Genomic DNA, 57,330 nt, shown 5'->3' with positions numbered 1-57,330 from the left:
TTGGCGAAGCCGGCCACGGTGACGATCGGCACACCATTGGCGCGCCCCGAGATGGCGCCATCGGAGGCTAGCGCAGCGATATCGATTTCACCGGCAACAATGGCCGGCATGATGTCCGGGCCTTTCGGGAACATGCGTTCCTCGACCTTCAGGTTGTACTTGCCACAGGCTTCCTTCATGTAGGAAACGGCGCCGTAGTGAGCGAACTTCAGGTTGCCGAGCCGGACGATGTCGGGTGTTTGGGCTTGAGCGGCGCCAATCCCGAAGGCGGTGAGCAGGGCAAGACGAATCGATGTGTGCATGGAAATCTCCTCTGATTTTTTACGTAGGCCGCAAGGCGGATTGCCTGGCTACGTTTGCAGGAGATGTGCCAGCTTTTTGCTGGATTTCAACTTGTTGATTTCAAATTGAAATTGTCTTTTTGGGTAATTCGGTAAAGCGGAATTGTTGCGGATTTCCGGAATTCCGGCCCGACTGTGTGCGATTTTTCGCACAAATTTTTTCTGGTCCGGGAATGGCAACAGCCCCGACCAGCGAGGCCATTGCGTGCCTGGATTTAGAAGTTGATGCCAACCTTGGCCATCAAGGCCCAGTTTTCAAATTCAACGTTATTGCGTTCATTGGTGTTCAGGTAGCGCAGGTCGATGCCCGAGTAGTAAGCACCCTTGCGGAAATTGGCCCCGGCCGCAACGCCGTAGCCAAAGAGATTGCGCTCGTTGTGGCCGTTGTCTGCCTTGACCAGTGCCAGTGCCGGCCCGACACCGACCGAGAAACCGCCGCCCAGCGGTACGGTGTAGCGCGGAGAGAGTTCGAACGAGGTTGCCTTGGCGTTCGATTCATTGACGTGGTTGATCTGGATGTGGGTGCGAATGCGATTGTCCGGGGTCTGGATCAGGCCGCAATTCATGCTGAAATCCAGGCCATAGACCAGCTGGCTGTTATCGTCGGCCGCCTTGGCATGCATCACACCGGCGCTCAGGGCCAATGTTGGTTCGAACTTGAAGCCGCTATCCAGCCCCGGGAAAAAACGCAGCCCTTCGGCGTGACTGGCGGTGGCGGCAAATGCCAGGCTGCCGAGCAGCAGGGCGGAAGCGAAACGCTGGATTCTCATGGTCTCTCCTGAAATCTTGTCATTGATCGCCCGACACCAAGTGGGTGGCGGGGGTTTCAGGAGTCTAGCGAGGGTGTTTCAGGCTGTCTGTGACCCTGGTCACTGAGTGCGGTGCAGGGGCAGCCGTCATTCGGCGTACAGGTGCTCTTATTTCTTGAGTAGCAGTTCGCCTGCGGTATCGAGGTCAGCCTTCTTGATCAGCCCCATTTTTTTCTGGACGACCTGACCGTTACGGTCGATGAACAAGGTGTAGGGCAGGCCGCCCTTGCTGTTGCCGAGTGCCTGCATCAACGGAATGCCCTTTTCCTTGGCAACGAACAGCGGGTAATCCATCTCGTAGGCCTTGGCAAATTCCTTCGCTGGTTCAGCCTTGTCTTCAATGCCGATACCAAGAATCTCGATCTTGCCTTTGTGGGCATTGCGGAACTTGATCAGTTCGGGGATTTCGGCCCGGCATGGACCGCACCAGCGGGCCCAGAAATTGACTACCAGCGGCTTGCCCTTGTAACGCTCCAGCGCGACAGGCTTGTCATCCAGATTGTTCAGTGTGGCGTCGAACAAGGGCGCGGAAGAGGGCATTTCCTCTGCCACGGTCAACGTCGAGAAAAGGGCAAAAACCAGGGGGGCAAGGAGTTTTTTCACGGCAGGTCGCCACGGCGGAAGATGAAGTAGCCGGCCGTCGCGCTGATCAGACCAAGCAAGGCCGGATAAACCAGGGCGAAGATTTGATAACCGAGTACGCCAAAGTTATCGAGAATGACATAGGCCGAGGGGCCAAGCACGATCAGTTGCGGATCGAACAGAGCCAGGGCTGCCGTGCGGAAGACCTGGAGCGGATTGATCAGGGCGAGGCCAACGGCGACTTCCGGCGCAACCTTGCCCTGGATCATCACGCCGAGCAGGATCAGGTCGAGGAAGAGCAGCAGCGCCAGCCAGACCATGAAGGCAGCACCCTGCGCCATGTCGGTAGTCCGTGCAACGGCCGAGATGAGCATGCCGATACCGAGGAAGCAGGCCGCCATGACGGCGAGCAGGCCAGTGTAATAGCCGAACATGCTCCAGGGTACTTCGATGCCGGTGATGGTGGCCCAGATGACGGCAGCCAGCATGGCCAGGAAGACCGGTGTGAAGACGACGATGTAGCGACCGACAATCTTGCCCCAGAACCAGGCCGAGAGCGAGACAGGCAGCGAGAGCAGGTATTCGAAGACGCCGGCCTCGCGGTCGCCGGCCACCGAACGGACGGTGGTGATCAGCACGAAGATCGGCAGGATGGCCATGGTCAGCTGGATGTAGGTGACGAGCAGGCGCGACAGGCCGATAAAGCCGAGGACGCGCGATTCGGTCAGGCCGAAGAGGAAGAGCAGGGCGACGATGCCGCCGAAGACCAGCGTGTATATCTGGAACCAGCGGGCGCGCATGGATTCCACGATGTCGAGTTTTGCAGTCAGCCAGAGTTGTTTCATTACTTGCCTCGGCGCAGCAGTTGCTGTCGCATTTCTTCAAAGCCCAGGCTGTTGGCCTGGGGCTGCGGATAAGCCGCAAAGTTATAACCCATCGGCGAGGTTTTACCGCCGACGTAATGAGCCTGGCGTGGATCGATCCACAGCAGCTGGTCCGGTTTGCTCGATGCATCGGCTACCCACAGCCGAACCGCAGCATCGTCCCCCCAGGCTTGTTCCTTCAGCCAGAAAATGACGCAACCGATATCGTCGAACTTGAATACCTGGTCTTTCGGTCCGCCGCGGACTTCGGCTGCAAAGCGCCGGTCGGAAATCGCCATCCGGCAACGGGTGCAAGTATCGCGGTCCCACTTGATTTCAGTCATGCCATCCGGCCAGCCGGATTTGCCGCAGCCGGCAAGCAAGGCGGCCAGCGGTGTGAGCAGCAAGCCACTGCTGGCCAGTCCGGTCAGGAAGCGGCGGCGAGGGTGGGAACACACGGCTCAGGATTCCGGCTCGGCCAGCGACAGATCGCTGACTAGCGCGGTGTACCGCGAAATCATGCCCAAAAAGCGCAGGCGATCCGGGCCGGCAATTTGTCCTTCCCAGACCAGGTTTTCATCGCGGCTGGTGAATTTCCAGCCATCGAGCGCCTTGGCAAACGCCGGTTCGAAACGCTTGATGACAATGCGACAGGCCAGCACGCCGGAGAGCGAGACATCGTCGGCCACCTTGTCGTCAAGCACGACCTTGCCGGTATCCATTTCGATGACGCGATTGACCAGCGCCGAGACTTCGTCGAGGCGATGGCTGGAGATGATCATCGTGGCATTGTCCAGCCGCTCGGCCAGCAGATCGAAGAATATCTTGCGCGCCTCAGGGTCGAGGTTGGCGGCAGGCTCATCCATGATCAGCACCTTGGCATCGCGCCCGAGTGCGATGGCAATCAGCAGTTTTTGCTTCATGCCGCCGGAGAGGCGGACAAACTGGCGTGTCAGGATGGCGTCGATATCCAGGCCCAGGCGTTTGGCAATGGCATGGATGCGTTGCGGATCGGTGCCGCACAGCGAGGCGGAAAAATCAATCAACTGACCGACCGGCATTTTCAGCGGTGGTGGCAGCTGCGGTACGAAACCGATATTGCCAAGCACGGCCGTCCGGTTGCTGCGCGGGTCCAGCCCGTCGATGCTGATGCTGCCTTCGTGTGTGTATTCACCCAGCAGACAGCGGATCAACGTGGTTTTGCCGGCGCCGTTCGAACCGATCAGCGCAATGCGCTCACCGATGGCGATATTCAGATTGATTCCATCGAGCACCTGGGCGCGACGGAATGTTTTTGCGACGTTGTTGAACTGGATCATGGGGCCTGATTATAAAAGTCGAATGGGGCCAGACCTAGAACCTGCATCAAAAAAAACATTTGGATGGATTGGTTGAATATTCTGCATTTTCTTTTTTTTACAGTGATTTGTTCTGCTGTGACTCTTCTTTTAATCAAGTCTGCTGTGTTTTTGATGTTCTGTGGTTTTAATGCCTTGTTTTGTTTTAAATCATGGTTTAGGATTCTGAAAAACAAGCTTTGTGGCGTTGATCTGACTAAAGGAGTTTTGTTTTGCAGAACAATCTAAATTTACTAGTGCTCGGCTGCGGCAACATGGGCGCCGCATTGGCGGCGGGTTACGCCGAGGCTTATCAGGCGGCGCAAATCCTGGCGCTTGCCGGGCGGCAGCACTGTCCGGATCAGGTGAGCGGGGTGGATGCTCAAGGAGAACAACATGTACAAACTCGATCAAATTGATCTCGATATTCTGGCCGCATTGCAGGCCGATGGCCGGACGACCAATGTCGCCCTGGCCAAACTGGTTGGCTTGAGTCCGACCCCTTGTCTCGAACGCGTCAAATCACTTGAAGCCAATGGCCTGATCAAGGGCTATGCCGCGCAGTTGTCTGCACCTGCCCTGGGGTTGGGGCTGACCGTTTTTGTCCAGATCGGTCTGGAGCGGACTTCGCAGTCGGTTTTCGATGCCTTTCGCAATGCCGTTCAGGCGATCGATGAAATCCAGGAGTGCCACATGGTGGCCGGCGGATACGACTATCTCCTGAAAGTTCGTGTGCCGGACATGGCCGCTTACCGTCATTTTCTCGGTGCTGTGCTTTCCGGCGTGCCTGGAATTCGTGAGACGCATACCTACCCGGTCATGGAAGAGGTCAAGGATTCGTCGGCTCTGACGCTGGCTCACCTTGTCCAGAAAGCCTAGGAGCCGGCAATGCGCGAGATTTTGCGGCAAGCCATCCGTCGAGCGTACCGGTGCGATGAAACCGAGGCGGTTTCCGCGATGGCCTGTGCACGTGCCTTATATGGTTTATCCCTGAATAATTTCGCGGTCTACGGCGTTTTCAGGTCGGATATCGGCTGCCCCGACCCAGCATGGCTGGGGCGGGGCAGGGGATTACAGCAATTTCGACAGGCCCTTGACTTCGAAGCGCAGGGCGCCGGTCGGGCAGACGTCGACGCACAGACCGCAGCGCGTGCAATCGGGACCCAGGCCCATGGTTTCGTCGCTCGCCCGTCCCTTGACGGTGACTTCGAGCACATGTGGCACCAGGCAGACCTTGCGGCAGTCGCCCTCGTGGAAACAATGTTCGACGTGGTAGGTGATCTGCAGCGGGGAAATGCTGCCCACAGCACCGTAGGTCAGGCCAATCGGGCAGATGTAGCGGCACCAGGCGCGACGCGAGTAGAACACTTCGAACAGCAGCAGCAGGCCAACCCAGCCCAAGGCCAGGCCAGGACCGTAAATCAGTGCGCGGGACAGGATACCGGTCGGCGATAGGGTCTCGAAAACGGTGTAGCCGGTCACGATGGCGAGCAGCGCAAAAAGTGCCCAGAAGACGGTGCGCGTGCCACGATGAAACTCGTGGTCGGTGACAATCTTGCGGTCTACCAGCATCAGATGCAGTTTTTCGGTCAGTTCTGAAACCAGGTGGTAAGGGCAGACCCAGGAACAGAAAGTGCGGCCGCCGAGCAATACCCAGAGCAAAAAGACCGTAAATGTGCCGATGAACAAATTCACGATGATGTGCTTGTGCGCCAGCATGATCTGCAAGGCAGAGTTCAGGTCGATCAGGTGAAAACCGGCAAAGCGCGAAGCAGTCAGTGAACCTTCGAGCAACTGGATGTCGAGCCAGAACGACAGCACGAACAGCAGGTTAGTGGCGATCAGCACCGCCCAGCGGCGATTGCGCCATTTGTGGCTGACATCGTGGTGCGCCCGGGCGTGGAGTTTTTCCTTGATGTAGCGGTCCTTGTCCTCGTATTTGAGGAACATGATTTTCTGGACACGCTCGGAAATTTTCTTCGGCTTTTTCGGGGCTGCACCCAGCATGCCCATGAAGAGATCGGTAAAGCGGCTCATCTCAGGCCTCCTTCCAGGTGGCCTGGGCATCGATCACGATGGCGGCAGGTTCGGCAGGGCAGATCATTTCGCAGACGCCGCAGCCAACACAAGGTTCGAGGACCACCGGTGTCATGCGCTCGACGCCATCAGCGCCTTTGACCGGTTTGAGCGCGATGGCGTCCTTGACCGGGCATTCGCGTACGCAGAGATCGCACAGCGGTACATCGTAAGGATGCTCGCGGACTGGAATCGGTTTCCAGCGGTCGACATCCATGTAGCGCATTTTTCCCTTGAACGATCCGCTGCGCGCTTCTCCCTTGAAACCCTTACCCTGGACGGCAAGGCAGGACTCCGGACGGGCCAGGCGGGCAACACCGATCCGTTCTTTGAGATTGAGCGTCGGCTCGGCATCCTTTTCCTTGGCTTTCAGGATAGGTGCAGCAGCGAGCAGGGCGCCTTCACGAATGTTCAGGAAGCCGGGTTTCTTGTAGGTCAGCGATCCGGTTGGGCAGGCCAGGATGCATTGGACGGCATCACAGGAAAAGTCGCAGGCTTGCTCACGGGCATCGATATGCGGCACACCGACCCCAAACCCGTCTTTCAGATCGCCCAGCTTGATGGCTTGTACCGGGCAGACTTGGACGCATTGCCCGCATTTGATGCAGGAAGAGAGGAAGTCCGATTCATTGAGTGCGCCAGGTGGACGCAGACGAGGCGTCTTGGCACTGGTGACCGGTATGTAGCCCAGCAGTGACAGGCCAATGACTGCCCCGGTCAACCCGGCCGAATGCAGGAATTTACGCCGGGCTTTCTGTGCTTTTTCAATCGACATGGCCGGTTTTTTGGCCGGTGCAGGTTTGTTTTCGCTCATGATTTTGCCGATCTTGCAGGTTTGACGAAGCGCGGTGCATCGTCCTTGAGTTGCAGTTCAGGCGAGGAGAACGGTGCCAGACGCTCAAGAAAATCGAGCAGTTCGAGTACCGGTGACGTCTTGAAGAATTGTGCAGCGGGTGTTTCGATCCAGATCTGGTCGGCGTAGGAGTACAGTTCGTGGGGGGTGTCACCCACGCCATCACCGTTGCGGTCGAAGCCTTGATAGTCGGCAAAATAGTTGCCGCGCCACTGGTTCTTGTCGGCCACGCCGCGCCCCATCTGGACAACGTCGGTCAGATTGCCTTCGAAAATGTTGTCGGTCAGGATGTTGCCACCCAGTTCACTGGTAAAGCGAATGGCTACACCGTTGAAGGCAAACCGGTTGTTCTTGAAACGAATGGTGGTGTCCGGTTCGAAAGGCGACAGATCCGAACCCACACCAACCGCACAGTAGATCACCTCATTATTTTCTACGTCGGAGTCGCTCGACTCCTTGAAACCAAAAGCCATGCCTGTGGCGCCGGTTGCGTGGGAAATGGTGTTGCCACGCAGATGGATGCGCTCGGTGTACATCAGGTAGATGCCGACCGCATTGTCGTAGAACGAATTGCCTTCGACGACGCTATCCTTGGCAAACATGAAGTGGATCGAATAACGACTGCGTTTGCCGATGTTATTGCGGTAGGTGTTGTGGTTCGAGTACCAGGCCACCATGTCGCGAGAATCGATCACCTGATTACTTTCGATCAGGTTGTGGTTGCTGTACCACAGGCGAAGGCCGTCGCCGCGCACGCCAAGCTCGAAGGGCTTGGATGAAATCTTGTTGTTGCGCAAGACGTTATGATTGGCTTGCTTGAGGTCGATACCAAACAGGCAGTCACGGATTTCGACCCCTTCCACGACATGGTGATCGCCACGCACATTCAGGCAGCTGTCGTCGCTATCATGCGAGTCGCCCGATCCCTGCAGCTTGACGCCACGCAAGGTGGCTCCCTTGGTATCAATGACAAAGACCGTTCCTTTGCCGCCAGCATCGATGATGACTTGATCGCCGCCATCGATGGTCAGGGGCTTGTCGACTAGAACGGGACCGGCATAAATGCCGGGAGGCGGCTTGAGTACCGAACCGGCTTCTGCGTTGTCGACCAATGTCTGAAACCAGGGGATATCGGTCCGATTGGGGGCCGAAGGGCGCAGTGCTTTTTCTGATGAGGAACCCCAGTTGGCACTCAGGTTGGGCTTGCCCATGCCTTCCAGGGATTGAGAGGCGGCCAGGCCCGCAGCACCCACGCCGGCAAGAACGCCAAGCGTGAGCAGCGGGCCGCGAATGAAGCGCAGCATGCCGGTACTACTCGGCAGTGCCTTCGCGCAATTGCTTGCGACGGATGAGCAGGGCCAGCATCAGGCTGATGAAGATAATAACCAGCAGACCGTAACCCCAGTAAGGATAGGAGAAGGTCGAGAACTGTGCGACTTTGCCTTCACCGAAAACGGTCGGCATGAACGGCTTGACGGTGAAAGCGCCCCACGGATGCATGTTGTGTCCGAAGAACCACAACCAGCCAGCATAGGTAATCACGAAGAACATTGGCAGCAGTGCCGGAACCAGTGCCAGAAGAAGCTGGAAAGGACGGATCAGTTTTACGCCGATAATGACCACAACCATCACGGCAATCAGCCCGCAAATGACCAGCTTGGAAATGTTGCGGACGTTGCTGCCCCACGTGTTGATCAGGTCCATGTCCTTGAAGAAAGTACCAGCTTCCTGCATGTAGGCCTGAACGTGGGTTTCCAGATGGCCCATGACGAACTGGTCGATCAGCATCCATGCAGCGACAGCAATGAAACCTGCGGTCAACACGGCCAGACGGGGTTTTTTCTTGGGCAGTGCAAAAGCCAGCATCATGACGGCAAAGAAACCGAAGAAGAACTTGGCCAGCGGCTTCTCGACCGGCGCGCCGGTGGCGATCGGGAACATGCCGACATAGTGGTTGATTGTGTTCATTTCATGAACGCAATCAAGACCTTCGGCATTCTTGTTCAGGTCTTTCTTGGCGTCGGTAATCGGGTTGTAGCGTTCATCTTCGTGCGAGAGATCCTTCTGGATAATCTCGTTGGCCATGCGCGTGCCTTTGCCCGCAGCCTTGCAGCCGTTGTAGACGCCATCAAAATGGAAGTGGATACGGATGCCATCGGGGAAGGCATCGGTCGGATAATTGGGTGCTGTCAGTGAAACCCACCAGATGGGGGCAAAGTAGGCGGCGATCAGCGCGACTAGCGCGATCAGGGTTAAACCACCAACGATTTTATTCTGCTTTTCCATAACGCTTCTCTCTGTTCTCAGTGTGTGGTTATTGCAGCATTCTCTGATGCCTGGGTAAAAGAGGCAGCCTGTTCGGCAGGCTGCCTCCCGTCAAACAATTACTTCTTTTTGGCTGCGCCAGCCTTCGGCTTGCACATGTTACCCGGCATAACCAGGCTTGACTGGTATGCGGAAATCGAGATCAGTTGATCATTGCTGTACTTCTTGATGATCTTGACCATGTCCGGGTTTGCGTTGCGGCGATGGCCGTCACGGATTTCCGTCATCTGGCGCAGCAGGTACTTGTAGTGCTGACCAGCGATAACAGGGTAGAACTTGTCTTTGACGCCTTCACCGTTCTTGCCGTGGCATTCCAGACATTCCTTCTCGTACAGTGCCTTGCCTTCGGCCAGGCGCTTTTCCGTATCCGTCGGAGCCTTCCAGTCCTTGCCGGCATCGCCGGGTTTGGAGTCGTAGTGGCCGTGATCGATCGGGATGCACAGGCCTTCGATGTAGGCAGCAACGTCAGCCAGTTCCTGCGCATCGGTCAAAGTGGCGGCAAACGGGTACATCGTCGGATTGTCACGCAGACCGGCGCGGATGTCAGCCATCTGCTTGATCAGAACCGTGGTGTGCTGGCCAGCCAACTGCGGGAAAGTGCCGTCAGGACGGCCAGCACCAGACGGGAGGTGGCAGGCGCCGCAGGTTTCATAACCTTCTTCGCCGCGCTTCTTGTCACCCTTCTTGGTCAGTGCTTCAACTTTTTCGCCAGCCTGGGCATTCCACTTGTAGTCCTTGCCTTCGATGCCTTCCTGTTTGGGGGCGGGCGGGGAGGCCATGGCAACGCCTGCCGAGAGCAGGCCAATCAAAAGGAGTGATGCTTTCATGTTTGTGTCCTTTTAAGGCAATTGTATTTAACGCTGAATGCATTGTCCCACTGGGAATATCAGCATTCTTTGATATCGGTCAGAAGCCGGGCAAGCCCGGCTTCAACAGATCATTTCAGCTTCGAAAGATGCTCGGCGATTGCCTTGATCTCTTCGTCATTAACCAGGTGCATGACGCCCTTCATGGCAGCGGTTTGGCCGTTGTTACGGGCGCCGCTCTTGATGTCCTTCATCTGTGCTTCGATGTAAGCAGCATTCTGGCCGGCAACCTTGGGATAGCTTGGCATCAGCGGCTTGTCACCCTTCGGGCCGTGGCAGGCGTTGCAGGTTTTGTCCTTATACAGGGCGGCGCCATCCAGGGCAGCGATAGCAGGAGATGCGACGACCGCGGCAGCGATCAGAGTCATTACAAATTTCATGGTTTTTCCCTCTCTAAAGTAAAACGGGGAGCAGATTGACTCCGCTCCCCGAAAATTGCCTTAAGTCAGATCAAGATTGCTTACTTGACCTTCTTGGCACCGTTCTGCTCAAGGTAGGTCTTGGCGCGCAGACCGATGTCGGCTGCCTTGACCTGGTATTGCCAAACTTGCTCAGCCCACAGATTGGCTTGTTCCCAATCCTTCTTGGCAGCAGCAGCTTCGTGCTTCGCCTTGGCTTCCTTGATCTTGCTCAGCTGGTCGGTAGCATCATCGACCATGTTGACCACGTCCGGGAAGTCCTTGAAGTTGACGCTGGTGATGTAGCCAACCACAGAGTCGATAACAGCCTGGGTGTCAGCAACCTTCTTGACCGTTGCCTTATAGTCGGCTTCGGTGTAGCTGCCCTTGGCGATCTCGGTCTTCGTCGGCTTCCAGCCCTTCGGCTTGACCAGCAGGTAACCTTGCATTTCAAGGTGCAGGGCAGAGCAGAATTCCGTGCAGTAGTACGGATAGACGCCTTCCTTGTCAGCCTTGAACTTGACGGTCACTGTCTTGCCCGGTTCAACTGAGGCATGAACGTTCATGGTCGACACGGTGAAACCGTGGGTTTCGTCCTGGGCGCGTTCAAGGTTGGTCAGGTGGATGGTGACTTCGTCGCCAACGTCAGCTTCGATGGTTTCCGGGGTGATGTGGGAACGGATCAGCGTGCCATAGACAGTGATCTTGTTGCCCTTCTTCTCGGTACGTTCTTCACCTGCACGGACAGCGCCCGGGTGCGGCTTGTCGGTACGGGAATCGGTGCCGACCTTGTAGCGGACGCCTGGTTTCAGCTTGGTTGCATCGATGGCGACTGCATAGTGCGGCTCACCCAGCGGCAGCGGCATGTCGTACAACAGTTGCATCTTGTCGTTCGAAATGTCGATCAGCTGATGGTTCTGCGGATGCAGCGGACCAACCGGCACGAAACGGTCGATGGCCAGCTTGTTCAGCGCAACCAGGTAACGACCCTTCGGATCGGCAGAGTCGCCTTCCATGGTCATCAGGTGGCCAATGTTGTAATGGACGGAAATCTTGTCCAGTACCTTGCCTTCGCAGTGGTTCCATTTGACGACTTGCGAGTCAACATAGAGCGAGGTGTAGGCAATACACGGCTTGGAGTCATACTGGGTGTGCAAGGGGCCGAGGCCGAGTTGGACCTGAGCGTGCAGGGCGTCCTTCATGCCAATGACCGGAATGCCGTACGGATCCTTGGATTCGAACTTGCCAGCCTTGATGGCGGCCTGAATCTTCTCGAAGGAATAGACGGAAACGTGGGTGTCCAGCTTGCCTGCGACAGTCAGGAACTTGCCGTCCGGGGTGACGTCCACACCGTGCGGAGATTTCGGTTCCGGAACCAGGAAGAGGATGCCTTCTTTGATCGACACATCCATCGGCAGTACGTTGTGGCCGTTGATCTTCTTGGCTTTGCCGGCGGCAACCAGTTCAGCAGCCTTCTTCCAGTTGATCACGTGCAGATAGTCGGTGTCCTTGGCGGAGCAACCAGCTTCATACGGCGGACGGCCTTTTTCAATGCCGCCAACGTAACGCTCGGAACAGAAAGAGTTGGTGAAGGACCAGCCATCAGACGGACCTTTGCCAGCATCGGACAAATCCTGGGAGTACGGCGGCAGTTCGAGGGAGAAGGACTGCTTCGGGTCGAGGCGGCCTTCCTTACGGTCGAACTTCCAGTAGGTCACGCCACCACGATACTTTTCGTTGAACTCTTCAAGCGGGTAGAACTTCTTGTTTTCGAGCGGCGTTGCATACTGGGCTGCTTCGATAACGTATTCGGTATTCGGGGTGACGAAAGCGCCACCGTGCTCCGACTTGTAGATCGGGTTGACCACGATCTGCTTGGTTTCGAAGTCACGCAGGTCGATCACGGCGAGGCGCGGATTGGCCTTGTCGTTGATGAACAGGAACTGACCGTCGTATTTACCCTGGGTTTCGGAAATGGCCGGGTGGTGCGTATCGCCCCAGTTGATTTCCTTGCCGTCGATATTGCCCTGACGCAGCACTGCCTTCGAGTTTTCATCGAAGCCGTAGCCCTGCCATGGTTCCGGGGTGAAAACACCGATGTATTTCAGGATGCGCATGGACGGAATGCCATACACAATGATCTGGCCAGACTGGCCGCCAGATGCAAAAACCACGAATTCATCGCGCTTGCCGGTCGGGACATAGGTCTTGGACGCAGCCAGCAGATCCTGCTGGCTCAGACCGCGACGCTTCATCACGTCCTGCAGCGACTCGGCGGCCCAGGATGAGGCGGCACCGAAACCGATCCCCGCTGCAAGAAGCAGCACGGAGGATTTGACTGCAAATTTATTCATTTGAAAATCTCCCATTGATACAAGAAGTTGTACTTCTGTTCCCCGATTGCTGCATGCGGCAAATCGTCGCTGCGGCAATTTGTCGCACACTGTATTCCTCGTAGAGTGTGAAAAAATTGATGTTTGTTAATTCCATTGGCACTTCTTCAGGGAAAATGCGGGAAACCCCTGTTTGGCGTGCTCAAGAGCTCATCGCGTGAATAAAAAAATACTGATAGATACGATCGGCATCTTGCTGATTGCGCTGGTTGTGGTGGTCGGCTACAAACTCTCACCAATACTTTTACCCAAGGCGGATGTAACTGTTCGGCCTGATCCTGCGTGTAACCTCCAGCGCGAATCGTGCGCCGTTGAGTTGCCGTCAGGTGGGCGTATTGAATTGTCCAGCAGTGTTTTGCCGATTCCAATGGTCAGGCCATTTGAAATCCGGGTCGCAACAAGTGGCTTTACACCGGGCAAGGTGGAAGTTGATTTTGCTGGTGTCGACATGAATATGGGGCTGAATCGCCCTGAACTTGGGTTGCGCGCTCCGGGGCAATATGCAGCCGAAGTCAGTTTGCCGGTTTGCATTACTGGTTTGATGGACTGGCAGGTGACCGTACTTGTTGAAACCGGTGCTGAACGGATTGCCATTCCATATCGTTTTTCTGCCGGAGCTCATGAGTAATGTCAGAACGTATTCTTCTGGGGATTGCCGGTCTCCTTGCTGCGCTGGTGCTTGGACTCGCCTTGTTTTGGCATCCTGAATTGCCTGACCGTCAATTGCCAAAAGCTGCGACAGTGGCGGGGGGGGATTTCACGCTGGACTCTGCCTCTGGTCCTGTGTCGCTCCAGGATTTTCGTGGCAAGCTGGTTCTACTTTATTTTGGATACACCTATTGTCCGGATATCTGCCCGACATCCTTGAGTGCCACTTCAGAAGGATTGAAGCAACTGGCTCCGGATGAGTTGGCGCGAGTGGCCATGCTTTTTGTGTCTGTCGACCCGGAGCGCGACACGCCGTCACGTCTCAAGGAGTATGCAGAATTTTTCCATCCACAAATCATTGGCGTAACGGGGGCATCGCAAAATCTTGCTGAAATAGCCAAGCGCTATGGTGTTTTTTATGCGCGCCAGAAAGTTGAAACTGCAGGCGGGGGTTATGTCGTCGATCACACATCGGATACTTATGTGGTCGGCACAGATGGTGCCCTGCTTGGCAAGATTGCTCATGCCACGCCCCCCGACCAGGTGGTTGTGGCAATTCGTAAATATTTGAACCAGAAACCCTGAAGGAGAAGTTGCTCATGAAACACCTGTCCCTGCTGGCCGCCGGCCTGATGTTTTCCGCCGGCGTGTTTGCCGGTGCTGCCGATGCCGTATCGGTTCAGGATGCCTATGTTCGTTTGGCGCCGCCCAATGCGCCGGCAACTGGCGCCTTTATGGTGATCAAGAATAATGGCGAAAAGGACGTCAAGGTCCTTAAGGCAGATAACTCGGCTTCCAAGGTTACCGAATTGCACACCCATCTCAACGAGGCGGGTGTGATGAAAATGCGTCCGGTGTCAGCGATCGAAATCAAGTCGAAATCCGAAGCTGTGCTCAAGCCGGGAAGTTTGCACATCATGTTGATTGATCTCAAAGCGCCAATGAAAGAGGGGGATGTGGTCCCGATTACCCTGAGTTTTGACGATGGGAGCAGTAAGGTGGTCGATGCCAAGGTTGTTAGGCCGACCGTGGCGCCTGCGTCTATGGATCACATGAATCACAAGCACTAAAACAGCCTTGGGGTTTTGTTGACCGCAGCAATCCCTTGTTTTTATGAGGGGCTCTTTTTGTGCTGGAGCCCCTCGTGTCAGTTTCTTTGCTTGCGTTTGATTTTTGTTGCAAGTGCACAATAAGTGGTGGTCGATTTACAACTTTATACAAAACGCATGCCGTCAGTGTTAGAATTCAAGAAGTTTGTCTACGCTCCGCCGTGGACTGTTGAATGCCTATTCTGTTCGGGAGAGTTATTTTGTCTAATCGTGAAACGCGATCCGCCATTACGCTAATTCTGGCGCTGGGGCTGTTGTCCAGCTCTGCATATGCCGCTGATGAAGGTGCTCAAGCAGCAGATGCCGCAAAGGCAAAATCAACGGTAGAGGCTGGCGAAGGAGCAACAACCTGGAGCAGTGGCGCTGCCGGCGGTCTTTTCTTTGGCGGAGCAGATACAGGTAGCAGCATTGGCCAGCAGTCGGTGACGACAGGGTATGAGCTCGGTGGTTCCGGTGTGGCGGGCGGTCGTACTCCCGCGCAGGAAAATGCAATCATGACCTCGCCTGCGAAGGGGCGTCCGATTCGTTTCGATAATGGCGTCTTCATTTATCCTGCGGCAATGATTGGTTTTGGCCGTAACAACAATGTGTTGGGGACCAATACCAACCAGAAGTCCTCCGAGTTCGTGGTGCTACGTCCTGAACTGGTTACTGAGCTTAAAACCCATGGTGACCGCTACACACTGAGCTACCTTGGCAACTATGCTCATTACGCAAACGCTGCCTCTGACGATTTTAACCACCATGAATTCTGGGCGGCTGGCGACAATTATTTCACCAGCCGAGTGCGCCTTGGCTGGGGTGTAGGCTATCTGGACAAGACCGACCCGCGCGGCTCAACTGACCGTGCCAGCTCGCAGGAGCCCGATCGCTGGCATGCTCCAGTGGTTCGTGCCTTGGGGATTTATGGTGCTCAAGGTGCCGTCGGTCGCATCGAAGGCGAAACCTCCTTCATGCGCAAGCGTTATGACAATAATCGCAATACCACGGTCCAGTCCGATGTTGACTTGACCACGGTGTCCGGTCGCTTCTTCTATCGTTTCATGCCCCGGACCTCTCTGGTGTTCGAAGCTCGCAACACCTGGGCTAACTACGTTTCCCCGCTTTCTACTTCGGATAATACCGATACTCGCCTGTATGCAGGCTTGACTTGGGAAGCCACCGCGAAAACTACGGGTACGATCAAGGTGGGTCAGGCGCACAAGAATTTTGATGATGGTTCGCGCAAGGACGCCACGATGGGTAGCTGGGAAGGTGGCTTGCGTTGGTCGCCACTGACTTATTCGCAGTTTGATCTGCAAAGTTCGCGCGCCCCAGCAGATTCGACCGGCATCGGCAACTACGTGATCAATAGTGGTACGACGTTGGTATGGAATCACAAGTGGGCCAGCTACATCTCTTCCCGTGCCAATCTGGGGCTGTTGAAAAGCCAGTATTCCGGTGACGCTCGTGAAGATAGTACGCGTAACTATGGTCTGGGCTTCTTCCACGAAGTGGGTTACCGCGCACGGGTTGGCCTAGACTGGAATCGCACGGACCGGAATTCCAACCAGGATACCTATGACTTCAAGCGCGACGTCATGATGGCAACCCTTGAAGTCGTTCTCTAAGTTTTGTCTAAGCGAGGTTTTGTTGTGGGTTTTCTTCGGCTATTGATGGTTTGGGTGTTGTCTGTATCTTTGGCTTACGCCCAGTCTGATGTTCCATCGCTTTCCGGTAATGATCGTGCAGCTCCTGCGACGGGGCTGTCCACTTATCGCTTGGCGGCAGGAGACGTAATTACCATTCGTGTCCTCGGCGAAGATGACCTCAGCAAGGAAAAGATCCGGCTCACTGATGCCGGGTCTGTTTCCTATCCTGCGCTGGGTGAAGTCAAGGTTCTGGGATTGACAACCGGCGACCTAGAGCGAATTGTGACCAGCGGCCTGAAGGGGCGCTACCTGGTAAATCCGAAGGTTTCTGTCCAGATTGAAGAGTATCGTCCGTTTTACATCAACGGCATGGTTGATAAGCCTGGTGGCTATCCGTACCAGCCAGGCCTGACTGTTCGCAAGGCAGCATCGCTGGCTGGGGGGTTCAAGGAACGTGCTTCGGTCAACAAGATTTCAATCATTCGGGATGGTGATGCATCCCAGCGCTCGCAAAAGGCAGAGTTGAATACCTTTGTGATGCCCGGTGACATTGTCACTGTCGATGAAAGCTTTTTCTAAGCTTTTTTCTTTTCCCGTTATTTAAATGCAGGCGTGCCTTCGGGCACGCAATCAGGCTGAACTGAATGTCGACTGAACTCACTCAAGACCACAATAAGCACAAGCAGATTTTTCTGCATGATCCTGCCGATAACGCCGATAAGCTCGATATCGTTGAATACTGGCGCAGTATCACCAAGCGAAAAGTGGCGATTGTTGCTTTTGGTTTGGCCGTAGCTTTGTTGGCAGCAGTTGTGGTCTTCGTGATGACTCCTGTTTATCGGGCAACGGTAACGGTTTTGATCGAAGCCAATAAATCGAAGGTTCTGTCGATTGAAGACGTTTACTCCGGCATATCCCAGAATCGTGAGTATTTCCAGACCCAGGTCGAAATCATCAAATCGCGTGAAGTTGCTGTTAAAGCAATTATCAAGACCAAGCTTTGGGAGCGTGAGGAGTTTGATCCTCGTGAGAAGTCAAAGTCCTGGGTAGGTTCGATATTGGCCAGTACGGGATTTACCGACGACCTGGAAAAGAAGGAATGGACTGAGCTTGCCTTGGCAGAGGCGATTTATACTGGCTTTTCCAAGCGATTGACGATTGAGCCAATTCGTTTGAGCCAACTTGCCAAAATCAGCTTTGAGTCCAAAGATGCAGAGTTGTCTGCTTTGGTAGCGAATGCCGTTGCCGATGTGTACATCGAGAATGATCTTGATGCCCGCTACAAGGTAACGAAGCAGGCGAGCAGCTGGCTGCAGGAGCGTTTGTCATCTCTCAAGACAAAGCTTGATGAATCTGAACGTGCGCTGCAAACTTTCCGTGAAAAAGAAGGCATTGTCGACGTCAAGAATGCTGCGCAAAGTGGTGCTGGCAAACAGATTGAAGAAGTTACCCAGCGTCTCGTCGAAACACGGATGAAGCGTGCCGAGGCTGAAAATGCTTACAACCAGATCAAAAATGCACCTAAAGGCGCAGATCTAAGTTCATTGCCTGCGGTAATCAAAAATACCATTGTGGGTGAGGCAAAGAAGCAGGAAGGTGAAGCAGAGCGCCGTCTTTCTGAAATTGCTCAGCGTTACGGTACGGAGCATCCAAAGTATCTGCAGGGTGAAGGCGAGTTAAAGGCTGCTCGTGACAATGTCAAGCGGCAGGTCGACATGGTCGTGTCGAGTGTGACTCGCGAATACGAGGCGGCTCGCGGTACGGAGCGTGCGCTTGAGGGCATCATGGCCTCGGCGCGTGGCTCGGTCCAAACAATCAACCGCAAGGAATTCGAATTGGGCGTGCTTGACCGCGAAGTCGAGTCAAATCGCCAGATGTATGACATGTTCATGAAGCGTGCCAAGGAAACCAATGTAGCGGGCGATTTGCAATCTGCAGTTGCACGTGTCGTTGATCCTGCTGTGGTGCCGAATAAACCCGTCAAACCGCAAAAAGTTCAAATCATTCTGATTGCTTTTGTCCTTGGTCTGTTTATTGGCGTCCTGTCTTCCTTGTTGCTTGATCGTCTCGATAACACCTTGAAGACGACTGAAGATATTGAAACCAAGCTCAAGCACCCGTTGCTGACGACTTTACCGCTGCTCGACAAATCCGAGGTTGAACGGACGTCGACCGCGCGTCTTTTCCTGGATCAGCCAAAATCGCTTTATTCCGAAGCGATCCGTACAGCGCGGACCGGGGTGCTGCTCTCTGCCATCGATCTTGACAAGCGTATTCTGCTTGTTACTTCCAGTCTGCCGGGTGAGGGCAAGACCACATTTTCGATTAATCTGGCAATGGCTCATGCCCATACCAAAAAGACCCTGCTGATCGATTCGGACATGCGTCGCCCCGCTGTTTCCAAGGGGCTTGATCTGGGTAAAGGCTCCAAAGGCTTGTCGAATCTGGTGTCAGGAACGGCAACCTTGGAGGAATGCTTGCAGGCTGTTGAAGGTTCCAACCTGATGATCCTGCCATCCGGGACCATTCCGCCAAATCCGCTTGAACTGCTGCTTTCCCAGAAGTTCAAGGATACCTTGGCGCAACTCTCGGAAACCTTTGACATCATTATCATCGACTCTCCGCCGGTCGAACTAGTCAGCGACGCGTTGGTGATCAGCGCCCTGACTACCGGTGTCATTTATGTGGTCAAGGCACTCGATACGCCGTATCAGCTTGCTCGCAAGGGGCTACAGCGCCTGCGTCGTGCCGATGGTCAGATACTGGGTGTCGTGCTGAATAAACTGGATTTCGCCCACGCAGAGAAGTATTACGGCGAATATTCTGGCTACGGTAAATATGGCTACGGCACCAAAGGCTATCAAGGTGGCTACGGCACAGTCTATGGCGATGATGCAAACACCTGATCGTTGCAACAGGTGGTGCATAGCGTAGCTGAACTGAAGGAGCAGGGGAAAAGCATGATCGATCTACACTCTCATTTGCTCTACAGCGTCGATGACGGTGCTGCCACGCTGGATGAGTCGCTTGCTCTGGCCAGGGTGGCTGTCGACGACGGTATCCGGGTTGCTGTCATGACGCCACACATCCACCCCGGCCGTTACAGTAATGTACGTTCCGGGCTTGAGAGCCGGGTTGAAGCATTCCAGTCAGAGCTGAAAGAACACGGCATCCCGCTTGAAATTCGCCTTGGTGGTGAGGTTCGTCTGAGTGTCGAGTCACTGGAATTGATTCTGGATGGCGAGATCCCTTTTCTGGGAACCGTCGACGGTTATCGCATCATGCTTCTTGAGTTCCCACACCAAATTATTCCGGTCGGGAGCCAGCAATTTGTCGACAAACTGCTGCAACTCAAGATTCGTCCATTGATTGCCCATCCTGAGCGGAACAAGGCAGTCATGGCACAACCTGAAAAAATTCATCCTTTTGTGGACAGTGGATGCTGGCTGCAGATCACGGCAGGTTCTATTGCCGGGCGTTTTGGCGAAACTTCGCGCAAAACAGCCGTGACGCTGATTCAGAATGAATGGGCTCACGTTATTGCCAGTGATGCGCACAATATCGATCATCGTCCTCCCATTTTGGGCGAGGGCAGAGATGCTGTTGCGGAATTGGTCGGTGAAAAGATGGCCTGGCAAATGGTCAGGGATCGTCCTGCACGGATTTTGGGTCTGGAATGAACGATGCGCCGAATGAGGCTTCGCTCGGTATCGGTGCTCAGGCGCTGATTGGGCTGCTGCTTGTTGCCAGCAGTGCCTCGCTGTATTTTGGTCTGCGTGCTGCGCTGGCTGATGCTGTATCCATGCAGTCTCGCTGGCAGATTACCCAATGGCAAAGTGGGAAATCACCTTTGCCCAAAGTGATCGAATGGGGGACAGCGCGCAATGATCTGGTCGCAGCGTTGCACTGGACGCCGAGTGATCCGCAGCTGCATGAATATCTTGGTTATCTTTACGGTTTGCGTGCGACAAGTTCCCGGGCCATTCCAGAGCTTGAGCAAGCCATGCTGGCCGATTCGGTAAGTTATTTCAGGCAGGCCGTTGTGAATCGACCGATGTCACCTTATGCATGGGTTAACTTGTCTCTGGCCCTGCATTTGCAAGGGGGGCAAGACGAGGCCTTATGGCAGGCATGGGAACGTGCCTGGCAATATGGCAATAGGGAAGCTGGCGTACAACGCACGTTGGCTGAAATAGGTTTTGCTCGTTGGCGAGAGGCGGGCACCGCGCGCCAGGCTAAATTGATCGACATGATTGATAATGCCCGGCCGCACTCCAAGGGTGACTTGCTTGCAATTGCCAAGCGCTTTGACAAAGCTGCGCTGCTCAAGCACTGACCACCAGGGCAAGACAGCGCATAGCCCTTGGTCTTTCTCTCTTAAAGCCGCTGTTCCTTGGCGAGTTTCTCGAGCAATTCACGCCATAGGCGTACCTGAGACGCACCACCTTTGCGGGTAGCTCCTGAGGGCAGCCATATATCGTCATCGTTGAAGCTGTAAACAGGTTCAAGGTCAGGGCGCTGTGAGGCTGGTTTTACCTCTTTGACCAGATTGTCGAGAATTAGCGGGTCGGCATCCGGGCGAGGGTAGTAAGCCAGGACCATATGGGATTCGCCAACACTGGTTGCCTTGACATAACTGATGCGCAGGCGCTCGATGGGTATGCCGAGCTCCTTCAGCGACAAATATTTGGCAATAGAATAATCTTCGCAATCCCCCCCGAAAGAGCTAAGCATTTCAACCGGTGTGGCCCAGTAGTCCTCTTTCCCCCAGTGCGCGCTATCGTTGATATAAGGCACCTGGTTCATGAATTCATTGGTCTTGCGGAGAGTCAGCGTTTCGGCTCTGGGGTCACTCTGGCGCGCGCCTGTTGCTTCGGCGGATTTCATGTCGGTCAAGAGACGTTTCCAGATGAGCAGCCGTTTCGGCGCCTCCGGTGAAAACTGGCGAGCGACATAGTTGAGCAGGTTATCCGAAAAATCGACGAGCCCAGCCACCACCGGCAGAGTGGCAGCAACAAGGGCAAGCGCAGCAAGAAATCGAAAATTTCGCTTTGAAAAAAGCATCCGGAAAAACAGCTAACGTCGCAAGCTCCCCATTCTACAGGCACATGCAGAATGGCGGGCAGACATCCATCAGGTTCGAAATTGGCTGCGGACGTCTGCGTGAGATTCGGAATATGACTAATGTCTTATTTCAAATCTGCCGGACTGAGGGGAGAATGCCCCGCTTTGCCGAAACCAATTTTCGGCATCTGTTTCAATCAGGATAACGGTTTGAACCTTCGCCATCCCCTTGCTCTGGCTCTGCTCATACTCACGCTCGGCGGCTGTGCGTCGGTATTTGATGCCCCTTATGAGGAAATCCAGCCCGAAGTTGTTCAGTTGGAGCCTGAGGCCATTGAAGTCGAACCTGGCCCACTGCACGAGATACTCGCGCACGCACCTTCGCCCGCTGTCCATTACCATGATTTGTGGGATCGCATCAGGCATGGATTCAAGGTTGATGATCTGGAGAAAGACCCTCAGGTTATCCGTGTCGCGCGCAAATTTGCCGCCGACAAATTTCTTGACCATACCTCGCAACGAGCTGCCAACCTCTTGTTTTATGTGGTCGATGAGGTCGAGCGCCGAAAGTTGCCGATGGAGCTTGTGCTGGTTCCTTTCGTTGAGTCAGGTTACACACTGGAGGCCCAGTCACATGCCGAGGCGCACGGAGCGTGGCAGTTCATCGAAAAGACAGCGCGTACCTACGAGTTGAACATTGACCGCTTCCAGGATGAAAGACGTTCGCTGATTACCTCGACTCGTGCCGCACTGGATTACCTCAGCATGCTGCATGGCATGTTTGATAGCTGGCCATTGGCCATGGCAGCCTACAACTGTGGTGAAAAACGCATTCAGGCGGAGGTCGACCGTGCCAAGGCTCGCGGCATCAAAAAGCCGAATTTCAACGATCTTGCCGCAAAGTTGCCGGAAGAAACCCGTAACTATGTGCCTCGTATTTTTGCCTTGAAAAAGGTCATTGCCGATCCGGCTTTCTACAAGATAACCCTGCCACCGATTGAAAATGCGACTCGTCACACCGTGGTTGAAATGCATCGTGACATTGATGTCAGCCTTGTGGCGCGTCTTGCGGGGCTTCCGCTAGCCAAGTTCATCGCGCTCAATCCGTCACTCAACGCGCCGATCATTGTGGGGCGCAGTCATACCCAGTTGCTGCTGCCACACGATGCTGCGCTGCAACTGGTGATCAACATGGGAAATCACCCCGGCCCCTGGGTGTCGTGGCGTGCCGTTCGTGTCACGCGGCCGACCACCCAAGGTGAGCTGGCGCGTCGCAATAATGTACCGGTGAGGTTGATCGCGCAGGCCAATCCATTGCCGGAGGGCCACTATTACGCGGTTGGTTCAACCCTGCTTTTGCCTTTGCGGAGCCATGAAATTGCCGCTGACATCGAGTTGCAGCTTGCTCAGCGATCAGTTTTGACAACGAAGGCGCCGGGTTTGCCGGCAAACGATGCCAAGGCTGCCAAATGATCTTTCATTCTCATTTTTGGCGTAGCGAAGCAATCCTGCGCATTCAATAAATCAAATATATCAGGGAGATGTGATGGCAAAAGGAATGATTCTCGCGGCCGGTCAGGGGACTCGCGTTCGGCCTTTGACCAAGGATTTGCCCAAGCCGATGATTCCCATTCTCGGCAAGCCGGTGATGGAATACCTGATCGAACATCTGGCCCGGCACGGTATTACCGACATCATGATCAATGTTGCCTACAACCATCGCAAGATCGAGGAGTATTTCGGTGATGGTCATCGTTGGGGCGTCAATATCGGTTATGCCTACGAAGGTATTTATGAGCATGGCGATATCCTGCCCAAGCCGCTGGGTTCTGCGGGGGGCATGCGCCGGATTCAGGATTTCAGCGGGTTTTTTGACGAAACAACGCTGGTTATCTGTGGAGATGCCATCATCGATCTCGATATTGGCGCTGCCTTGGCCGAGCACAAGAAGGAAGGCGCGATTGCCAGCGTGGTGACGCTTGATGTTCCAAGCGACCAGGTCCAGAACTACGGCATTGTTGTGGCCGATGATGATGGTCGCATCCGTTCTTTCCAGGAAAAGCCAAAACCTGAAGAGGCGCGGTCGACCCTTGCCAGTACCGGTATTTACATTTTCGAACCGGAAGCGATCGACCTCATTCCGGCCGGTGGCGAATTCGACATCGGTAGCCAGCTGTTTCCCATGCTGGTTGAACGCGATCTGCCGTTCTACGCCCAGAACCGCTTTTTCAACTGGATCGATATTGGTCGCGTTACCGACTACTGGTCTGTCCTGCAAAAAGTGCTGAGTGGCGAAGTGGCCGAAATGCGCATGCCGGGCCGCCAGATCGAGCCGGGTGTCTGGGTCGGGCTGAATACCAGCATCAGCTGGGGTAGCGTCAAAATTGTCGGGCCGGTGTACATCGGCTCCAGCGTCCGTATCGAGCCTGGTTGCTCGATCATCGGACCGAGCTGGATCGGCCACGGCAGCCATCTGCGTGCCGGATCAAAAGTGGTTCGCAGCGTGTTGTTCGAATACACGCGTATCGGCGAAAACATGAATTTCACCGAGATGATTGTTTCGCCTCGCTACTGCGTCGACCGCAGCGGTCATGCGACCTATGTCGGGGATGACCGGTTTCCGCTGCGCTGGGGAGATTCGCGCGGCTGAGTCAGCCGGTCCGCTGGAAAACGCTTGTCGGTGCGATCTCTTTTACGCAAGGAATTCCCTTGAGCTACCTTGTTTCTCCATTATTTGCCAAAGCCCGCATCCTGGTCATCGAAAGTGACCCGGCCATGCGGGCTCACATCGAGAGCATCATCCTGCCTCACGTTGGCGAAGTATTTCTGGCCAAAAATGGCGAGGAGGGCTTGCGCCAGTGGTGTTTGCGCGAACCGGATGTGACGTTGACCGAGATTTCGGTGCCGAGTATCGACGGTTTGGCGATGAGCGAGCAGATCAAGGACCAGGATCCTGATGCGGCTATCGTCGTCATTTCTTCATCGGCAGAAACCGAGCATCTGCGTCGCGCCATCGACATCGGTGTGGATGGCTATGTTTTCAAACCGGTCGATCCTGTGCTGCTGCTTGATGTCATTGCCCGTTGTTTGCGTGATCGCAAGCGGGTCATGGAGCTCAAGCTGGCCCGCATGGTGTTTGAAGTTGCCAACGAAGGCATCATCGTGACCAATGAGGACCGCACGATTCTTGCGGTCAACCCGGCTTTTTCCGAAATAACCGGTTATCGGCCGGATGAGGTGATTGGCGAACGAACTAGCATGCTTTCCGCCGGTGTGCATGGTCCCGAGTTTTATCGGGCGATGTGGGATACCCTGCGTACCCACAGTCGTTGGTCCGGTGAAATTGTCAATCGCCGCAAGGATGGCGTGACATTTTCCGAATGGCTTTCGATTGCTGCGGTCGACGGTGAATTCCAGGGCTCTCGCCGTTATGTTGGCCTGATTTCCGATATCTCGGAACGCAAGAAGGAAGAAGAGCACATTCGGCGCATGGCACATTTTGATGCCTTGACCGGCTTGCCCAACCGCCTGCTGTTCAACGATCGTTTGCAACGTGCAGTTGCCCGTGCCCAGCGCCATCGCCAAAAACTGGCAGTGCTTTACGTCGATCTCGACCGTTTCAAGGAAATCAATGATACCTATGGACATGCGGTTGGTGACGAAGTACTTAAAACCATGGCTGATCGCATGCTCAGCCTGTTGCGCCACAGCGATACGGTGAGCCGACGTGGTGGGGATGAGTTTGTGGTCATTCTCGAACTCAATGAGCATCCGGAAGGATTGGCCAGCGTTTGCGAAAAACTGATCAGCGAACTCAAGCAGCCGTTCCAGTTTGGCAAAATCCAGCTTGAACTGGGGGCCAGCATCGGGGTTGGTCGTTTCCCGACTGATGCCACCGACCCTGAAACCCTGCTTGCTGCTGCCGATAGCGCCCTGTACAGCGCCAAGGCCGCCGGACGAGGCTGCTTCAGATATATCGAGCAGGATGCCCAGAACTCGGCGCGCAACCGTCTGGATATGGAGCGAGAACTGCGTGACGGTCTGAAAAACTGGCGCTATTCGTTACGTTATCTGCCGGAAATTTCCTTGCTCGATGGCCGTCTGGAAAATGTCGAAGCATTGCTGCGATTCCACCATCCTGAATTTGGTCTGCTCGATGCTGGACGTTTCCTTGAGGTGGCCGAGGATATTGGAATCATGCCGGAGCTTGGTCAACTGGCCCTGGCCGAAGCTGTACGCGAATTGACCAGCCTTAACGACATCCATGCCAACCTGGGGCTGGTGATTGACCTTTCCGCACGGCAGCTTTCCGCACCGGATGCCGTTCCCAAGCTGCTCGACACACTCGTTCGCGCCGGTATGCAAACGCGCTACATTACCTTCGAGTGCCCCGAAACTGCATTGACCGGTAATGAAATTGCCCAGCAAACCTTGTTTCGCTTGGCTTACTCGGGCTGCAAATTCACGCTTGATGATTTTGGGGCCGGTTTTTGCTCTTTCGGCCTGATCTGCCAATTACCGATGAGCTCGATCAAGATCGACCGCACCTTTATCAAGGAAATCGACCGTGCTCCGCAAATTCGTGAGCTAGTTGCAGCGCTGATTGCTTTCAGCAAGCGCCTCGGCTTGCGCTCCGTTGCCGAAGGGGTTGAAACACCGTCGCAACTCGAGTTTCTTCGTCAATCCGGCTGTGAAGCCGTGCAAGGCTACATTTTCGGAAAACCGATGACTTGCAACGAGCTGCGGGATTTTATCGTTCACGAAAAATGGCGGGGCACACTGAACGATCGTGTATTGGAACTCTCGACTCAGCATTAACTGCGGGATAATGGACAGTTATTCGCGGTCGACCATGGTTTTTTGATGAAATTGCCTTTCCGTTTTATTCCTCTGCTGGCCTCCGCTCTCGTGGTGGCCGGGTTGTATTGGGGGCTGAACCAGGCAGAGTCGCGCGCAATTTATGCCAGTTGGGACAAAGTGTTGCATGCTTCGGTCTTCTTTGTGATCTGGTGGTTGACGCGCTGGACCTTGAAGGGATCGTGGGTGTGGATCACCCTGATTGCGATTGTCGGTGGCGGAGCGGAGGAAATTCATCAGTTTTTCCAGGAAGGGCACGTGCCGAGCCTGGAGGATTGGTATGCCGATATTGTCGGTGTTACGCTGGCCACGCTGATTTATCTGCTTGGACGCTTGCTCTGGGTGCTGCGCGAGAGTGTGGCTTTGCGCGAAGGCGAGATTGTCCCCGAGCGCCGTGAGGTATCCGCCTGGGGCCGCCATGCGCTGGATTACCGTTGGACTTTCAAGCTGTGGCGTTGGGAATTTTATGTTGTCTTGCTTGGTGGGCGCGAGCGGCGCGAATTGGCGCCTGTCGAGCAGGCTGTGGCGCGATGGAGCGTCTGGGCATTGATTTTCGGGTTTTTATTGGTGTCGACCGCGACGGTCCTGGTTGTCCTGTTGCTGATTCAGGCGGCACTGGGATGGCAAATCCCGGCAGTACTCGAATGGGTTGGGCAAGTCAGGTAGTTGCTTGCAATAAATAAAAGCAGTATTCGGCGGAATTTTGATGATAAGCGATTTTGATATGCCTTTTGTCTTATAGGGCAAATTTCTTCATCGTGGCATTATTCGCGCGCAGCACATTGTCACGAAATGATTGAATTACGGTGGTCAGTTTATGGGTTTCATGTCTTCAGGGCTTGTTCGGCCGCATAGTTCAAAAATTGCATTTTTCCACCGCATCCTGGATGCGGTGATGATCCTGGTGGCTTTGGCTATCTCGCTGGAGTTGACTCACGGCCTTGATCTGGATGGTCCTTATGTCCAGGCCGGTATTTTGGCTGTCCTGCTGTTCGTCATGATTGGCGGTGCCCAGCAGATTTACGGTTCGTGGCGGCTTGAGCCCTTGCACAACGCTGTTTCGAAGACGTTGATGGTCTGGATCTGGACAGCGATTGCGCTGGTTGTGCTGGGTTTTCTTGGCAAAACTTCATCTGACTTCTCTCGTGCGGCAACCTTGGTCTGGTTTGTCCTCGCACCGCTGATGCTGGCGGCTTCACGCATCGCCTTGCGTCTTGTTCTCAACGCCTTTCGCTCTTCCGGAAGAAATACCCGTACACTGGCTATTGCCGGTAAAACCAAAATGGGGATGCAGGTTGAAGAGAAAGTGCGCAACTCACCATGGTTGGGTATGCGCTGCGTCGGCTATTTCGACGACCGTCTGGCTGCGCGGGATTGCAAACATGCCGCCAATGATGTCGATGGCGTCGGGCGGTTTGACGAATTGGTCGAGATGGCCCGCAACGGTGAGGTGGATTACATCTACATCACATTGCCGATGAAGGCAGAAAATCGAATCGTCGAACTGGTCAATGCGCTCAGCGACACGACGGCTTCCGTCTATATGGTGCCTAATTTCTTTATCTTCGATCTGCTGCACGGAAAGCTTTCGAGCATGGACGGCATCCCGGTGCTGAGTCTTCATGAAAGCCCGTTTTATGGGGTGGATGGCTGGGTCAAGCGGGCGGAGGATATTGTTGTCGCCAGCCTGATCCTGCTGCTGATTGCCCTCCCCATGGCGTTGATCGCACTGGGCGTTAAATTGACCTCGCCCGGCCCGGTGCTTTTCAAGCAGCGCCGCTATGGACTGAATGGTGCTGTCGTCGAAGTCTGGAAATTTCGCAGCATGACGGTTTGCGAGGATGGCGATAAAGTCATCCAGGCCCAAAAAGGGGATATGCGGATTACTCCCTTCGGCGCTTTTTTACGGCGTACTTCGCTTGACGAATTGCCGCAGTTTTTCAATGTATTGCAAGGTTCGATGTCCGTCGTTGGCCCGCGGCCGCATGCGGTTTCACACAACGAGCAGTATCGTCGCCTGATTCGTGGCTACATGTTGCGCCACAAGGTCAAGCCGGGGATTACCGGTTGGGCTCAGATCAGTGGCTGGCGTGGTGAAACGGAGACCGTCGACAAAATGGCCATGCGGGTCAAGTTTGATTTGCAATACGTTCAAAACTGGTCGCTGTGGTTTGACCTAAAGATCATTTTTCTCACGGTATTCAAGGGGTTCGTGAATAAAAATGCGTACTAGGTTCCCGGTGCGGTCTCGACTGGCCGACTGAGTGGTGCGGGCATGGCCAGCTTTATTTGCTAAAGTAATTCCTTGAATTTTTTCCCCGCCTCGTCGGGGAGCCATCGATGGATCCCATTTCATGATCATCCAGCCCGTTATTCTTTGTGGCGGCTCAGGCACCCGCCTCTGGCCGCTTTCTCGCGAACAGTACCCCAAGCAGTTGCTTTGCCTGAATGGCAATCACACCATGCTCCAGGCGACAGCGTTGCGCCTCGACGGGCTTGCGCTGGCAGAAGGCGATGTACTGGCTGCTCCTTTGTTAGTCGGCAATGAGGAATATCGCTTCCTGATCGCCGAGCAACTGCGTCAGGTTGGTGTAGCGCATCCCACCCTGGTCCTCGAACCTTGCGGGCGCAATACGGCACCTGCTTTGACCTTGGCTGCGCTGGCTGCTCAAGGTGAGGGAAGCGACCCGGTGCTGGTCATCATGCCGGCGGATCATGTGATCCAGGATGAAACTGCTTTTCGCAAAGCAGTGATGCAGGGGGCCGCCCTGGCCGAGCAGGGTAAACTGGTTACTTTTGGTATCAAGCCAACTGCCCCGGAAACGGGTTATGGTTATATCAAGCAGGGTGCAGCACTGGCCGATGGGGCGTGCCTGGTCGATCAGTTTGTCGAAAAGCCGGATGCTGCGACCGCTGAAAGCTATCTGGCCAGTGGGCGTTTCCTATGGAATGGCGGGATTTTCGTCATCAAAACATCGGTCTGGCTGGCCAAGATGGCGCAGTGTCGTGCCGACATTACGGCTGCTTGCCTCAAGGCCTATGAGGGCCGGCAGCAGGATCACGATTTTCTCCGTCCATCGAAAGAGGCATTCGCCGACTGTCCATCCGACTCAATCGACTATGCCGTGATGGAGCGTCTTGCCCGCGAAGGGGCTAATACCGGTGAGGTCGCTGTTGTTCCGCTCGATGCGCGCTGGTCTGATGTGGGCGCCTGGAGCGCGCTGTGGGAAATCGGTGACAAGGATGCCGGCGGCAATGTGCTGATGGGCGATGTCCTGTCAGTTGACTCTCAGGACACGCTGGTTGTTGCCGAAGACCGCCTGGTTGCCTGCATTGGTCTGAAAAACATTGTCGTGGTTGAAACAGCCGATGCCATTTTGGTGGCGGATCGTTCCGAGATTCAGAAGGTCAAGGAAGTAGTCGGGCAACTCAAGGCTCAAAAGCGCCCGGAATCACTTTCGCATCGCAAGGTTTTCCGGCCCTGGGGGTGGTATGACAGCATCGATTTCGGCGAACGATTCCAGGTCAAGCGCATCGTCGTCAATCCCGGCGCCTGTCTTTCGCTGCAAATGCATCACCATCGTGCAGAGCACTGGATCGTCGTTTCCGGAACAGCCAAGGTGACCCGTGGCGAAGAAACGCTGCTGGTGTCCGAAAACCAATCAACCTATATCCCGCTGGGTACCAAGCATCGCCTTGAGAACCCGGGCAAACTGCCTCTGGAAATGATCGAAGTGCAATCAGGCAGTTATTTGGGGGAGGATGACATCGTCCGGTTTGAAGATATTTACGGACGTTGACCGAAAAGCGGGTGGTGATGGATGTTTGCCATAAATTGGGGGTTTTCCCGGTCGACCGCAAAATTTGCCTTGGATTTTTGGAGTTCTGAATGATTCTGGTCACCGGTGGGATGGGTTATATCGGTTCGCACACTGTTGTCGAGCTGCTTGAGGCCGGCGCAGATTTGCTGATTGTTGATAATCTCAGTAACAGCAAACTGGCTGTACTTGACCGTATCGAAAGCATTACTGGCCGCCGCCCGGCTTTCGTGCAGGCAGATATTCGCGATCGTGCGGCGATGGGCGAATTGTTTGCCCGCCATGCCATTAGCGAAGTGATCCACTTTGCCGGCCTGAAAGCGGTTGGCGAGTCGGTTGCCCAGCCCTTGCGCTATTACGACAACAACGTGCAGGGCAGTCTGGTGCTTTTCCAGACCATGGCTGAAGCAGGTGTCAGAAAACTGGTTTTTAGTTCATCCGCTACCGTTTATGGCGATCCGCACACCGTGCCGATCATTGAGAATTTTCCTCTCCAGGCAACCAACCCCTACGGGCGTTCGAAGCTGATGATCGAGGAAATCCTGCGCGATCTCGCTATTGCCGATCCTTCGTGGCGTATTGCCTTACTGCGCTATTTCAATCCTGTGGGGGCGCACAGCAGCGGCTTGATCGGTGAAGATCCGAACGGCATTCCGAATAATCTGATGCCGTTCATTGCGCAGGTTGCAGTCGGCAAACGCCCGGAATTATCTGTTTTCGGTAATGATTATCCGACGGTCGACGGTACCGGGGTGCGTGATTACATCCACGTGGTTGATCTTGCTTCGGGGCATCTTGCCGCGCTGCGGGCACTCAACGAGAAGCCGGGTGTGCTGACGGTCAACCTGGGGACGGGGCAGGGATACAGTGTTTTGCAAATGATTGCCGCTTTCGAAAAGGCCAGTGGCAAACAGGTCGCACATCGCATTGTCGAGCGTCGTCCGGGTGATGTGGCTTCTTGTTACGCCAATCCGAGCTTTGCGTTGGAGAGCCTCAAATGGCAGGCAGAGCGGGGTATTGAAGCAATGTGCACTGATACCTGGCGTTGGCAGTCAATGAATCCTGTCGGCTACGAGTGAGTGCTTGTTGATTGTTGAAGCTGCGCTGACTGCGCAGTTTTTGTTGCAAGCCTGATCGGTAAAATCAAACAGAATAATCTGTCTAAGTCAGTGTTATTTATCGTTTTTTGAAACTTTTTACCTTTGATTTGTTGACGTGTGCATGTGCCGATGTTAACCTTCGCGCATACTATTTAGGAGGTGCTATGAAGAAATTCAAGCTAGGTTTGATCGCAGGTGTGATGGCAGTGAGTTTCTCCGCCATGGCAGCCTTCACCAGTGGCATGACTGCCACGCAAATTGCTTCTGAAGTTGCAAGCCTCAGGGCTGCAGGTCAGACGCCGGCCCAGATCGCCAATGCAGCCAAGGCTGCGAATGTCTCGACCACGCTGACTACCAGCGCCATGATCGAGCAGGGAATCAGTGCTTCAGATGCAGTTACCGCCGTTGTGGCCGCTGCCAATGGCAACGAAGCTGTTGCTGAAGCTGCCGTCCGTGCTGCCGTTAATTCCGGTGCAACGCTGGCGACCGCTCAGGGTGCAGCAATTGCCGGTGGTGCTGATCCGACACAAATTACCGCAGCAACTGCCGCTGGTAACAATGGTCAGGGTCAAGGCCAGGGTAATGTCGGAAATAACTCTTCCGGCAATGGTAACAGTGGCTTTGGTACGAGTGGTGGCGCATCCACCATCTCCGGTGGTGGCGGTGGCGGCGGTAGCCGCTCCTGATCGAGCCTCTACCCGATAATGGCAGCTTAAGGCTGCCATTTTTTTTACCTCGATATTTTCTCCATGCGCACAGTTTCGTCTGCCAGACCTGCTTTTTCTTCAGAGATCGATGATCGCTGGTTATTTCGTGGCTTGATCCTTCTTCTTTTCTGGGCGCCGCTGCCTTTGGGAAGCAATCGGACCTGGGCCGTCGGTATTCTGGTTTGCTGGTCGCAATTGCTCCTTCTCGGGGCGATGTTTGTCTGGCGGCATGCTGCGGTCGACGCCTTTGAGCGGCTGAAATTATTCAAATGGCCGCTTGCTTTGTTTGGTTTGTTTGGCTTGCTGGTCTGGGCGCAACTGTTGCCATTGCCAGCCAGTTTTCTTGCATTGCTTTCACCTGAAACAGTGACCGTGCAGCAGGGTGTTTCTTCCTTCAGGATTAGTCTTGATCCGAACCAGACGCAGATTTATGCCGCCCTCACTTTCGCCTATTTCTCCTGTTTTATCGTTGCGTTGCTGACGGTTCGTGACAAGGAGCGACTGGATAAACTCGCTTTACTGATTGTCGGTGCCGGTCTGCTACAGGCGATCATCGGCGTGCTGCTGTTTTCGGTTGGGGCGACTTACCGGATATTTTTCTTCGATATTGCCCATAACCGGGTTTTTGGTACTTTTGGCTATCACAACCACTTTGCTGGCTATATGGAGATTTGCCTGTCGGTCGGGATCGGTTTGATGCTGGCCCGTCTTGGGGCTGAAAAAAGCGAGCAAATAGGCAACTGGAAGCACAAGCTGGTCAAGGTATTTGACTTTATCCTGAGTCCCAAGATGCGCTTGCGCATGATGCTGATTATTCTGGTCATCGCCTTGGTTCTGACGCGCTCACGCATGGGGAATGCCGGATTTTTTGCGGCCATGCTGATTGTTGGTCTTATTGCCATTGTGCTGTCGCGCAAGATGGCGCCGGCAACGATAGGTCTGATCGCCAGCTTGATCATTATCGATGTGGTGATTGTCGGCACTTGGGTTGGTCTGGAAAAAGTGGTCGAGCGGGTACGTGATACCGGCATGGTTCAGGAAATTGGCGCTCGCGAGGAATCGGTCGAGTTGCGAACTGAGGTGGCGCGCTACAGCGTCGATCTCGTTCGCGATTTCCCGGTGCTGGGGACTGGCGCCGGGAGTTTTTACAATACCTATCTGCGTTACCGCACACCGCGCGAGTTGTACTGGGATCACGCACATAACGATTATGTCGAGATTGCGGCCGATACGGGAGTGTTTGGCCTGGGGATTTTGGCCGGTTTTGTGGTGTTGACCGCAGCAAAGGCCATCCTGATCCTGATGCGCCGCCGTTCAAGCTTGCCGCGTGGCGTGGCCTTTGGTTCGCTGATGGCGATTGTTGCAATTGCCATACATAGTACGGTCGATTTCAATTTACAGTTGCCGGCTAATGCGTTGACGCTGGTTATCGTCATGGCCATGGTCTGGATGGCCGGTGCCTTGCCGCAAGGTGGCGGGCGTTCGCCCGGGGAACGTAGCCGTTCAGGATCAAAATCGGCTATGCCGCGGCGCAACAAAATGCAGGGAGTGGTTTGATGACGTTGAGGCGGCAGTTGTTCATCGCGATTTCACTGGTTTTTCTGGTGATTTTTCTGGGGCTGATGGCCGTGGGTATCAACGGCACGCGCGATTACCTGGAGCAGCAGCTTGGTTCGCATGCCCAGGATGCCGCGTCATCGCTTTCCTTGCCGCTTGCGCAGTCATTGGGCAAAAATGATGCAGGCTTGGCTAATGTGCAGGTCACCTCGATGTTCGACCGAGGCTATTTCCAGCGCATCGCTGTCATCGGAATTGATGGATCTGTCGTGGTCGACCGCGACTTGCCAACCAAAATCGATGGTGTGCCTCTGTGGTTTTCAAGCCTGATCCAGTTGCATGCGCCGCCTGGTGAAGCTTTCATTTCTGCCGGCTGGCGACAATTGGGCAAGGTTGTCGTGGTCTCGCAGCCAACCCATGCATATCAGTATTTGTGGAAATACACGCTGGAGGCAGGTGGCTGGATGGGACTTGGCTACCTTATTGCAATGATTCTGACGCGCTTTTTGTTGCGCCTGATTTTGCGCCCCTTGTCTGATATCGAGCGAACTGCGCTGGCTATTCAGGAACGACGTTTTGTCCAGATTCCAATTGTCCCGAAGGCTTTGGAGTTGGGACGCGTTGTGCGAGCCATGAATCGCATGTCGCAGCGTATTTCGGATTTTCTCGATGCAGAGTCGAAGCGGGCAGATGGTTTTCGCAAGGAAGCGTATCAGGATGAAATCACCGGCCTGGATAACCGACGTAGCTTCGATTTGCGTTTTACCCAGTTGCTTGAAGGCGATGTCCAGTTTTCAGAAGGGTCGGTGATCGGGCTCGAAATCAACAACCTCAAGGCATTCAATACTGAAACCAGCTACCAGCGTGGCAATGCTTTCCTGGTGACACTGACTCACATCGTTCGCCGGATTCTTGGTGAGCACGCAATGATTCTCGGACGGATTGGCGGCACTTCCTTCGGCTTCGTGGTGGTTGGGCTTGATGGTACAGCCATGGCCGGAGTCGGGCGTGAATTACAGGAGTCGCTCCAGCTCGAAATTGAATCGGTGTCGGGAGATGTGGACATCTCCTTCAGCCTGGGGGTGGTGAACTTCCACAAGAGCGACAAGCGGTCGCAGGTAATGGCGCGACTTGATCTGGCGATCGAGTCAGCTCGCCAATCCGGGCGTAATGCCTTGCAGTTCGTCATGGAAGAAGAGGGCGATGAAGGCGCTTTGGGCTCGCTGGGTTGGCGCGAGTTGATTCAGAATGCGATGGCCGAGAATCGCTGGACCTTGCTTGGGCAGCCGGTTGTCTCGCTAGCGACGCGTGATGTGATTCACCGTGAAATCATGACCCGGCTAGTCGGGACGGATGGCCGCCTGGTACCCGCCGCTCGTTTTCTGCCCATGGCTTTGCGCCATCATCTGATGGCCGATATTGACCGTGCATTGCTTGAGTTGGTGTTTGGCATTCTTGAGGCCGGCGTTCAAACAGAAGGGCATCTGGCAGTCAATATGTCCAATCAGAGCTTGCAGAGTGCCGAGTTTGTGAAGTGGCTGTCTGGCCGTCTCGTCAGATTGGGGGGATTGGCGGCACGTCTGTCGTTTGAATTGACCGAGTACGGTTGTTCAATTGATATCGAGGCTGCTCGACGGTTTGCATCGATGGTTCGAGAACATGGTGCACGTTTTGGTATCGATCACTTTGGCTTGGCCCCCAAATCACTGCAGACCTTGCGCGAAGTGCCGCCGGACTACATCAAGCTCGATACGGGCCTGGTTGCCGAAGCGCCGGTCAATGCCGGTGCGCACTCCCTGCTTCAGTCTGTTATTGCGCTCGCGCATCAACTGGATGTCGATGTGATTGCCCAGGGTGTCGAGAGTGCGGAGCAGGTTGAAATGTTGATCAAGGATCAGGTTGGTGGCGGACAAGGCTATCACTTCGGAGCGCCGTCCCCCGATATTGGCAGCTAAGCCGGCTATGGTCGTGCGGGTTGCGGTGGTGTTGATGTTGTCCTGATCTAATACAGCGCTTGCGAAGGTTGCATCAAGGTGAATTGCGGGTGATTCGTCTTGATGCAACGTTGGGGTTGAGAAAACTCAATAGTCATTCTTCCGGGTGTTATATTGTTCGCTATTGATATGCTTGCGCTTGGGTGAATGGCCTCCTGATGGCCTACGGATATCTGACTCTTCGGTTATCGGTTTTGGCGGCACTCCTCTGGACTGGAGTGCTGGCCTTTTCGCTTGTTTGGAACTTGAACAGCACCCAAGCCCAGATGATGGCAATGGCCTATTCCGAAGCGCGGGCCAATCTGAATAAAGACATCATTTTTCGCCGTTGGGCAACAATGCACGGTGGCGTTTATGTCCCCGTGACAGCAACGCAAAAATCAGTTCCCTGGCTGTCTCACGTTCCCGGGCGGGATGTCACCACGACGGACGGTCTGAAGTTGACACTCCTGAATCCAGCCTCAATGCTGCGGCAGATCATGGATGCCTATGCCGAAGAGTATGGGATTCGTGGCCGGATTACCGGTCTGAAATACCTGAATCCGGGCAATGCACCGGATGATTGGGAGCGTCGGCAACTCGAAGCTTTTTCCCGGGGAGACAAAACTGAGGTCTGGGAAATTGCCGAGATCAATGGCCAGCCGAATTTGCGATATTTGCGTGCCATGTACATGGAAACCGGCTGTGATAAATGCCACGGTATTCTTGGCTACAAGACGGGTGATATGCGAGGAGCGACAGGGCTGAATTTGCCGCTGGCACCTTATCTGGCTCAGATAGAAGAGTCCCGGATTCAGTTGGGGATCAGTCACGCCGTTATCTGGCTGATCGGGCTGGCTGGCATTGTGGCAGGGGGCAGGCTCTCGGCTCGCTGGGATCGGGAGCGCGAGAAAGCGCAGCAGGAATTGGCTCAACATCGGGATCATCTGGAGTTCCAGGTCAAAGAGCGCACCTTGGCGCTGTCCATCGCCAAAGAGGCGGCAGAGGCAGCCAGTCGCGCCAAAGGGACTTTTCTCGCCAATATGAGCCATGAGTTGCGTACGCCGATGAATGGCATCATGGGGATGGTAGATTTGGCTTTGAAGCGTACAACGGATAGCACCGTACGGGAGCAACTGAGCAAGGCCAGAAAATCGTCACAGATATTGTTGGCTGTGATCAACGACATTCTTGATCTTTCGAAAATTGAAGCGGAGCGCTTGCTGTTCGAAAAAGTCCGGTTCCAGTTGGGAGAGGTTTTGGAGAATGTGGTCAGCCTGGTCTCTGAACGCATCTCGGAGAAAGGATTGACGCTGCGTGTCGACTCGCCGCCTGAATTGTCCTCCCTGGCCCTGGAAGGAGATCCTTTACGTCTCGGGCAGGTTTTGCTCAATCTGGTTGCCAATGCAGTCAAATTTACCTCGCAAGGGACGGTCAGCATTCGTGTGCGCCCGATTGAAGAAAGTCTGACGACGGTTTTGCTCCGTTTTGAGGTTTTGGATACGGGTATTGGTATTTCAACTGAAGATCAATCCCGTTTGTTTACTGCTTTTGAGCAGGCTGACAGTTCAATGACCAGAAAATACGGCGGTTCAGGTCTGGGGCTGGCGATCAGCAAGCAGTTGTCGCGTCTGATGGGGGGCGACATCGGTGTTGAAAGCACCTTGGGGCAAGGGAGTACATTCTGGTTCTCTGCGCGATTTGACAAGCTTGAGGCGAGAGTTGAGCCGCCTCATCTTTACACGGATCTTGATAGTGTTGAAGCGCAGATCAGACTGGATTTTTCTGGCGCTCGCGTTTTGTTGGTTGAGGACGAACCGATCAATCAGGAAATTTCGCGTTGTCTTCTCGAGGATGTGGGACTGGTTGTCGATCTTGCTGATAATGGTTTGGCAGCAGTTAATCTGGCCAAGCAAAATTATTACTCATTGATCTTGATGGATGTTCAAATGCCTGAAATGAATGGTATTGAGGCAACCCGCAGAATTCGAGGTGACTCTTTGAACATGAATACACCCGTTCTCGCAATGACGGCGAATGTTTTTGACGAGGATCGAAGAGCCTGTTTTGCCAATGGAATGGATGACCACATCGGAAAGCCAGTTAACCCGGACGTTTTTTTTAATACCTTATTCAAATGGCTTAAATTTTTAAAGTAAATGCCGATACCCCAGAGGGGCGATAGAGCCGGTGACGGTGTGGGCTGTGTTAGAATGCATCAAAGAATTTTATTCGGCCGTCTTGTTTCGATGTTTGGAAATGGTCAGGTTAAATAGCCGGCGTTTGCCGGTTTTTGATTTTATTGGTTGATAAATAAGCAGGTATTCACTAAATTGTTCTTGCTTATTTTATTTGGAGATAATTATGGATCTTTCAGCACTTTCCGTTATTGAATTGCGTGATTTGCAGCAACAGATTCCGGCTGAATTGAAGCGCAGAGAAGTACAGGATAAAGCCAATATCCTCAATGAAGTTCGCGCTTTTGCCAAAGCTCGTGGTTATGCCATTGAGGATTTGATCGGTAAGGAAGTGAAGGTCAAGGCGGCCAGCACATCCAAGGTCAAAGTCAAATATCGTCACCCGGAAAATCCTGAACTGGAATGGACTGGTCGTGGCCGCAAGCCAAAGTGGGTTGAAGCCTGGGTCGCCAATGGGGCGAGCCTGGATAGCCTCCTGGTTTGATCGATGCGCATTCTGCTCAGTAACGACGACGGTTATTTTGCGCCGGGGCTTGCCGCCCTGGCGCAAGCGCTTTCCGGGCTTGGTGAAATTGTGGTGGTTGCTCCCGAGCAGAATCGCAGCGGGGCGAGTAATTCGCTGACGCTGGACAGGCCTTTGTTCTTGAAAACAGCGGCCAACGGTTTTCATTTTGTGAATGGAACGCCGACCGATTGTGTCCATCTGGCCGTGACAGGCATGCTGGATTATTTGCCCGACATTATCGTTTCAGGTATCAATCACGGTGCCAACATGGGAGACGATACGATTTATTCGGGGACGGTAGCGGCGGCGACCGAGGGGTTTTTGCTCGGAATACCTTCTCTGGCAATTTCCCTGAATAATTTTGAAGGCAAGCATTTTGATACGGCTGGCCGGGTGGCGCGCGATCTTGTTGAGCGATTTATTCGCAATCCGATCAAGCAGCCGGTATTGCTGAATGTGAACGTGCCCGATATTCCGCATGCCGAATTGAAGGGGTTTGAAGTGACCCGCCTTGGTCGCCGCCACAAAGCCGAGCCAGTTGTCAAAATGCAGTCACCGCGTAATGAAACGGTTTACTGGATTGGTGCGGCAGGTGCGGCAGCTGATGCAGGGCCCGGCACCGACTTCAACGCGGTCGAGCGGGGTTGTGTGTCAATCACACCTTTGCAAATTGATTTGACGCACCCGGCTCAGTTGCCGGCGGTGCGTCAGTGGATGGAGTGAGCTTGGCCGTGCTTCACGGAATTGGTATGACTTCGCAGCGGACGCGGGCGCGCATGATCGAGCGTTTGCGCGAAAAAGGCATTCGCCACGAGGCGGTGCTGGGTGCCATGGCGGCTGTGCCGCGTCATGTGTTTGTTGAAGAGGCACTGGCGTCCCGTGCCTATGAAGATACCGCCTTGCCGCTTGGTATGGGGCAGACCATTTCTCAGCCTTACGTTGTCGCCCGCATGATCGAATTGCTGCTCAATGCGCGCCCGACACTGGGCAAGACACTTGAAGTCGGTGCAGGTTGCGGTTATCAGGCAGCGGTATTGGCACAGTTGACCAATGAGGTTTATGCCGTCGAACGTCTGGGGCCATTGCTTGAAAAAGCCAAGGCCAACATGCGGACCCTGCAGCAGTTCAATGTCCGCTTGAAACATGCCGATGGCCAGTTGGGTCTGCCTGAAGCCGGGCCCTTTGACAGCATTATTGTGGCAGCGGCTGGTTCGCATGTGCCGCAGGCATTGCTGGAGCAGTTGGCGCTTGGCGGCCGGCTAGTCTTGCCAATTGGTACGACAGAGCAGTATCTTTGCTTCATTGAACGCACGCCTCAGGGATTTGTCGAAACGCGCCTCGACGCAGTTCGCTTTGTCCCGCTTCTCGCAGGAACGCAATGATTCGATTTACCGTTCTGATTCTTCCCTTGTTGCTGGCCGGTTGTTTTTCTCAACCACCGGCCCCTGCTGTTGACCGCAGTACGTCAGCAGCCTCGCGTACCGCTCCTGTTTCGCCTGTCCAGCAGCCTTCCGGTCCCGGCTACTACACCGTCAAACGTGGTGAAACGCTCTACCGTATTGCCCTGGAACACGGTCAGGACTACAAGGATGTTGCTGCCTGGAATAATCTGGCCAATCCCTCGTCGATCAAGGAGGGGCAGGTATTGCGGGTTGTTCCTCCGGGGACTGTGGAGAATACGGGAGCGGTGGTCAGCAAGCCGGTTAGCTCCAGTCCCGTTGTCGAAACCCGTTCACTCGACCAGCCGCCATCCGCTCAGCAGCCTGTAGCGACGTCAAACAGTAATTTGAAGCGAGAGCCGCGTGTCGGCAAGGAGCCTTATTCCGATGAGGCCTATGCTCGCTTGAATAAAACGGGTGACCTGCCTGCCAAGCCGGCTGAAACCAAATCGGAACCTGCGCCTGCGCCAGCCCCGGCGGTCGTTCAAGCTCCTGCGCAGCCTGCACCGGCGGTAGCTGCCGGTCCGGATGATGTGCCATGGTTGTGGCCCTCCGCCGGCAAAGTCGTCGCGCCGTTCAGCGAGTCCGGCAACAAGGGACTTGATTTCGGCGGCAAGGCAGGCGATACCGTTCTGGCTGCGGGCGAAGGCAAAGTGGTATATGCCGGCGCCGGGTTGCGAGGTTATGGTGAGTTGGTCATCATCAAGCACAACGCCACCTTCCTTTCCGCTTATGCTCATAATCGCAAGATTCTGGTCAAAGAAGGCCAGACGGTGAGCCGCGGGCAGAAAATTGCCGAAATGGGCAGCACGGATGCCGATTCGGTCAAGCTGCACTTTGAAATTCGCAAGCAGGGCAAGCCGGTTGATCCGGCTCAGTATCTGCCGAAAAAATGACTCATACCGACCGGGAGCAAGAGGACGAAAGCTTTGAGGGGCAACCCGACGAAGCTGTCCTGCTCCCCGAGCCGGAAGTTATTGCGCCCGAACTTGATCTGCTTGAGGATGTAACCCAGCTTTACCTGAACGAGATTGGTGCCAAACCGCTGCTCACGCCGGCCGAAGAGCTAGCGACCGCCCGCTGCATGCGGGCCGGGGATTTTGCCTCGCGGCAGAAAATGATCGAGCACAATCTTCGCTTGGTGGTCAATATTGCCAAGCACTATCTGAACCGTGGCATTCCGCTCCTTGATCTGATCGAAGAGGGAAATCTCGGATTGATTCACGCGCTTGAGAAATTCGATCCTGAGCGTGGTTTCCGTTTCTCGACCTATGCGACGTGGTGGATTCGCCAGAGCATTGAGCGCGGCATCATGAACCAGGCGAGAACAATTCGCTTGCCGGTTCATGTCGTCAAGGAAATCAATCTTGTCCTGCGTGCCATGCGGCATCTCGAATCAGCCGATCGACGCGAGTCGACCGTGGAACGGGTTGCTGTGCTGATCGACAAGCCGGTTGAGGACGTGCGCCGGATTCTTGCGTTGAACGAGCACATTGCTTCGCTCGACATGCCGCTCGATATCGATCCCGAGCACACCATGGTCGAGATTATTGCCGATGATGGTGGTAGCGATCCGGCTTCCCTGCTGCAGAGTAGCGAGGTCGATACCTTGATGGCGGGGTGGCTTGATCAACTGACCGAGCGCCAGCGTCAGGTGATCGAACGGCGCTATGGGCTGAATAATGCCGATGTCGCAACGCTGGATGTTATCGCCAACGACCTTGGCCTGACGCGCGAGCGGGTGCGGCAGATTCAGATGGAAGCGCTCGACCGTCTGCGCAAGATCGTCAAACGCGGCAATCTTTCAAGCGACTCCCTGTTTTAAAAGGCTTGCCGAAGGGCGGGATCAGTCAGCAATCCCGCCTGCGGTCATTTAGCGCATCCGCTGGCGAATTTCTTCTGCCAACTGAAAAACCGACATGGCATAAAAGCTGGAGCGGTTGTAGCGGGTGATGACGTAGAAATTTTCGTAGCCCAGCCAGTATTCGGTTTCTCGGCCTGGTGATACGAGGTCGATCAGCGCGACATTGTCTTCATTCCCCGCTCTGCTGCTGATACCTTGTGCGGCAAGCTCGCCGACCTTGAGTGTGGGGCGAATGCCGGCTTCGATCAGCTCGCGGGCCGGTTCACCTTGTAAGCGTGCGGCGACGGCAATCGGCTGGCCGGCTTGCCAGCCATGCTGCTCCAGGAAGCGCCCGACACTGCCGACGGCATCATCAAAGCTGCCCGACAGGTCGACGCGCTGATCGCCATCGAAGTCGACGGCGTAGCGGCGTTGGCTACCCGGCATGAATTGTGGAATGCCGATGGCGCCGGCAAAAGAGCCCTTGATACTGAGCGGGTCCATATTGTTTTCACGGGCCAGTAGCAGGAATTGTTCGAGTTCGGTGCGGAAAAAATCGGCGCGACGCGGGTAATCGAAAGCCAGGGTGGCGAGTGATTCAAGGACGCGGAAGCCGCCGGTATTACGGCCGTATTCTGTCTCGACGCCAATGATCGCAACAATGATTTCCTCCGGCACGCCGTACATTGCCCGGGCGCGAGCCAGAACGGTGCGGTTGTCCTGCCAGAAGCGTACGCCACCATCGATGCGGCGGTCGTTCAGGAAGCGTGGACGGTAGCGTTCCCATGAGCGCTGTTGAGGGGATGCAGGGGGTTTGATCAGTTGCAGTACTTTGGCGTTCGAGCTGGTTTGGGCAAATTTGTCGAGCAACTCATCTGCATTGAAACCGTGGCGTTGCTCCATTTCTCGCGCAAATTCGATGGTTGCCGGGTTGTCGGCAAAACTTGGCGGTTTGGCAGCGGCGTGGCTCAAACCAGTCAGGCAGGCGAGCAGCAGGGCACCAAAAGTCAGCTTCAAATCGATCTCCGTCAGGGCAATTGCGCGATGGCTTCGCGCAGAAGGTTCAGATTGTTCGAGGTACGGCCGTAGCGCACATCCAGATAAGCATTTACAACGCGCCCGAAAGGTTCGGCCAACATTGGGTGCTCGGTCTGTACACGGTGCAGCAAGGCATTGGGCGTTTCCCAGCGGGCGCAGTTTACTTGTCTTCGTGCCAGATGTCGCAAGGCTTTATGCCAGAGACGGGTGGCTGGGTCTGGTTGGGGTTTTTGATGGAGCGTCCAGGCCGTAATGGCGCCGAGCAGTATGGTGCAGCAAAGGGCGAGCAGGATGACCAGGTCCTGCCAGCCCGCTTCCTGCCAGCCAAGGCGAGCGAGTAGCTGGCGCTGGCGCTGCATGTCGTAGCTCAGTATTTGCTGGTTCCAGGCATTGTTGATCGCTTCCCAGCGATGACGCAGGTTTTTGAGCCAGGCGGTGCGCAGTTGGCTCAGGGCCGGCAAGGTGGCGCTGCCAGGCTGATCGATGCGACCGTTTTCGATGCGGGCAGGTGAAACGGCGGCCGTTGGATCTATCCTTATCCAGCCACGACCTTCCAGCCATATTTCACTCCAGGCGTGAGCGTCGGATTGGCGTACGGTCAGATAGCCGTCCACCGGATTGACTTCGCCGCCCTGGTAGCCGCCGACCACGCGTGCCGGGATGCCGGCGGCGCGCATCAGTACGACGAAGGCTGCGGCGTAATGTTCGCAAAAACCGCGACGGCTTGAGAACAGGAAGTCATCGATCCCTTCCGGGCCGAGCAGTGGGGGTTGCAAGGAGTAGACAAAATTTTGCTCGGCAAAGAGTGTCAGCGCCTTGTTGACGACTTCTTCCGGCTCCTTGGTCGTGGCCCGCCATTCGCCGGCCAGTTTGAGCGTCTGCGGGTTTCTCCCGGCAGGTAGTTGCAGGTTGCGTCGGAGAATATTGGGGTTCTCGGCAACGTTGAAACGGTAGTCCAGTGTCGAGGCAAAGCGAAATTGGCGACGTTCATTGATGATCTGCCGGTGTGTCGCGGTCAACGTGCCATTCAAGCCTGTTTCCGGTGGCATGCCAGTGGGGGCATCGAGCGCTAGCAGCCAGCGTTGGTTGTGGGGTTCAAGCGTGATTTCGTAGCTGAGCGGTGTGGCGATGACTTCGATGCGCTCTGAGCCTGGGCGGTTCGGCTGCGGTCGCCAGGTGGTTCCATCAAAATACTCCATGACCGGGCCGCGCCAATAAAGCAGTTTTCCAGGCGGTATTTCAGCGTCGAAGCGGACCCGGAAAGCGATCTCGTTATTGAGCGCCAGGTGAGCAATGCTGCCGGGTGTCATTTGTTCCGACAGGCCGGTCTTGCCGCTATGCGCGTCTTGCGGCAAACCCCAGAGCGGCCCATTGATCCGCGGGAAAAGCAGGTATAGCGCGAGCATGAAGGGTAGTGCCTGGGCGAGCAGGCTGGCCGCGTAGCGCAAGATGCTGCGTGGCATGGCATCCGGGCCGCTGTTCAGGCGAATCAGCGCCGAGGTGACGAGCCATAGCGCAATCAGCAGCCACAGTCCGGTTGGAATGCTTTGCGAGTAAAAATAATGAGTCAGCAGCAGAAAGTAGCCGAGGGTGACGACGACCATGCCATCGCGCCGGTTTTTCAACTCCAGCATTTTCATGGCCATGAAAATTACCAACAGGGCGACACCGGCATCGCGGCCGAACAAGGTTTGATATTCGAGATAGACCGCGCAGCAACTGAGGCACACGATAATGGCGAGTAGCCCGCTGTTCGGCAGGCGCTCGTTGCGCTGCCATAGCCAGGCAGCCCAGAGCAGCATCAGGCCGATCAGGCTGCTCAGCCACAAGGCTTGATGTTCGAGATGCGGCAAGATGGTTGCCAGCGCGGCGGCCATTAACCAGGGGCGTGCGGTCTGGTCGAGAGGGCGGTGGGCCGGTCGGCTCATAAGGCGAATAGTGCGAGTAATTGCAGGCAGGCAAGGCGCTGGTTTTTGGTGTCAGCCCGGGCAATTTCATGCCCGGGCAGGCGTAGACCGTAGCGTTGTCCGCTTGCGTCGGCCTGCAAGACCCAGCCGCACAAAATCCCGAGCCGTGTTTCGTCGGGCAATGCCGGATCGGTCAGGGCCCAGTCGAGTTGCAATTCAAGCGCCGATCCACCGGCAAATTGTTTGACCAGCAGATCGTTGCTATCCGGAATCCGGGCGCTGGCTTTCCAGGCCACATGATGCAGCGAGTCCGCTGGCTGGCGCAGGCGAAATCCGGAAAAATCCTCTTGGCCTGCCGCGCCGCGCTGCGCTCCCTGGCGACTTGTTGCCGATGCGCCCGGCAATGGGGTCATGACCGGGGTGGGGAAAACCAGGCAGCGCATGGCTGGCTGCAGATAGCTCCATGCATGGAACAGGCCGAGAGGATATTCGCTGGACAGGCGGATTCTGGATAGTTCGCACCAACCGCGGCGGATGGTGCGCTGGGGAATGGCGATTTTCAGCATTTTCCCGGCGTCGACCGTGACAGTCACCGGATGTTCTGCGTCTGCCTCGAAAGTCAGGGCGCGTCTTGCAGTGGCTCGTTCGTTATCGAGCCGCAGTTCGAAATAGGCCATTTCTCCGGCAAAAACAGCATCACACCGGCCGGGGGTGATTACTAGATCGTACAGGTTGCGAAAGGTGTGGATCATGCCGACCAGGCCGAGGCCGGCGAGCAGAAAGACAAGTGCGTGGCCGAGTGCGAGGCTGTAATTGATGGCACCAATCAGCATCACAACGAGTGCGGTCACAAATAGCAGCCCGCCGCGTGACGGGATGATGAAAATACGTCGCTGCCCCAGGCGCAGCGGTGCCGTGCCATCGCTTTGCCAGCGGAAAAGCGTCTGCTTCAGTTGAGCGAGCAACTTCATGCGGGGTCAGGGAATCGCCACCGAATGGATCAGGGAGGCAATGTCTTCTGGTCGGGCATGCTGGCTGCCCTGGTTGGTGCGCAGGCGGTGGCTGGCAACTGCAGGCAGGATCGCCTGGATGTCATCCGGAATGACCATGTCGCGCCCTTCGAGCCAGGCCCAGGCACGGGCCGCCGCAAGCAGGGCAAGGCCGGCGCGGGGCGACAGGCCGTGCTGAAAGACGGGGCTGTGACGGCTGGCTTCGAGCAGCAGCTGAACATAGTCGATCAATGGTCCGGCGGTGTGTACCTGCCGGATTTCTGCCTGAAAGGTGAGGAGGTCTGTGCCCTGGATCATTGCTTCAAGACGTTTGGCCTGTTCATGCTGGCCACCGCCCGCAAGCAGGGCGCGCTCGGCCGTGCGGTTTGGGTAGCCCAGTTCGATACGCATCATGAATCGGTCCAGTTGTGACTCCGGGAGTGGGAAGGTGCCGATCTGATGGGCCGGATTTTGTGTGGCGATGACGAAAAAAGGTGAGGGCAGGTCACGCGTTTGACCCTCCGTGGTGACCTGACCTTCCGCCATGGCCTCAAGCAGAGCGCTTTGCGTTTTTGGCGTGGCCCGGTTGATTTCATCGGCCAGCACCAGCTGGGCAAAAATCGGGCCGGGCAGGAAGCGGAATTCGCTTTTGTCGCGGTCGAATAGAGAAATACCGGTAATGTCGGCGGGTAGCAGATCGCTGGTGAACTGAATACGGGAAAATTGCAGGCCGAGCAGTTGAGCCAATGTATGAGCCAGTGTTGTCTTGCCCATGCCGGGCAGATCCTCGATCAGCAGGTGGCCGCCGGCAAGCAGGCAGGTGAGTGCCTGGCGAATTTCCATTTCCTTGCCCAGAATCGTTTTTCCGGCCTCATCCAATAAATCGGCAAGCGGATGGTGGCGGCTCATTCGGCTGGCGAGTGTGGTTCCTGACATGGCGGCTTTCTTTAATTACAGTTCAAACGAATTCTAATGCTTGAAGCCTCGTCCAGATTGGGACGATAATGGCATTTCGACGTGCGCCATCAATGAGCGCCGGTTCGCAGAGAGAGAACAAGTGACGACCACTGCCTTCATCACCCATCGCGACTGCCAGTTGCACGATATGGGTTCGCATCATCCGGAATGTCCTCAACGTCTCACTGCCATCAGCGATCACCTGATCGCTCAGGGCCTTGATGCGTATTTTGTTTATTACGATGCACCGCTGGCTACGTTTGAACAATTGCTGCGCGTGCATCCGGCTTCGCACCTGGAACGAATCAAGCGCGCCTCTCCTGAAATCGGCGTGGTTCACCTTGATCCGGATACCGCGATGAATCCGCATACCTGGCAAGCCGCCCTGCGCGCAGCAGGGGCCGGATGTCAGGCGGTCGACCTCGTGATGAGCGGCGAAATCGAGAATGCTTTCTGTGCCGTGCGCCCGCCCGGCCATCATTGTGAAAAAGCAACGCCGATGGGCTTCTGCTTCTTCAACAATATCGGCGTTGCGGCACGTCATGCCATCAAGGCACATGGGCTGGAACGCGTTGCCATCATCGACTTCGATGTGCACCACGGCAACGGCACTGAAGATTGTTTTGCCGGTGACGAGCAGGTGCTGATGTGCAGCATCTTCCAGCATCCGTTTTACCCGTATAGCGGGGCGGACAAGCCGGCAGCCAACATGTGCAACGTTCCTCTTGCCGCGGGTTGCGGCGGTGAGGAGTTCCGCGATGCAGTAAGCCAGGTCTGGATGCCGCGCTTGCGTGAGTTCAAGCCCCAGATGATTTTTATCTCGGCGGGCTTCGACGGTCATTACGAAGATGACATGGGTGGCCTCAAGCTGCTTGAGCGTGATTTCGCCTGGTGTACCGACGAACTCAAGAAGCTGGCCGCAGAGGTTTGCAACAAGCGCATCGTTTCGATGCTTGAAGGTGGGTACGTGATGAGTTCGCTGGCGCGCAGCGTCGGCGCCCATCTGCGTTCACTGGCTGATCTCTAGGCGCTGATTTCCTTCGGAAAAAGAGCAGGGTGGGGTAAAATCCCGCCCTCTTTTTCATGTTTCCAACGTTTAACCGGATGAATCCATGGCGTTGATTGTTCAAAAATACGGCGGTACGTCCGTCGCCAATCCCGAACGCATCAAGAATGTTGCGCAGCGGGTTGCCAAATTCCAGGCACAGGGTCACCAGGTTGTGGTTGTCCTTTCAGCCATGAGCGGCGAAACCAATCGTCTGATTGCGCTTTGCAAGGAAGTTCAGTCCAATCCCGATCCGCGCGAGATGGATCAGGTCTGTGCGACTGGCGAGCAAGTCACCATTGGCCTTCTGGCCATGGCGCTCAAGAGCATTGGCGTTGATGCCCGCAGCTACACCGGCGGCCAGGTCAAGGTTCTGACCGACAGCACCTTCACCAAGGCGCGTATCCTGTCGATCGACGAAGCCAACATGCGTCGTGATCTGGATGCCGGCAAGGTGGTCATCGTCGCCGGTTTCCAGGGTGTCGACGAGCATGGCAACATCACCACGCTCGGTCGTGGCGGTTCCGATACTTCCGGTGTTGCGCTGGCTGCAGCCCTGAAGGCTGACGAGTGCCAGATCTATACCGACGTCGATGGCGTCTATACGACCGATCCGCGCGTCGTGGCAGAAGCCAAGAAGCTCGACACCATCACCTTTGAAGAAATGCTGGAAATGGCCAGCCTGGGCTCCAAGGTGTTGCAGATCCGCTCGGTCGAATTCGCCGGCAAGTACAAGGTCAAACTGCGCGTTCTTTCCAGCTTCCAGGACGAAGGGGAAGGTACGCTGATCACTGTTGAGGAAGACAAGAACATGGAACAACCGATCATTTCCGGTATCGCTTTCAACCGCGACGAAGCCAAGCTGACCATGCTCGGCGTTCCGGATACCCCGGGCATTGCCTACCAGATTCTCGGTGCCATCGCCGACGCCAATATCGACGTCGACATGATCATCCAGAATGTTGGTCATGACGGCACGACTGATTTCTCCTTCACGGTGAATCGTGGTGATTTCGCCAAGGCACAGGGCATCCTCGAAGCCACCAAGGCCAAGCTGGGCGCTCGTGAGGTGACCGGTGACAACAAGATCTGCAAGGTCTCGGCCGTGGGCGTCGGCATGCGTTCGCACCCGGGTGTTGCCTCCAAGATGTTCAAGGCACTGGCCGATGAAGGCATCAATATCCAGATGATCTCGACTTCCGAGATCAAGATTTCCGTCGTTCTCGACGAGAAATATCTGGAATTGGCGGTTCGCGTACTGCACCGCGCTTTCGGTCTTGATCAGTAAGGTTTGACCAAAGGGCGCGGAGCATATATCATCCGCGCTCTTCTGAACGGAGACGTGGCCGAGAGGTCGAAGGCACTCCCCTGCTAAGGGAGCATGCGGGCAAAACCTGCATCGAGGGTTCGAATCCCTCCGTCTCCGCCAGAACCTGCAAGATAGCTAGAAGCCCCGTTATACGGGGCTTTTTGCTTTTGGGCGTTTGCCAGGGAATTTGGGGTGATGCTGCTGAACCAGTGCATGCCGGGTGAACCGATGGCTTCAATCGAAAAGCTCGTGATTTACCTGCGTGTGGGGGCTATCGATAAAACCATGGCCTGAAAAGGTGAAAGCCCCGCCGGGGGTGAGCGGGGCTTTCGACGACCAACAGGGAGGGAGAGGTTGGTCGTCAGGCTGTTGGGGGGTCAGCACATGACTGACAAGATAAGCGGTGCGCTGCGCTAACTCAAGTAACGGTTTGCAACAACGTGTATTGGTTTTGTTTGCCCCAAGGTTACGAACAGGTCGGTTCTTCTTGTAACCCCTTCAACTGAAATTTGGTAAGGCCATGAGACTGAATCTGAAAGTGCCTTTTGCAGAAAAGGATCAAGCCAAGAAGTTGGGCGCCCGGTGGGATGCTGCCCGAAAAATCTGGTTTATCGACGGCAAGGCTGATCTATCTGCGTTTGCAAAGTGGTCCCCGACGGCTGTGGACAGTGACGAGGGAGCGCCTTCGGTCCGTCCTGTCGCGGCCAGGTCGGCTCCCGGGAAAGTTGTCACCGGCAGCGATTACGTGGCGAGCCCTCGTGTTTGCGAGTGTTTGCCATGGGATGTTTGTGATCAATGTGCGTCAATGGCCATCTCTTGCTAGTTTGTCCGCTGGATCGATGAATCATGAATAAATTGATTACCGAACTTCAACGCCTGTATTTTTTGCCTGACCTGCAATCGAAAGAGTTCTCTGGTGTGGCAGATGATCGCTTGCCGGATGGCGATTCGACCGCTCCCCGGCACCGGGTTGTTACCGATCTTCGACTGCTTGGGGATGACGGCCTGGTTCGGGCGATGGTGCTGGATTTTCGTCGGGCAACTGACTGGCCTGCGGTTGCTGCCTTGTTTCAGGCATTGCAGGATGACCTTGAGTTGCCTGCGCCGGCCATTTCTGTGTCGGGCGAGGCCGGATTCAACATGTGGTTTTCGCTGGAGGATTCACTGCCGCTTGCCGAGGTGCTTCATTTTCTCACCGCGCTGCGTAGTAAATACCTATCAGCTATTCCTGAGCATCAACTCAGCTTTCTGCCCTCGACCGAGGTAGAGATCCGCACGGTTCCGGGCTTGCATCCGGTAACAGGGAGGTGGTCTGCTTTCATCGATCCGACGATGGGCAGTATATTCATGGATGAATCAGGCCTCGAAATGGCGCCCAATATGGATCGGCAGGCTGAGATGCTGGCGGGCTTCAAAAGCATCGCAAGCGATGACTTTCAGCGAGCTGTAGCGAGGCTTTCGATTCCTCCGCTCGATGCCGCCATGGGGAGTCACCTTGAACAGGATTTTCCTGCGAGCGCTGACTCGGCATTGCTGCGGTCAACTGTCAATCTGGGCAATAAATACAAGGATCCGATCAGTTTTCTCGTGGCGGTGATGAATGAGCCATCATTGGCAATATCGGCGCGTATCGAAGCGGCCAAGGCGCTTCTGCCATATTTTCCCCAAGGGCAAACTGAATGATTTTTGCATCTGAACTGGTCGAGCGTGTCGCCGGGCAGATCAAGCTTCGTTTTCTGGACGAGAGTTCAGGCCATGATTGGCATCACATTGAGCGGGTCTGCAAACTGGCTCACAAAATAGCGACGCATGAAGGTGCGGATCAGGAAATTGTGCAGTTGGGGGCGCTGGTGCACGATATTGCCGACTGGAAATTTCATGGCGGCGATGACTCTGTCGGGCCCCGTGAGGCTGAGCGCCTGCTGCTTCAGGAAGGTGCACCACAAGACATCATTGATCCTGTCGTCAATATTGTGGCGACCATTTCCTACAAGGGGGCTGGGGTTCAAACCACGATGCAGACCCTGGAAGGGCGCTGTGTCCAGGATGCAGACCGACTCGATGCCATCGGTGCGATTGGTATTGCCCGCTGCTTTGCGTATGGCGGGCATGCCGGACGCCTGCTGTACGACCCGGCTATGCCGCCTGAGCTACACGCCACGGCTGCCGCGTACAAGGCGGCGAAAGGAACCAGCCTGAATCATTTTTATGAAAAGCTGTTCCTGCTCAAGGAGCGCATGAACACCGCTGGCGGACGCTTGCTGGCCGAGCGTCGCCATCAATTCATGGAAGAGTTCGTCACGCGCTTTCTTGACGAATGGGACGGTGAGTCGGCCAAGGACTGAATTTCGGTCAATGCGTTGTTGTTGAACGGCGTGCTTGTTGCCAGGCCAGCGCCGCCTGGCTGGAGTGGCGCAAAATGGTTTGGTACTGCTCGCGTGGCATGGCTTGTTGCAGTGCTTCGAACAGTTTTTGTGTATTTTGGCGCGCCAGATCGCTTGGTGCTTCGGTTTCGCTGAGCAACTTGATCTGGATATGAGCCAAGGCATCGGCAACCAGGCGCCAGCCGTATTCCGGCATCTGCTGGTTGACGCCGAGCAGCATGCCACCAAGTGGTTTCAGGATGCTTTCTGCGTCTTCATCCGTTTCACAGGCCGTCATGGCGTGCCAGAGCGCCAGGTGAATGCTGCGTCGGAGTTCGACCTTGAAGTCGATGACATTGCTTTCGATTTGTTCGATCACCGAGAAAAAAAGCTGGAATGACTCATCCGATTGGCTGTTCAGGCGGCCGCGCAGGCTGGAAATGAGCGCACTCAATGCCGGAATGGCTGTCAGGCTGAAAGCCTGGGTGTAGGCAAGGCCCCAATGATCCAGCCCGGTGACCAGCATAGCCAGGCGCAAGAGTTGTTCTTCGCTGCTGTCGCCGGCCTGGCACCACTCGATACAACGCGTTTCGGCTTGTGTCAGCACCTTGCCGAGTAAGGTCGGGTCCGGAGTAAAAGCATTGCGAAAAACTTCGGCAAAAATATCCTGGGCCAGTTGTGCGGCTTCGCACTGGGTTGCTGCATTGGCCAGTGTTGAAAGTTGATCAACAATCGGAGAGGAGGTCGTGCTCATCGAAATTTGCCTGAGATGGGGGGAGGGCGCATTTTAGCGAACCTGGTGGCCCGATGGCAGACTGGATGATTAGCTCTTTTGCATGCAGCGATGCCTGTTTTCAAGGGTTAAAATAAATCACCGCCGATTGACTCCCTGCTGCAACATGAAAAAACCTTACCGGATTCTCTGTGTCTGCATGAATAACGTCTGCCGTTCGCCAATGGCCGAGGTGGTGCTGCGCAAATGTCTGATTCAAGCGGGGCTGGGGGGGCGGGTTGAAGTGGCCTCGGCGGCAACGCACGGTTTCCGGGTTGGCGATGTCTGCGATTCAAAAACGCATTTGGCGGCTCAGGCCAGGGGCTACAACGTTACCCTGATGCGAGCCCAGAAAATCGGCTGGCAGGATTTTGAGTACTTCGACCTGATTCTGGCCATGGACCAGAACAACCTTTCCAATTTGCGCCGTATGACGACCGAAGAACAGCAACGCCGGATTCGGCTTTTCCTCGATTTCTCAGAAAAATTCCATGGCCAGGATGTGCCGGATCCCTATTTGACGCTGGGGGCCAGTTTTGAGGATGTGCTGGACCGTATCGAAGATGGCGCACGAGGGGTGGTTGAATTTCTTGAGCGACAGTTTTCTGCTGTCGAAGCTGCCGGGATTGTCGCGGTCGACGCTTGAAATAGGCCGAAATGACAGGCTTTGCCGATCAGTCAGTCGAGATCGCTGCCACCGCGAACGGGCTTTCAGCAAACCACGCTGTCAGCGGGCGGCTTTTGCCCTGGTGGCTCAATTGACGATCAATCACATCGTGGTTGCCCCAGACAACATCTGCCAAGTGGCCTTCCGCAACGCGTGTTTCGATTTCACGGCAATAAAGCCCTAGTTCGCGTTGAACATAAAAGCCATAAGTCCGGCAAGCAACCGGGCGTTGGGCATAGACCGGGCAGGCTCCGCTTGCCTGGTCGAGCATCGGACAAACGACCGGGCGCGTGGTTTGCTGGGCCAATTTGCCGACTTCAAGACTGATTTCATGCAATTTTGCTGGCGCCAGCATGGCTAGCCCCTGAGACAGCAGCTTCCATTCCTGCTCGGTCAATTCAGGTATTTCAGCCAGTCGCTTGCAGCAGGAGGCACATCCTTTGCCGCACAGCCAATCCGGTTGCTGTTGGCGGATGTTTTGGACGCATTGATCAATATCCTGATGAAGCCGGGTGAGTTTGCTGGTGTTTTGCATAGTGAGGGGGCTCGCCATTTCATGGGAAAACAGGCCAAGCCAATCGGGTGGTTCGTATGCCGTGATTTTACTGCACTGATCCCGATGAAATTGGCTATTGAATAAGGTCGACCGCGACGCCATATAAGATGAGTTATCCGCTCACAAGGACTGTTCATGGATTCGCTATTCAAACCGTTGCGTGCAGGTGCCCTGCATTTGCCCAACCGTATTTTGATGGCTCCGCTGACGCGTTGCCGGGCCGAAGAGGGCCATATTCCCGGTGCCTTGATGGCAGAGCATTATGCCCAGCGTGCCAGCGCCGGCCTGATCGTGGCCGAGGCGACGATGGCCATGGAGGGGTGCTCGGCATTCTGGAAGGAGCCGGGAATCTATTCCGATGCGCAGGTGGAAGGCTGGAAGAAAACAACCGATGCCGTGCATGCGGCAGGCGGTCGTATCGTTCTCCAGATCTGGCATGGCGGCCGGGCCTGTCATCCCGCGTTCAACGATGGTCGCCAACCAGTTGCACCGAGTCCGCTGGCGATCACCAACGACGAGGTTCATACCCCGCAAGGCAAGCAGCCGCACGTCATTCCGCGTCCTTTGCTGGACAGCGAATTGCCCGCGATCGTCAGCGGTTTTGCCCAGGCAGCAGCCAATGCCCGGGCGGCTGGCTTCGATGGTGTCGAGGTGCATGCAGCCAATGGCTATCTGCTCGACGAGTTCTTGCGTGATGGCAGCAACCAGCGGCAGGGGCCGTACGGTGGTTCTATCGAAAATCGAGCCCGCCTGCTGCTTGAAACGCTGGATGCTGTTTGCAAAGTGTGGGGTAGCGACCGTGTCGGCCTGCGTATTTCACCGCTTAATAGCTATAACAGCATGATTGACAGCGACCCGGTCGCCTTGACCCGCTGGCTTGGTGCGCGGCTCAACGACTACGAGTTGGCTTACCTGCACATGATGCGTGCCGATTTCTTCAGCCAGCAGCAAGGCGATGTGATGACCCCGGTGCGCGAAACCTACAAGGGTGTCCTGATCGGCAACATGGGTTATGACGCGACCGAAGCTGCTGCCGCCATCGATGCCGGTTTGCTGGATGCCGTGGCCTTTGGTGGCGGTTTCCTGGCCAATCCTGACTTGCCACAGCGCATTCGTCTGGGTGCGCCGTTGAATGTGCCGAACCCGGCCACCTTTTACTCGCCCGGTGCCGCCGGCTATACGGATTACCCGACGCTTGGCGCAGCCTGATTTAGCGGTAAAGGATTGAAAAAGGGGGCCTCGGCCCTAATGCAGTTCAGTTAAGGCTCTTTTAGGTGACGAACGGCGTAACGAGCCGGTCTGGCTTTGACGACACGGGGGCATTTTCGCCCCCGTCGTTTTTCCACGATAGCCATCTGCAACTGCAAACGCAGGCGCGCCAGATGGGACGGCAGTTTCCCCGGACTCATTCCCGCCGCCCAGATCAGTTCGTGCTGGATGATGTGCAGTGCGCGCAGGAAGCTCAGATCGGTCGGAGCGACGCGCGCTTCAGTGGCCGCCTTGGCGATTTCAAGTCTGATCAGGTTGTAGGCAATTAAGGCCCCCCAGATTTCCTGATTGACCCCTTCGGGCAAACGCGAGCGCAAGGTCAGCGCTTCGCCCAGCATCGATTGCTTGAGCTCGCGGTAGCTGGTTTCAATTTCCCAGCGCCGGCGATAGCAGTCCGCCAGATCCTGCGCTTTGATGCGGCGGCGATCGAACAATGAGGTCAGCAGTACCCGGCTTTGACCATTGGCCGACTCGACTCGAATGGCACGGGCCTCCCAGGCCTCGGGCAGATCAGGGACCTTGACGCGCGCTTGAGGAGATATACGCAAACGAACCCGACAATCCTCGGGCGTTCCCGACAGGACTTCGTATTGCGTGTTGGACTTGGCGGGGATCAGGTAATGCCGCTCGGTGCCCGCAGCACTCAAGCCCAACAATATTTCCGCAGAAACAAAGCCCTTGTCGAAGACGGTCAGGGAATGGTCCTCGATCCGACCGATCAGCGCCTTGGCGTAAAGCATTTCGTTCTGGCCGTATTGGCCAAACTCGATGGCCGAGACCAGATGGGTGGGCAGTGCCGTCAGGCTGACGGCACGCACCTGAGGATAGGAGGCCACTTTGCCGCTGGCGTAGCGTTGGGCACCAAAGAATTCGCGGTTCTCGGGGCTGTCCGGCACCCGAAAGGTGGTGCCATCGACCGCCCATAGCGAAAGTCCCTTCCACTGATTCGCGACCTTCTCCTGTGCGCACCAGGCTTGGGCCGTTTGCTCGAACAACCATTGCAGCGGGGCTTGGCCAAGGCGAGCCCGCGCCTGCGTGATCGCACTCTTGCAGACCGCCTCGATTCGGGTGTCGGGCAAGGCCAGATCCAGGGTGCTGAGTACTTCTTCCATCGACTGGCGACGAAACAACGCCAGGGCGATCACCAGCCAGACCACTTGCTCCGCCGGCAAACGACGGCGGCGAACACTCGCCACCCCATGCGCGCTGAGCGCCTGCTCAATCCACTCATACGGCAAATGAGCCGCCAGACGATCGAATCCGATCGTCGGCATGACATCTGTCGTAATGGAGAGCTGGCTGGACAACATCGTTCGCCACGTTAACCATTCGGCGAACTGTCCACAAGCCCCAAAATGAAAAATGCCGCTCACCTAAGTGAACGGCATTAGGGCCTCGGCCCCCTTTTTTTGCTGACTCCTGCCGACTTAGTCGACTCTGACCAGAACGTAGGGATTGTGAAATTTCGATCCCTTGATTTCTGACACGGCAAACGAACTGCCCGGCGTCGGCATCTTGATCCGTCCGACGACTTCAGGGGCGCTGCCCTGGGTCATCGTTTCTTTCATTTCGACAATCACCGGCTCCGGAGCGATCAGGCGAAACTCAAGCGTTGCTCCGGGAATGCCTTCCGGGATGAATTTGACCGTGGCATTCGGTCCGACCAGCGAGACCGAGTGCTGCAGGTTGCCAGCCAGATAAATGTCGAATTTGACGGCATCGGCCGCTGATGAGTAAGCAGGGATGGCCAGTAGTGCAGCGATGAGCAAGGATGAAGGTTTCACGATGTCGTTCCGGTTGTATTCGGGGGCGGGCAAGAGGTTGAGCTGTCGGCTTGAGAGTTCGTGCTGAAAAACGATCCGAAGAAGGCTCTACCAAAAACAGAAATGATAACGCCTCGGCCATTTTTTCGGTGACTGATTGTAATTTTTGGCCACAGTTTGACGAATTCATGCGCCTTAACAGGATGATTCTGGAGGTAGTTCAGAAGTATTAATAAGTGGAAAAATCACCAAATTGAGCAATTTGATTGTTGATATGCATGCCTCGTGCATGCATGATGATCGATTGATATTTGCTATTAGCCAGCTCCTGGCTGGTTTTTACCCATGCACCTGGAATCACCTGTCAAGTGTCCGGAAAATCCGGATATCGACGCCTTGTCGCCTTTTCTCCGAAATGATTATTGCGATCATTGCGCCCAGTTCGACGAAGACGCTTTCCGGGCCAACTGGCATCAAATTTATTTTGTCGTATTCAGCTTCATTCGCCGCTTCAACCGGCGCGATCATGGTTTGAATCATCGCGACCCGGTCATGGCGATGCTGGCTTCGGAAATCTGGCTATACAACATTGGCCGTTTGCTTGAGCGCAATCCCGGTTGCCGGATTACGCCGGAGCTTGCCGATGATGCAAGGCGCCGTGAACTGTTGCCCAAATGCAATGCCTACTCATTGGCTCAATACCTTGGCCTGCCACCGCAGACCGTGCGTCGCAAGGTACAGGCCCTGGTTGATCTGGGGTGGGTGGTTCGCTCGGAAAAAGGGGAACTGAGCGTCACGGTGGCTTACGAGACCGAAGTGATGCCGGAATGCAGTGTCGAAACGATGCGCGATTTCATCAGCAGTGCGCGCATGGCCTTGGCAATGCTTGGATTTAACAGCCAGCGGTGACAGCCATGACAAAAATCTCCCAGGCACCTTTCTGCGCAACGGTGCGCTACCTCGAAAAAATCCTGGCAGATATCGGTTCATCAGATCGCGGTATGTCCGGCATTGTCGGCAACGCACTGGCCATGATTCAGAACATGAATCAGCACAATATTTCACAGGTCGATCTGGCCTGTTTGCAGGAACTGCTCAAAACAATCGATCAGGATTGTTCCGGGGAACTGAATGCCTATCTTTCCGGGGCCGAACCGGACTGCCTGATTTGTGCCGCACTGCGTGAGTGCATGGTCGGTTCGCTTTGACCGGTCTGACCGTCGGTATTAGGTACGCTGTTTTTCCGAAGCGGGTTCTCTTCTGATCCGTATCTTCCCGGCTGTTGACAGAGACAATGTCTCTGTCTAAAGTAAATCCATCGCGCCGATTTGAGTTTCAGCTTGCGGGCGCGTAATAAATTCAGCTAAAGCGTGCGAAAGCCCGTTCTTGCTGAACGGGCTTTT

Annotated in this window: 57 protein-coding genes and 1 tRNA gene (1 of these 58 only partly in view); 35 read left to right on the top strand and 23 right to left on the bottom strand. The window is 55.4% G+C overall.

Annotation, left to right across the window (positions count from 1 at the left end; translation table 11 throughout):
• From KI614_RS09805 to KI614_RS09775, 7 genes are all read right to left on the bottom strand, one after another.
• Positions 1-302: the 5' portion of an ABC transporter substrate-binding protein gene (locus tag KI614_RS09805; RefSeq protein ID WP_226405194.1), read on the bottom strand. 670 nt of this gene lie to the left of the window's left edge; only the first 302 of its 972 coding nucleotides appear in the window; the start codon lies at positions 300-302; its stop codon lies beyond the left edge, outside the window.
• A gap of 254 nt (positions 303-556) precedes the next feature.
• Complete coding sequence (locus tag KI614_RS09800; protein WP_226405192.1) at positions 557-1,111, bottom strand: hypothetical protein; 555 nt, start codon at positions 1,109-1,111, stop codon at positions 557-559.
• Between the two features lie 147 nt (positions 1,112-1,258).
• Positions 1,259-1,753, bottom strand: a complete 495-nt coding sequence (locus KI614_RS09795; RefSeq protein ID WP_226405190.1) for a TlpA family protein disulfide reductase — start codon at positions 1,751-1,753, stop codon at positions 1,259-1,261.
• Positions 1,750-2,577: an ABC transporter permease gene (locus KI614_RS09790; protein ID WP_203466907.1), complete on the bottom strand. Its 828-nt coding sequence runs from the start codon at positions 2,575-2,577 to the stop codon at positions 1,750-1,752. The genes KI614_RS09795 and KI614_RS09790 overlap by 4 nt, the downstream gene beginning before the upstream one ends.
• Positions 2,577-3,053: a nitrous oxide reductase accessory protein NosL gene (locus KI614_RS09785; RefSeq protein WP_226405187.1), complete on the bottom strand. Its 477-nt coding sequence runs from the start codon at positions 3,051-3,053 to the stop codon at positions 2,577-2,579. Before KI614_RS09785 ends, KI614_RS09790 begins: the two co-directional genes overlap by 1 nt.
• 3 nt (positions 3,054-3,056) lie before the next feature.
• A complete protein-coding gene (locus KI614_RS09780) occupies positions 3,057-3,914 on the bottom strand; it encodes an ABC transporter ATP-binding protein (RefSeq protein ID WP_203466906.1) in 858 nt (285 codons plus the stop codon).
• A gap of 272 nt (positions 3,915-4,186) precedes the next feature.
• Positions 4,187-4,330, bottom strand: coding sequence for a hypothetical protein (locus tag KI614_RS09775; protein ID WP_226405185.1), 144 nt, complete (start codon positions 4,328-4,330; stop codon positions 4,187-4,189).
• Between KI614_RS09775 and KI614_RS09770 the strand changes: the two genes are divergently transcribed.
• The gene (locus KI614_RS09770; protein WP_226405183.1) at positions 4,329-4,811 is read left to right on the top strand and encodes an Lrp/AsnC ligand binding domain-containing protein; all 483 of its coding nucleotides are present in this window, start codon (positions 4,329-4,331) and stop codon (positions 4,809-4,811) included. The genes KI614_RS09775 and KI614_RS09770 overlap by 2 nt on opposite strands.
• A gap of 192 nt (positions 4,812-5,003) precedes the next feature.
• On the opposite strand, the gene KI614_RS09765 is transcribed toward KI614_RS09770, so the two are convergent.
• The 7 genes from KI614_RS09765 to nosZ form a co-directional block, all read right to left on the bottom strand.
• Positions 5,004-5,969, bottom strand: a complete 966-nt coding sequence (locus tag KI614_RS09765) for a NapH/MauN family ferredoxin-type protein (RefSeq protein WP_226405181.1) — start codon at positions 5,967-5,969, stop codon at positions 5,004-5,006.
• Between the two features lies 1 nt (position 5,970).
• Positions 5,971-6,822, bottom strand: a complete 852-nt coding sequence (locus tag KI614_RS09760) for a 4Fe-4S dicluster domain-containing protein (protein ID WP_226405179.1) — start codon at positions 6,820-6,822, stop codon at positions 5,971-5,973.
• A complete protein-coding gene (gene nosD, locus KI614_RS09755; RefSeq protein WP_226405177.1) occupies positions 6,819-8,165 on the bottom strand; it encodes a nitrous oxide reductase family maturation protein NosD in 1,347 nt (448 codons plus the stop codon). The genes KI614_RS09760 and nosD overlap by 4 nt, the downstream gene beginning before the upstream one ends.
• Positions 8,166-8,172: 7 nt before the next feature.
• The gene (locus tag KI614_RS09750) at positions 8,173-9,147 is read right to left on the bottom strand and encodes a hypothetical protein (RefSeq protein WP_226405175.1); all 975 of its coding nucleotides are present in this window, start codon (positions 9,145-9,147) and stop codon (positions 8,173-8,175) included.
• A 98-nt stretch (positions 9,148-9,245) separates the two neighbouring features.
• Positions 9,246-10,013, bottom strand: coding sequence for a c-type cytochrome (locus KI614_RS09745; RefSeq protein ID WP_226405173.1), 768 nt, complete (start codon positions 10,011-10,013; stop codon positions 9,246-9,248).
• 110 nt (positions 10,014-10,123) lie between these two features.
• Positions 10,124-10,420, bottom strand: a complete 297-nt coding sequence (locus KI614_RS09740) for a c-type cytochrome (protein ID WP_226405171.1) — start codon at positions 10,418-10,420, stop codon at positions 10,124-10,126.
• 92 nt (positions 10,421-10,512) lie between these two features.
• Entirely contained in the window at positions 10,513-12,804 is a 2,292-nt protein-coding gene (gene nosZ / locus KI614_RS09735) for a Sec-dependent nitrous-oxide reductase (RefSeq protein ID WP_226405169.1), read from the bottom strand.
• Between the two features lie 196 nt (positions 12,805-13,000).
• Between nosZ and KI614_RS09730 the strand changes: the two genes are divergently transcribed.
• From KI614_RS09730 to KI614_RS09695, 8 genes are all read left to right on the top strand, one after another.
• On the top strand, positions 13,001-13,471 hold the full coding sequence (locus KI614_RS09730; RefSeq protein ID WP_226405167.1) for a hypothetical protein: 471 nt from the start codon (positions 13,001-13,003) through the stop codon (positions 13,469-13,471).
• A complete protein-coding gene (locus KI614_RS09725; protein ID WP_226405164.1) occupies positions 13,471-14,076 on the top strand; it encodes an SCO family protein in 606 nt (201 codons plus the stop codon). The genes KI614_RS09730 and KI614_RS09725 overlap by 1 nt, the downstream gene beginning before the upstream one ends.
• A gap of 14 nt (positions 14,077-14,090) precedes the next feature.
• Positions 14,091-14,561 (top strand): copper chaperone PCu(A)C, encoded by a 471-nt coding sequence (locus tag KI614_RS09720; RefSeq protein WP_226405162.1) that lies wholly within the window; start codon positions 14,091-14,093, stop codon positions 14,559-14,561.
• Positions 14,562-14,773: 212 nt separating this feature from the next.
• Positions 14,774-16,210, top strand: a complete 1,437-nt coding sequence (locus KI614_RS09715) for an outer membrane beta-barrel protein (protein WP_226405160.1) — start codon at positions 14,774-14,776, stop codon at positions 16,208-16,210.
• Positions 16,211-16,255: 45 nt separating this feature from the next.
• Positions 16,256-16,810: a polysaccharide biosynthesis/export family protein gene (locus tag KI614_RS09710; protein ID WP_203469383.1), complete on the top strand. Its 555-nt coding sequence runs from the start codon at positions 16,256-16,258 to the stop codon at positions 16,808-16,810.
• A gap of 65 nt (positions 16,811-16,875) precedes the next feature.
• Positions 16,876-19,137 (top strand): GumC family protein, encoded by a 2,262-nt coding sequence (locus KI614_RS09705; protein ID WP_226405158.1) that lies wholly within the window; start codon positions 16,876-16,878, stop codon positions 19,135-19,137.
• 54 nt (positions 19,138-19,191) lie between these two features.
• Positions 19,192-19,911, top strand: coding sequence for a tyrosine-protein phosphatase (locus KI614_RS09700; protein WP_226405156.1), 720 nt, complete (start codon positions 19,192-19,194; stop codon positions 19,909-19,911).
• On the top strand, positions 19,908-20,567 hold the full coding sequence (locus KI614_RS09695) for a hypothetical protein (protein WP_226405153.1): 660 nt from the start codon (positions 19,908-19,910) through the stop codon (positions 20,565-20,567). The genes KI614_RS09700 and KI614_RS09695 overlap by 4 nt, the downstream gene beginning before the upstream one ends.
• 41 nt (positions 20,568-20,608) lie before the next feature.
• On the opposite strand, the gene KI614_RS09690 is transcribed toward KI614_RS09695, so the two are convergent.
• Complete coding sequence (locus KI614_RS09690; RefSeq protein WP_226405151.1) at positions 20,609-21,295, bottom strand: transglutaminase-like cysteine peptidase; 687 nt, start codon at positions 21,293-21,295, stop codon at positions 20,609-20,611.
• Positions 21,296-21,505: 210 nt separating this feature from the next.
• Between KI614_RS09690 and KI614_RS09685 the strand changes: the two genes are divergently transcribed.
• The 16 genes from KI614_RS09685 (at position 21,506) to rpoS (ending at position 41,274) form a co-directional block, all read left to right on the top strand.
• A complete protein-coding gene (locus KI614_RS09685; RefSeq protein WP_226405149.1) occupies positions 21,506-22,768 on the top strand; it encodes a transglycosylase SLT domain-containing protein in 1,263 nt (420 codons plus the stop codon).
• Positions 22,769-22,841: 73 nt separating this feature from the next.
• Positions 22,842-23,945 carry a sugar phosphate nucleotidyltransferase gene (locus tag KI614_RS09680; protein ID WP_203466889.1) on the top strand — a complete coding sequence of 368 codons (1,104 nt, stop codon included), beginning with the start codon at positions 22,842-22,844 and terminating at the stop codon, positions 23,943-23,945.
• Between the two features lie 59 nt (positions 23,946-24,004).
• The gene (locus KI614_RS09675) at positions 24,005-26,113 is read left to right on the top strand and encodes an EAL domain-containing protein (protein ID WP_226405146.1); all 2,109 of its coding nucleotides are present in this window, start codon (positions 24,005-24,007) and stop codon (positions 26,111-26,113) included.
• 45 nt (positions 26,114-26,158) lie between these two features.
• On the top strand, positions 26,159-26,818 hold the full coding sequence (locus KI614_RS09670; protein ID WP_226405144.1) for a VanZ family protein: 660 nt from the start codon (positions 26,159-26,161) through the stop codon (positions 26,816-26,818).
• Between the two features lie 160 nt (positions 26,819-26,978).
• Complete coding sequence (locus KI614_RS09665; RefSeq protein ID WP_226405142.1) at positions 26,979-28,385, top strand: undecaprenyl-phosphate glucose phosphotransferase; 1,407 nt, start codon at positions 26,979-26,981, stop codon at positions 28,383-28,385.
• A 121-nt stretch (positions 28,386-28,506) separates the two neighbouring features.
• The gene (locus KI614_RS09660) at positions 28,507-29,952 is read left to right on the top strand and encodes a mannose-1-phosphate guanylyltransferase/mannose-6-phosphate isomerase (RefSeq protein ID WP_226405139.1); all 1,446 of its coding nucleotides are present in this window, start codon (positions 28,507-28,509) and stop codon (positions 29,950-29,952) included.
• Between the two features lie 89 nt (positions 29,953-30,041).
• On the top strand, positions 30,042-31,049 hold the full coding sequence (gene galE, locus KI614_RS09655) for a UDP-glucose 4-epimerase GalE (RefSeq protein ID WP_226405137.1): 1,008 nt from the start codon (positions 30,042-30,044) through the stop codon (positions 31,047-31,049).
• 185 nt (positions 31,050-31,234) lie between these two features.
• Positions 31,235-31,756 (top strand): hypothetical protein, encoded by a 522-nt coding sequence (locus tag KI614_RS09650; protein WP_226405135.1) that lies wholly within the window; start codon positions 31,235-31,237, stop codon positions 31,754-31,756.
• 132 nt (positions 31,757-31,888) lie between these two features.
• Positions 31,889-33,334 (top strand): O-antigen ligase family protein, encoded by a 1,446-nt coding sequence (locus KI614_RS09645; protein ID WP_226405124.1) that lies wholly within the window; start codon positions 31,889-31,891, stop codon positions 33,332-33,334.
• Entirely contained in the window at positions 33,334-35,289 is a 1,956-nt protein-coding gene (locus tag KI614_RS09640) for an EAL domain-containing protein (protein ID WP_226405122.1), read from the top strand. Before KI614_RS09645 ends, KI614_RS09640 begins: the two co-directional genes overlap by 1 nt.
• 197 nt (positions 35,290-35,486) lie before the next feature.
• Positions 35,487-37,466: an ATP-binding protein gene (locus KI614_RS09635; RefSeq protein WP_226405120.1), complete on the top strand. Its 1,980-nt coding sequence runs from the start codon at positions 35,487-35,489 to the stop codon at positions 37,464-37,466.
• Positions 37,467-37,671: 205 nt separating this feature from the next.
• Positions 37,672-37,989 (top strand): H-NS family nucleoid-associated regulatory protein, encoded by a 318-nt coding sequence (locus tag KI614_RS09630; RefSeq protein WP_203466879.1) that lies wholly within the window; start codon positions 37,672-37,674, stop codon positions 37,987-37,989.
• Positions 37,990-37,992: 3 nt separating this feature from the next.
• On the top strand, positions 37,993-38,733 hold the full coding sequence (gene surE, locus KI614_RS09625) for a 5'/3'-nucleotidase SurE (RefSeq protein WP_226405118.1): 741 nt from the start codon (positions 37,993-37,995) through the stop codon (positions 38,731-38,733).
• A 26-nt stretch (positions 38,734-38,759) separates the two neighbouring features.
• Positions 38,760-39,392 (top strand): protein-L-isoaspartate(D-aspartate) O-methyltransferase, encoded by a 633-nt coding sequence (locus tag KI614_RS09620; RefSeq protein WP_203466877.1) that lies wholly within the window; start codon positions 38,760-38,762, stop codon positions 39,390-39,392.
• Entirely contained in the window at positions 39,389-40,345 is a 957-nt protein-coding gene (locus tag KI614_RS09615) for a peptidoglycan DD-metalloendopeptidase family protein (protein ID WP_226405116.1), read from the top strand. The genes KI614_RS09620 and KI614_RS09615 overlap by 4 nt, the downstream gene beginning before the upstream one ends.
• Positions 40,342-41,274: an RNA polymerase sigma factor RpoS gene (gene rpoS, locus KI614_RS09610; protein ID WP_226405114.1), complete on the top strand. Its 933-nt coding sequence runs from the start codon at positions 40,342-40,344 to the stop codon at positions 41,272-41,274. The genes KI614_RS09615 and rpoS overlap by 4 nt, the downstream gene beginning before the upstream one ends.
• Positions 41,275-41,322: 48 nt before the next feature.
• On the opposite strand, the gene mltB is transcribed toward rpoS, so the two are convergent.
• The 4 genes from mltB to KI614_RS09590 are packed head-to-tail and all read right to left on the bottom strand — an operon-like array spanning position 41,323 to position 46,135.
• Positions 41,323-42,309 carry a lytic murein transglycosylase B gene (gene mltB, locus KI614_RS09605; protein WP_226405112.1) on the bottom strand — a complete coding sequence of 329 codons (987 nt, stop codon included), beginning with the start codon at positions 42,307-42,309 and terminating at the stop codon, positions 41,323-41,325.
• An 11-nt stretch (positions 42,310-42,320) separates the two neighbouring features.
• Positions 42,321-44,258, bottom strand: a complete 1,938-nt coding sequence (locus tag KI614_RS09600; protein ID WP_226405110.1) for a DUF3488 and DUF4129 domain-containing transglutaminase family protein — start codon at positions 44,256-44,258, stop codon at positions 42,321-42,323.
• A complete protein-coding gene (locus tag KI614_RS09595) occupies positions 44,255-45,208 on the bottom strand; it encodes a DUF58 domain-containing protein (RefSeq protein ID WP_226405108.1) in 954 nt (317 codons plus the stop codon). Before KI614_RS09595 ends, KI614_RS09600 begins: the two co-directional genes overlap by 4 nt.
• A 6-nt stretch (positions 45,209-45,214) precedes the next feature.
• On the bottom strand, positions 45,215-46,135 hold the full coding sequence (locus KI614_RS09590) for an AAA family ATPase (RefSeq protein ID WP_413464198.1): 921 nt from the start codon (positions 46,133-46,135) through the stop codon (positions 45,215-45,217).
• Between the two features lie 148 nt (positions 46,136-46,283).
• Here KI614_RS09590 and KI614_RS09585 point away from each other — a divergent pair, with 148 nt between their 5' ends.
• The 6 genes from KI614_RS09585 to KI614_RS09560 all read left to right on the top strand — a co-directional run bounded on the left by KI614_RS09585 (position 46,284) and on the right by KI614_RS09560 (position 50,882).
• Positions 46,284-47,210, top strand: coding sequence for a histone deacetylase family protein (locus KI614_RS09585; RefSeq protein WP_226405104.1), 927 nt, complete (start codon positions 46,284-46,286; stop codon positions 47,208-47,210).
• Positions 47,211-47,295: 85 nt separating this feature from the next.
• A complete protein-coding gene (locus KI614_RS09580) occupies positions 47,296-48,516 on the top strand; it encodes an aspartate kinase (RefSeq protein WP_226405102.1) in 1,221 nt (406 codons plus the stop codon).
• Between the two features lie 48 nt (positions 48,517-48,564).
• Positions 48,565-48,657: transfer RNA gene (locus tag KI614_RS09575), tRNA-Ser, on the top strand.
• Between the two features lie 400 nt (positions 48,658-49,057).
• Positions 49,058-49,360, top strand: a complete 303-nt coding sequence (locus KI614_RS09570; RefSeq protein ID WP_226405099.1) for a DUF5710 domain-containing protein — start codon at positions 49,058-49,060, stop codon at positions 49,358-49,360.
• 23 nt (positions 49,361-49,383) lie between these two features.
• Positions 49,384-50,220, top strand: coding sequence for a hypothetical protein (locus KI614_RS09565; RefSeq protein ID WP_226405097.1), 837 nt, complete (start codon positions 49,384-49,386; stop codon positions 50,218-50,220).
• Complete coding sequence (locus tag KI614_RS09560) at positions 50,217-50,882, top strand: HD domain-containing protein (RefSeq protein WP_226405095.1); 666 nt, start codon at positions 50,217-50,219, stop codon at positions 50,880-50,882. Before KI614_RS09565 ends, KI614_RS09560 begins: the two co-directional genes overlap by 4 nt.
• A 7-nt stretch (positions 50,883-50,889) precedes the next feature.
• On the opposite strand, the gene KI614_RS09555 is transcribed toward KI614_RS09560, so the two are convergent.
• Positions 50,890-51,654 (bottom strand): hypothetical protein, encoded by a 765-nt coding sequence (locus KI614_RS09555; RefSeq protein WP_226405093.1) that lies wholly within the window; start codon positions 51,652-51,654, stop codon positions 50,890-50,892.
• Between the two features lie 145 nt (positions 51,655-51,799).
• Here KI614_RS09555 and KI614_RS09550 point away from each other — a divergent pair, with 145 nt between their 5' ends.
• The gene (locus KI614_RS09550) at positions 51,800-52,318 is read left to right on the top strand and encodes a low molecular weight protein-tyrosine-phosphatase (RefSeq protein WP_226405091.1); all 519 of its coding nucleotides are present in this window, start codon (positions 51,800-51,802) and stop codon (positions 52,316-52,318) included.
• Between the two features lie 28 nt (positions 52,319-52,346).
• Here KI614_RS09550 and KI614_RS09545 read toward each other — a convergent pair whose 3' ends face one another.
• Complete coding sequence (locus KI614_RS09545) at positions 52,347-52,874, bottom strand: YkgJ family cysteine cluster protein (RefSeq protein WP_226405089.1); 528 nt, start codon at positions 52,872-52,874, stop codon at positions 52,347-52,349.
• Between the two features lie 156 nt (positions 52,875-53,030).
• Here KI614_RS09545 and KI614_RS09540 point away from each other — a divergent pair, with 156 nt between their 5' ends.
• Positions 53,031-54,104: an alkene reductase gene (locus KI614_RS09540; RefSeq protein WP_226405075.1), complete on the top strand. Its 1,074-nt coding sequence runs from the start codon at positions 53,031-53,033 to the stop codon at positions 54,102-54,104.
• A 50-nt stretch (positions 54,105-54,154) separates the two neighbouring features.
• Here KI614_RS09540 and KI614_RS09535 read toward each other — a convergent pair whose 3' ends face one another.
• Complete coding sequence (locus tag KI614_RS09535; RefSeq protein ID WP_226405073.1) at positions 54,155-55,474, bottom strand: IS4 family transposase; 1,320 nt, start codon at positions 55,472-55,474, stop codon at positions 54,155-54,157.
• 117 nt (positions 55,475-55,591) lie between these two features.
• Entirely contained in the window at positions 55,592-55,948 is a 357-nt protein-coding gene (locus tag KI614_RS09530; RefSeq protein WP_203466864.1) for a hypothetical protein, read from the bottom strand.
• Between the two features lie 324 nt (positions 55,949-56,272).
• Here KI614_RS09530 and KI614_RS09525 point away from each other — a divergent pair, with 324 nt between their 5' ends.
• Both KI614_RS09525 and KI614_RS09520 read left to right on the top strand, forming a co-directional pair.
• On the top strand, positions 56,273-56,836 hold the full coding sequence (locus KI614_RS09525; RefSeq protein ID WP_226405069.1) for a hypothetical protein: 564 nt from the start codon (positions 56,273-56,275) through the stop codon (positions 56,834-56,836).
• 5 nt (positions 56,837-56,841) lie between these two features.
• Positions 56,842-57,135: a hypothetical protein gene (locus KI614_RS09520; protein ID WP_226405067.1), complete on the top strand. Its 294-nt coding sequence runs from the start codon at positions 56,842-56,844 to the stop codon at positions 57,133-57,135.
• Positions 57,136-57,330: the final 195 nt, after the last annotated feature.

This window comes from Dechloromonas denitrificans (assembly GCF_020510665.1).
GTDB lineage: Bacteria > Pseudomonadota > Gammaproteobacteria > Burkholderiales > Rhodocyclaceae > Azonexus > Azonexus denitrificans_B.
The sequence above is the reverse complement of the archived record's forward strand: the minus strand, read 5'-3'. Positions and strand labels throughout refer to the sequence as shown.

Coding starts and splice junctions, on each gene's coding strand:
- KI614_RS09725 (WP_226405164.1), top strand. CDS start 13,471: ATGTCAGAACGTATTCTTCTGGGGATTGCCGGTCTCCTTGCTGCGCTG.
- KI614_RS09740 (WP_226405171.1), bottom strand. CDS start 10,420: ATGACTCTGATCGCTGCCGCGGTCGTCGCATCTCCTGCTATCGCTGCC.
- KI614_RS09560 (WP_226405095.1), top strand. CDS start 50,217: ATGATTTTTGCATCTGAACTGGTCGAGCGTGTCGCCGGGCAGATCAAG.
- KI614_RS09670 (WP_226405144.1), top strand. CDS start 26,159: ATGAAATTGCCTTTCCGTTTTATTCCTCTGCTGGCCTCCGCTCTCGTG.
- nosZ (WP_226405169.1), bottom strand. CDS start 12,804: ATGAATAAATTTGCAGTCAAATCCTCCGTGCTGCTTCTTGCAGCGGGG.
- KI614_RS09715 (WP_226405160.1), top strand. CDS start 14,774: ATGCCTATTCTGTTCGGGAGAGTTATTTTGTCTAATCGTGAAACGCGA.
- KI614_RS09590 (WP_413464198.1), bottom strand. CDS start 46,135: ATGAGCCGCCACCATCCGCTTGCCGATTTATTGGATGAGGCCGGAAAA.
- KI614_RS09540 (WP_226405075.1), top strand. CDS start 53,031: ATGGATTCGCTATTCAAACCGTTGCGTGCAGGTGCCCTGCATTTGCCC.
- KI614_RS09750 (WP_226405175.1), bottom strand. CDS start 9,147: ATGGAAAAGCAGAATAAAATCGTTGGTGGTTTAACCCTGATCGCGCTA.
- KI614_RS09535 (WP_226405073.1), bottom strand. CDS start 55,474: ATGTTGTCCAGCCAGCTCTCCATTACGACAGATGTCATGCCGACGATC.
- KI614_RS09665 (WP_226405142.1), top strand. CDS start 26,979: ATGTCTTCAGGGCTTGTTCGGCCGCATAGTTCAAAAATTGCATTTTTC.
- surE (WP_226405118.1), top strand. CDS start 37,993: ATGCGCATTCTGCTCAGTAACGACGACGGTTATTTTGCGCCGGGGCTT.
- KI614_RS09770 (WP_226405183.1), top strand. CDS start 4,329: ATGTACAAACTCGATCAAATTGATCTCGATATTCTGGCCGCATTGCAG.
- KI614_RS09745 (WP_226405173.1), bottom strand. CDS start 10,013: ATGAAAGCATCACTCCTTTTGATTGGCCTGCTCTCGGCAGGCGTTGCC.
- KI614_RS09545 (WP_226405089.1), bottom strand. CDS start 52,874: ATGCAAAACACCAGCAAACTCACCCGGCTTCATCAGGATATTGATCAA.
- KI614_RS09775 (WP_226405185.1), bottom strand. CDS start 4,330: ATGTTGTTCTCCTTGAGCATCCACCCCGCTCACCTGATCCGGACAGTG.
- KI614_RS09630 (WP_203466879.1), top strand. CDS start 37,672: ATGGATCTTTCAGCACTTTCCGTTATTGAATTGCGTGATTTGCAGCAA.
- KI614_RS09620 (WP_203466877.1), top strand. CDS start 38,760: ATGACTTCGCAGCGGACGCGGGCGCGCATGATCGAGCGTTTGCGCGAA.
- KI614_RS09710 (WP_203469383.1), top strand. CDS start 16,256: ATGGTTTGGGTGTTGTCTGTATCTTTGGCTTACGCCCAGTCTGATGTT.
- KI614_RS09555 (WP_226405093.1), bottom strand. CDS start 51,654: ATGAGCACGACCTCCTCTCCGATTGTTGATCAACTTTCAACACTGGCC.
- galE (WP_226405137.1), top strand. CDS start 30,042: ATGATTCTGGTCACCGGTGGGATGGGTTATATCGGTTCGCACACTGTT.
- KI614_RS09690 (WP_226405151.1), bottom strand. CDS start 21,295: ATGCTTTTTTCAAAGCGAAATTTTCGATTTCTTGCTGCGCTTGCCCTT.
- KI614_RS09565 (WP_226405097.1), top strand. CDS start 49,384: ATGAATAAATTGATTACCGAACTTCAACGCCTGTATTTTTTGCCTGAC.
- KI614_RS09615 (WP_226405116.1), top strand. CDS start 39,389: ATGATTCGATTTACCGTTCTGATTCTTCCCTTGTTGCTGGCCGGTTGT.
- KI614_RS09635 (WP_226405120.1), top strand. CDS start 35,487: ATGGCCTACGGATATCTGACTCTTCGGTTATCGGTTTTGGCGGCACTC.
- KI614_RS09595 (WP_226405108.1), bottom strand. CDS start 45,208: ATGAAGTTGCTCGCTCAACTGAAGCAGACGCTTTTCCGCTGGCAAAGC.
- KI614_RS09790 (WP_203466907.1), bottom strand. CDS start 2,577: ATGAAACAACTCTGGCTGACTGCAAAACTCGACATCGTGGAATCCATG.
- KI614_RS09600 (WP_226405110.1), bottom strand. CDS start 44,258: ATGAGCCGACCGGCCCACCGCCCTCTCGACCAGACCGCACGCCCCTGG.
- KI614_RS09700 (WP_226405156.1), top strand. CDS start 19,192: ATGATCGATCTACACTCTCATTTGCTCTACAGCGTCGATGACGGTGCT.
- nosD (WP_226405177.1), bottom strand. CDS start 8,165: ATGCTGCGCTTCATTCGCGGCCCGCTGCTCACGCTTGGCGTTCTTGCC.
- KI614_RS09680 (WP_203466889.1), top strand. CDS start 22,842: ATGGCAAAAGGAATGATTCTCGCGGCCGGTCAGGGGACTCGCGTTCGG.
- KI614_RS09525 (WP_226405069.1), top strand. CDS start 56,273: ATGCACCTGGAATCACCTGTCAAGTGTCCGGAAAATCCGGATATCGAC.
- KI614_RS09720 (WP_226405162.1), top strand. CDS start 14,091: ATGAAACACCTGTCCCTGCTGGCCGCCGGCCTGATGTTTTCCGCCGGC.
- KI614_RS09570 (WP_226405099.1), top strand. CDS start 49,058: ATGAGACTGAATCTGAAAGTGCCTTTTGCAGAAAAGGATCAAGCCAAG.
- KI614_RS09580 (WP_226405102.1), top strand. CDS start 47,296: ATGGCGTTGATTGTTCAAAAATACGGCGGTACGTCCGTCGCCAATCCC.
- KI614_RS09695 (WP_226405153.1), top strand. CDS start 19,908: ATGAACGATGCGCCGAATGAGGCTTCGCTCGGTATCGGTGCTCAGGCG.
- KI614_RS09705 (WP_226405158.1), top strand. CDS start 16,876: ATGTCGACTGAACTCACTCAAGACCACAATAAGCACAAGCAGATTTTT.
- KI614_RS09780 (WP_203466906.1), bottom strand. CDS start 3,914: ATGATCCAGTTCAACAACGTCGCAAAAACATTCCGTCGCGCCCAGGTG.
- KI614_RS09760 (WP_226405179.1), bottom strand. CDS start 6,822: ATGAGCGAAAACAAACCTGCACCGGCCAAAAAACCGGCCATGTCGATT.
- KI614_RS09520 (WP_226405067.1), top strand. CDS start 56,842: ATGACAAAAATCTCCCAGGCACCTTTCTGCGCAACGGTGCGCTACCTC.
- KI614_RS09650 (WP_226405135.1), top strand. CDS start 31,235: ATGAAGAAATTCAAGCTAGGTTTGATCGCAGGTGTGATGGCAGTGAGT.
- KI614_RS09800 (WP_226405192.1), bottom strand. CDS start 1,111: ATGAGAATCCAGCGTTTCGCTTCCGCCCTGCTGCTCGGCAGCCTGGCA.
- KI614_RS09550 (WP_226405091.1), top strand. CDS start 51,800: ATGAAAAAACCTTACCGGATTCTCTGTGTCTGCATGAATAACGTCTGC.
- rpoS (WP_226405114.1), top strand. CDS start 40,342: ATGACTCATACCGACCGGGAGCAAGAGGACGAAAGCTTTGAGGGGCAA.
- KI614_RS09640 (WP_226405122.1), top strand. CDS start 33,334: ATGACGTTGAGGCGGCAGTTGTTCATCGCGATTTCACTGGTTTTTCTG.
- KI614_RS09660 (WP_226405139.1), top strand. CDS start 28,507: ATGATCATCCAGCCCGTTATTCTTTGTGGCGGCTCAGGCACCCGCCTC.
- KI614_RS09765 (WP_226405181.1), bottom strand. CDS start 5,969: ATGAGCCGCTTTACCGATCTCTTCATGGGCATGCTGGGTGCAGCCCCG.